This is a genomic window from Buttiauxella izardii (assembly GCF_003601925.1).
Lineage (GTDB): Bacteria > Pseudomonadota > Gammaproteobacteria > Enterobacterales > Enterobacteriaceae > Buttiauxella > Buttiauxella izardii.
In genome coordinates, this window is the sequence record NZ_QZWH01000006.1 from 340013 (window position 1) to 397049 (window position 57037).

General features: G+C 50.7%; 57 protein-coding genes, 2 tRNA genes, 1 other RNA gene and 1 pseudogene (2 of these 61 cut by a window edge). 32 read left to right on the forward strand and 29 right to left on the reverse strand.

Features of this window, described 5'->3' with window-relative positions:
- The 4 genes in view from D6029_RS04750 to narI are tightly spaced (at most 2 nt apart) and all read left to right on the forward strand, a layout consistent with a single transcriptional unit that may run on beyond the window.
- Positions 1-783 carry the end of a nitrate reductase subunit alpha gene (locus tag D6029_RS04750; protein ID WP_120063655.1) on the forward strand. It extends 2964 nt beyond the left edge of the window, so the window shows 783 of its 3747 coding nt (coding positions 2965-3747); its start codon lies beyond the left edge, outside the window; the stop codon is at positions 781-783.
- Positions 780-2315 (forward strand): nitrate reductase subunit beta, encoded by a 1536-nt coding sequence (gene narH, locus D6029_RS04755; protein WP_120063656.1) that lies wholly within the window; start codon positions 780-782, stop codon positions 2313-2315. The genes D6029_RS04750 and narH overlap by 4 nt, the downstream gene beginning before the upstream one ends.
- Positions 2312-3013: a nitrate reductase molybdenum cofactor assembly chaperone gene (gene narJ / locus D6029_RS04760; protein WP_120063657.1), complete on the forward strand. Its 702-nt coding sequence runs from the start codon at positions 2312-2314 to the stop codon at positions 3011-3013. The genes narH and narJ overlap by 4 nt, the downstream gene beginning before the upstream one ends.
- Positions 3014-3015: 2 nt before the next feature.
- On the forward strand, positions 3016-3693 hold the full coding sequence (gene narI, locus D6029_RS04765) for a respiratory nitrate reductase subunit gamma (protein WP_120063658.1): 678 nt from the start codon (positions 3016-3018) through the stop codon (positions 3691-3693).
- Here narI and D6029_RS04770 read toward each other — a convergent pair whose 3' ends face one another.
- On the reverse strand, positions 3694-4593 hold the full coding sequence (locus tag D6029_RS04770; RefSeq protein WP_120063659.1) for a DMT family transporter: 900 nt from the start codon (positions 4591-4593) through the stop codon (positions 3694-3696).
- A 108-nt stretch (positions 4594-4701) separates the two neighbouring features.
- Here D6029_RS04770 and D6029_RS04775 point away from each other — a divergent pair, with 108 nt between their 5' ends.
- Positions 4702-5145 (forward strand): Lrp/AsnC family transcriptional regulator, encoded by a 444-nt coding sequence (locus D6029_RS04775; protein ID WP_120063660.1) that lies wholly within the window; start codon positions 4702-4704, stop codon positions 5143-5145.
- A 173-nt stretch (positions 5146-5318) separates the two neighbouring features.
- Here D6029_RS04775 and D6029_RS04780 read toward each other — a convergent pair.
- The 5 genes from D6029_RS04780 to D6029_RS04800 form a co-directional block, all read right to left on the reverse strand.
- Positions 5319-5450: non-coding RNA, RtT sRNA (locus D6029_RS04780), on the reverse strand.
- 44 nt (positions 5451-5494) lie between these two features.
- Positions 5495-5579: transfer RNA gene (locus D6029_RS04785), tRNA-Tyr, on the reverse strand.
- Between the two features lie 49 nt (positions 5580-5628).
- Positions 5629-5713: transfer RNA gene (locus D6029_RS04790), tRNA-Tyr, on the reverse strand.
- Between the two features lie 161 nt (positions 5714-5874).
- Positions 5875-6720: a formyltetrahydrofolate deformylase gene (gene purU / locus D6029_RS04795; RefSeq protein ID WP_120063661.1), complete on the reverse strand. Its 846-nt coding sequence runs from the start codon at positions 6718-6720 to the stop codon at positions 5875-5877.
- Positions 6721-6771: 51 nt separating this feature from the next.
- Positions 6772-7230 (reverse strand): YchJ family protein, encoded by a 459-nt coding sequence (locus D6029_RS04800; RefSeq protein ID WP_120063662.1) that lies wholly within the window; start codon positions 7228-7230, stop codon positions 6772-6774.
- Between the two features lie 116 nt (positions 7231-7346).
- On the opposite strand from D6029_RS04800, the gene rssA reads away from it, so the two are divergent.
- From rssA to D6029_RS04825, 5 genes are all read left to right on the forward strand, one after another.
- Entirely contained in the window at positions 7347-8255 is a 909-nt protein-coding gene (gene rssA / locus D6029_RS04805) for a patatin-like phospholipase RssA (RefSeq protein ID WP_120063663.1), read from the forward strand.
- 93 nt (positions 8256-8348) lie between these two features.
- Complete coding sequence (rssB, locus tag D6029_RS04810; RefSeq protein ID WP_120063664.1) at positions 8349-9362, forward strand: two-component system response regulator RssB; 1014 nt, start codon at positions 8349-8351, stop codon at positions 9360-9362.
- Between the two features lie 199 nt (positions 9363-9561).
- Positions 9562-10470, forward strand: coding sequence for a UTP--glucose-1-phosphate uridylyltransferase GalU (galU, locus tag D6029_RS04815; RefSeq protein WP_120063665.1), 909 nt, complete (start codon positions 9562-9564; stop codon positions 10468-10470).
- 24 nt (positions 10471-10494) lie between these two features.
- A complete protein-coding gene (locus D6029_RS04820; RefSeq protein WP_120063666.1) occupies positions 10495-11835 on the forward strand; it encodes a UDP-glucose dehydrogenase family protein in 1341 nt (446 codons plus the stop codon).
- A gap of 14 nt (positions 11836-11849) precedes the next feature.
- Complete coding sequence (locus D6029_RS04825) at positions 11850-12860, forward strand: NAD-dependent epimerase (RefSeq protein ID WP_120063667.1); 1011 nt, start codon at positions 11850-11852, stop codon at positions 12858-12860.
- Between the two features lie 125 nt (positions 12861-12985).
- Here D6029_RS04825 and hns read toward each other — a convergent pair whose 3' ends face one another.
- Positions 12986-13396: a histone-like nucleoid-structuring protein H-NS gene (gene hns, locus D6029_RS04830; RefSeq protein ID WP_120063668.1), complete on the reverse strand. Its 411-nt coding sequence runs from the start codon at positions 13394-13396 to the stop codon at positions 12986-12988.
- A 552-nt stretch (positions 13397-13948) separates the two neighbouring features.
- Here hns and tdk point away from each other — a divergent pair.
- Positions 13949-14554, forward strand: a complete 606-nt coding sequence (gene tdk / locus D6029_RS04835; protein WP_120063669.1) for a thymidine kinase — start codon at positions 13949-13951, stop codon at positions 14552-14554.
- 122 nt (positions 14555-14676) lie between these two features.
- On the opposite strand, the gene adhE is transcribed toward tdk, so the two are convergent.
- Entirely contained in the window at positions 14677-17361 is a 2685-nt protein-coding gene (adhE, locus tag D6029_RS04840) for a bifunctional acetaldehyde-CoA/alcohol dehydrogenase (RefSeq protein ID WP_120063670.1), read from the reverse strand.
- Between the two features lie 479 nt (positions 17362-17840).
- On the opposite strand from adhE, the gene D6029_RS04845 reads away from it, so the two are divergent.
- From D6029_RS04845 to D6029_RS04875, 7 genes and pseudogenes are all read left to right on the forward strand, one after another.
- Positions 17841-18488 carry a YchE family NAAT transporter gene (locus tag D6029_RS04845; RefSeq protein WP_120063671.1) on the forward strand — a complete coding sequence of 216 codons (648 nt, stop codon included), beginning with the start codon at positions 17841-17843 and terminating at the stop codon, positions 18486-18488.
- Positions 18489-19250: 762 nt separating this feature from the next.
- Positions 19251-20886 (forward strand): annotated as a pseudogene (oppA, locus tag D6029_RS04850) (oligopeptide ABC transporter substrate-binding protein OppA).
- Between the two features lie 94 nt (positions 20887-20980).
- Positions 20981-21901, forward strand: a complete 921-nt coding sequence (gene oppB, locus D6029_RS04855) for an oligopeptide ABC transporter permease OppB (RefSeq protein ID WP_120063673.1) — start codon at positions 20981-20983, stop codon at positions 21899-21901.
- 17 nt (positions 21902-21918) lie between these two features.
- On the forward strand, positions 21919-22827 hold the full coding sequence (gene oppC, locus D6029_RS04860) for an oligopeptide ABC transporter permease OppC (RefSeq protein ID WP_120063761.1): 909 nt from the start codon (positions 21919-21921) through the stop codon (positions 22825-22827).
- Between the two features lie 11 nt (positions 22828-22838).
- Positions 22839-23852, forward strand: a complete 1014-nt coding sequence (oppD, locus tag D6029_RS04865) for an ABC transporter ATP-binding protein (RefSeq protein ID WP_120063674.1) — start codon at positions 22839-22841, stop codon at positions 23850-23852.
- Complete coding sequence (gene oppF, locus D6029_RS04870; RefSeq protein ID WP_120063675.1) at positions 23849-24853, forward strand: murein tripeptide/oligopeptide ABC transporter ATP binding protein OppF; 1005 nt, start codon at positions 23849-23851, stop codon at positions 24851-24853. The genes oppD and oppF overlap by 4 nt, the downstream gene beginning before the upstream one ends.
- Positions 24854-24871: 18 nt before the next feature.
- On the forward strand, positions 24872-25756 hold the full coding sequence (locus D6029_RS04875; RefSeq protein ID WP_418230243.1) for an ion transporter: 885 nt from the start codon (positions 24872-24874) through the stop codon (positions 25754-25756).
- Between the two features lie 96 nt (positions 25757-25852).
- On the opposite strand, the gene D6029_RS04880 is transcribed toward D6029_RS04875, so the two are convergent.
- Together D6029_RS04880 and cls are read right to left on the reverse strand one after the other, a co-directional pair.
- Entirely contained in the window at positions 25853-26182 is a 330-nt protein-coding gene (locus D6029_RS04880) for an HI1450 family dsDNA-mimic protein (protein ID WP_034494996.1), read from the reverse strand.
- Positions 26183-26219: 37 nt separating this feature from the next.
- Positions 26220-27680, reverse strand: a complete 1461-nt coding sequence (gene cls, locus D6029_RS04885) for a cardiolipin synthase (protein WP_115629003.1) — start codon at positions 27678-27680, stop codon at positions 26220-26222.
- A gap of 145 nt (positions 27681-27825) precedes the next feature.
- Here cls and D6029_RS04890 point away from each other — a divergent pair, with 145 nt between their 5' ends.
- Positions 27826-28008 carry a YciY family protein gene (locus D6029_RS04890; RefSeq protein WP_120063676.1) on the forward strand — a complete coding sequence of 61 codons (183 nt, stop codon included), beginning with the start codon at positions 27826-27828 and terminating at the stop codon, positions 28006-28008.
- Positions 28009-28064: 56 nt separating this feature from the next.
- Here D6029_RS04890 and D6029_RS22495 read toward each other — a convergent pair whose 3' ends face one another.
- Both D6029_RS22495 and D6029_RS04895 read right to left on the reverse strand, forming a co-directional pair.
- A complete protein-coding gene (locus D6029_RS22495) occupies positions 28065-28223 on the reverse strand; it encodes a hypothetical protein (RefSeq protein ID WP_167455969.1) in 159 nt (52 codons plus the stop codon).
- Positions 28224-28262: 39 nt separating this feature from the next.
- Positions 28263-28559, reverse strand: a complete 297-nt coding sequence (locus tag D6029_RS04895) for a YciI family protein (RefSeq protein ID WP_034455828.1) — start codon at positions 28557-28559, stop codon at positions 28263-28265.
- Between the two features lie 225 nt (positions 28560-28784).
- On the opposite strand from D6029_RS04895, the gene D6029_RS04900 reads away from it, so the two are divergent.
- Positions 28785-29513 (forward strand): energy transducer TonB, encoded by a 729-nt coding sequence (locus D6029_RS04900; RefSeq protein WP_208642662.1) that lies wholly within the window; start codon positions 28785-28787, stop codon positions 29511-29513.
- A gap of 65 nt (positions 29514-29578) precedes the next feature.
- Here the strand turns inward: D6029_RS04900 and pqqU are convergent, their stop codons facing one another.
- Positions 29579-31699 (reverse strand): TonB-dependent receptor PqqU, encoded by a 2121-nt coding sequence (gene pqqU, locus D6029_RS04905; RefSeq protein WP_120063678.1) that lies wholly within the window; start codon positions 31697-31699, stop codon positions 29579-29581.
- 252 nt (positions 31700-31951) lie between these two features.
- On the opposite strand from pqqU, the gene D6029_RS04910 reads away from it, so the two are divergent.
- Genes D6029_RS04910 through D6029_RS04920 form a run of 3 tightly spaced genes read left to right on the forward strand, consistent with a single transcriptional unit; the run spans position 31952 to position 33769 of the window.
- The gene (locus D6029_RS04910) at positions 31952-32512 is read left to right on the forward strand and encodes a fasciclin domain-containing protein (RefSeq protein WP_115628997.1); all 561 of its coding nucleotides are present in this window, start codon (positions 31952-31954) and stop codon (positions 32510-32512) included.
- 52 nt (positions 32513-32564) lie between these two features.
- Positions 32565-33119 (forward strand): RNA polymerase sigma factor, encoded by a 555-nt coding sequence (locus tag D6029_RS04915; protein WP_120063679.1) that lies wholly within the window; start codon positions 32565-32567, stop codon positions 33117-33119.
- Positions 33116-33769 carry an anti-sigma factor gene (locus D6029_RS04920; RefSeq protein ID WP_120063680.1) on the forward strand — a complete coding sequence of 218 codons (654 nt, stop codon included), beginning with the start codon at positions 33116-33118 and terminating at the stop codon, positions 33767-33769. The genes D6029_RS04915 and D6029_RS04920 overlap by 4 nt, the downstream gene beginning before the upstream one ends.
- A gap of 46 nt (positions 33770-33815) precedes the next feature.
- Here D6029_RS04920 and ansP read toward each other — a convergent pair whose 3' ends face one another.
- The 3 genes from ansP to D6029_RS04935 form a co-directional block, all read right to left on the reverse strand.
- Positions 33816-35297, reverse strand: a complete 1482-nt coding sequence (ansP, locus tag D6029_RS04925) for an L-asparagine permease (RefSeq protein ID WP_120063681.1) — start codon at positions 35295-35297, stop codon at positions 33816-33818.
- Between the two features lie 194 nt (positions 35298-35491).
- On the reverse strand, positions 35492-35740 hold the full coding sequence (locus D6029_RS04930) for a hypothetical protein (protein WP_120063682.1): 249 nt from the start codon (positions 35738-35740) through the stop codon (positions 35492-35494).
- Positions 35741-35792: 52 nt separating this feature from the next.
- Positions 35793-36050: a hypothetical protein gene (locus D6029_RS04935; RefSeq protein WP_120063683.1), complete on the reverse strand. Its 258-nt coding sequence runs from the start codon at positions 36048-36050 to the stop codon at positions 35793-35795.
- A 537-nt stretch (positions 36051-36587) separates the two neighbouring features.
- Between D6029_RS04935 and D6029_RS04940 the strand changes: the two genes are divergently transcribed.
- On the forward strand, positions 36588-36989 hold the full coding sequence (locus tag D6029_RS04940) for a hypothetical protein (protein ID WP_120063684.1): 402 nt from the start codon (positions 36588-36590) through the stop codon (positions 36987-36989).
- A 79-nt stretch (positions 36990-37068) separates the two neighbouring features.
- On the opposite strand, the gene D6029_RS04945 is transcribed toward D6029_RS04940, so the two are convergent.
- Together D6029_RS04945 and D6029_RS04950 are read right to left on the reverse strand one after the other, a co-directional pair.
- Entirely contained in the window at positions 37069-40161 is a 3093-nt protein-coding gene (locus tag D6029_RS04945) for a beta-galactosidase (protein ID WP_120063685.1), read from the reverse strand.
- A gap of 112 nt (positions 40162-40273) precedes the next feature.
- Positions 40274-41356 carry a LacI family DNA-binding transcriptional regulator gene (locus D6029_RS04950; RefSeq protein ID WP_120063686.1) on the reverse strand — a complete coding sequence of 361 codons (1083 nt, stop codon included), beginning with the start codon at positions 41354-41356 and terminating at the stop codon, positions 40274-40276.
- 110 nt (positions 41357-41466) lie between these two features.
- Between D6029_RS04950 and D6029_RS04955 the strand changes: the two genes are divergently transcribed.
- On the forward strand, positions 41467-42267 hold the full coding sequence (locus D6029_RS04955) for an arylamine N-acetyltransferase family protein (RefSeq protein WP_120063763.1): 801 nt from the start codon (positions 41467-41469) through the stop codon (positions 42265-42267).
- 41 nt (positions 42268-42308) lie between these two features.
- On the forward strand, positions 42309-42539 hold the full coding sequence (gene pptA, locus D6029_RS04960; RefSeq protein ID WP_120063687.1) for a tautomerase PptA: 231 nt from the start codon (positions 42309-42311) through the stop codon (positions 42537-42539).
- A 39-nt stretch (positions 42540-42578) separates the two neighbouring features.
- Here the strand turns inward: pptA and D6029_RS04965 are convergent, their stop codons facing one another.
- Positions 42579-43613 carry an AI-2E family transporter gene (locus tag D6029_RS04965; RefSeq protein WP_120063688.1) on the reverse strand — a complete coding sequence of 345 codons (1035 nt, stop codon included), beginning with the start codon at positions 43611-43613 and terminating at the stop codon, positions 42579-42581.
- A 230-nt stretch (positions 43614-43843) separates the two neighbouring features.
- On the opposite strand from D6029_RS04965, the gene D6029_RS22835 reads away from it, so the two are divergent.
- The 3 genes from D6029_RS22835 to mdtI all read left to right on the forward strand — a co-directional run bounded on the left by D6029_RS22835 (position 43844) and on the right by mdtI (position 44768).
- Complete coding sequence (locus tag D6029_RS22835; RefSeq protein WP_418230244.1) at positions 43844-43948, forward strand: protein YdgV; 105 nt, start codon at positions 43844-43846, stop codon at positions 43946-43948.
- 126 nt (positions 43949-44074) lie between these two features.
- Positions 44075-44452: a multidrug/spermidine efflux SMR transporter subunit MdtJ gene (gene mdtJ / locus D6029_RS04970; protein WP_120063689.1), complete on the forward strand. Its 378-nt coding sequence runs from the start codon at positions 44075-44077 to the stop codon at positions 44450-44452.
- Entirely contained in the window at positions 44439-44768 is a 330-nt protein-coding gene (mdtI, locus tag D6029_RS04975) for a multidrug/spermidine efflux SMR transporter subunit MdtI (protein WP_120063690.1), read from the forward strand. The genes mdtJ and mdtI overlap by 14 nt, the downstream gene beginning before the upstream one ends.
- A gap of 37 nt (positions 44769-44805) precedes the next feature.
- On the opposite strand, the gene D6029_RS04980 is transcribed toward mdtI, so the two are convergent.
- The 5 genes from D6029_RS04980 to D6029_RS04995 form a co-directional block, all read right to left on the reverse strand.
- A complete protein-coding gene (locus D6029_RS04980; protein WP_120063691.1) occupies positions 44806-45612 on the reverse strand; it encodes a trypsin-like serine peptidase in 807 nt (268 codons plus the stop codon).
- A gap of 98 nt (positions 45613-45710) precedes the next feature.
- Positions 45711-45794 carry a small membrane protein YdgU gene (gene ydgU / locus D6029_RS22910; protein WP_472297464.1) on the reverse strand — a complete coding sequence of 28 codons (84 nt, stop codon included), beginning with the start codon at positions 45792-45794 and terminating at the stop codon, positions 45711-45713.
- Positions 45795-45993: 199 nt separating this feature from the next.
- Positions 45994-46461, reverse strand: coding sequence for an acid resistance repetitive basic protein Asr (asr, locus tag D6029_RS04985; RefSeq protein WP_120063692.1), 468 nt, complete (start codon positions 46459-46461; stop codon positions 45994-45996).
- 276 nt (positions 46462-46737) lie between these two features.
- Entirely contained in the window at positions 46738-48222 is a 1485-nt protein-coding gene (locus tag D6029_RS04990; RefSeq protein ID WP_120063693.1) for a carboxypeptidase M32, read from the reverse strand.
- Positions 48223-48296: 74 nt separating this feature from the next.
- Positions 48297-49547, reverse strand: a complete 1251-nt coding sequence (locus tag D6029_RS04995) for an MFS transporter (protein ID WP_120063694.1) — start codon at positions 49545-49547, stop codon at positions 48297-48299.
- 99 nt (positions 49548-49646) lie between these two features.
- On the opposite strand from D6029_RS04995, the gene D6029_RS05000 reads away from it, so the two are divergent.
- From D6029_RS05000 to bioD, 3 genes are all read left to right on the forward strand, one after another.
- Complete coding sequence (locus tag D6029_RS05000) at positions 49647-50555, forward strand: LysR family transcriptional regulator (protein WP_120063695.1); 909 nt, start codon at positions 49647-49649, stop codon at positions 50553-50555.
- A gap of 117 nt (positions 50556-50672) precedes the next feature.
- The gene (gene mlc, locus D6029_RS05005) at positions 50673-51890 is read left to right on the forward strand and encodes a sugar metabolism global transcriptional regulator Mlc (RefSeq protein ID WP_120063696.1); all 1218 of its coding nucleotides are present in this window, start codon (positions 50673-50675) and stop codon (positions 51888-51890) included.
- 123 nt (positions 51891-52013) lie between these two features.
- The gene (gene bioD / locus D6029_RS05010; RefSeq protein WP_120063697.1) at positions 52014-52709 is read left to right on the forward strand and encodes a dethiobiotin synthase; all 696 of its coding nucleotides are present in this window, start codon (positions 52014-52016) and stop codon (positions 52707-52709) included.
- Here bioD and clcB read toward each other — a convergent pair.
- The 5 genes from clcB to osmY all read right to left on the reverse strand — a co-directional run.
- Positions 52662-53957: a voltage-gated ClC-type chloride channel ClcB gene (gene clcB / locus D6029_RS05015; protein ID WP_120063764.1), complete on the reverse strand. Its 1296-nt coding sequence runs from the start codon at positions 53955-53957 to the stop codon at positions 52662-52664. The two genes, bioD and clcB, sit on opposite strands and share 48 nt — an antisense overlap.
- A 131-nt stretch (positions 53958-54088) precedes the next feature.
- Positions 54089-55234 carry an osmoprotectant ABC transporter ATP-binding protein OsmV gene (gene osmV, locus D6029_RS05020; protein WP_120063698.1) on the reverse strand — a complete coding sequence of 382 codons (1146 nt, stop codon included), beginning with the start codon at positions 55232-55234 and terminating at the stop codon, positions 54089-54091.
- Positions 55234-55881, reverse strand: coding sequence for an osmoprotectant ABC transporter permease OsmW (gene osmW, locus D6029_RS05025; RefSeq protein ID WP_034495020.1), 648 nt, complete (start codon positions 55879-55881; stop codon positions 55234-55236). Before osmW ends, osmV begins: the two co-directional genes overlap by 1 nt.
- A 9-nt stretch (positions 55882-55890) precedes the next feature.
- Positions 55891-56793, reverse strand: a complete 903-nt coding sequence (gene osmX / locus D6029_RS05030) for an osmoprotectant ABC transporter substrate-binding protein OsmX (protein ID WP_120063699.1) — start codon at positions 56791-56793, stop codon at positions 55891-55893.
- A gap of 22 nt (positions 56794-56815) precedes the next feature.
- Positions 56816-57037, reverse strand: the final stretch of a protein-coding gene (gene osmY / locus D6029_RS05035) for an osmoprotectant ABC transporter permease OsmY (protein WP_120063700.1). The gene runs 495 nt beyond the window's last position; 222 of the gene's 717 nt are visible here — the last part of the coding sequence; its start codon lies off the right edge, out of view; its stop codon occupies positions 56816-56818.

A 57037-nucleotide genomic window follows, 5' to 3' on the forward strand; every position in this document is an offset into this window, starting at 1 on the left:
CTGAATAAAGAAGACGAAAAAATTCGCTTCCGCGATATTCAGGCGCAACCGCGCAAAATCATCTCCAGCCCGACCTGGTCTGGCCTTGAAGATGAACACGTTTCTTACAGCGCCGGTTATACCAACGTTCACGAGCTGATCCCATGGCGTACGCTGTCTGGTCGCCAACAGCTTTATCAGGATCACCAGTGGATGCGTGATTTTGGCGAAAGCCTGCTGGTGTACCGTCCGCCGATTGATACCCGTTCCGTGAAAGGCGTGATGGGTAAAAAATCCAACGGTAATCCAGAGAAAGCGTTGAACTTCCTGACGCCGCACCAGAAATGGGGCATTCACTCAACTTACAGCGACAACTTGCTGATGCTGACGCTGTCCCGTGGCGGCCCGATTGTCTGGATGAGTGAAATCGACGCCAAAGATTTGGGCATCGAAGATAACGACTGGATTGAAGTGTTCAACAAAAACGGTGCGCTGACGGCGCGTGCGGTAGTGAGCCAGCGTGTGCCGGAAGGCATGACGATGATGTATCACGCTCAGGAACGTATCGTGAACCTGCCGGGTTCCGAAATTACCGGGCAACGCGGCGGGATTCATAACTCGGTCACCCGAATTAGCCCGAAACCAACGCACATGATTGGCGGCTATGCGCAGCTGGCTTATGGCTTTAACTACTACGGCACCGTCGGGTCAAACCGTGATGAGTTCGTAGTCGTGCGCAAGATGAAAGACATTAACTGGTTAGACGGTGAAGGCAACGACCAGAAACAGGAGAGCGTAAAATGAAAATTCGTTCACAAGTCGGCATGGTGCTGAATCTTGATAAATGCATCGGCTGTCACACCTGTTCTGTGACCTGTAAAAACGTCTGGACCAGCCGCGAAGGGATGGAGTACGCGTGGTTTAACAACGTCGAAACCAAACCGGGGATTGGCTACCCGAACGACTGGGAAAACCAGGAAAAATGGAAGGGCGGTTGGATCCGTAAAATCAACGGTAAACTGCAACCGCGCATGGGGAACCGTGCGATGTTGCTGGGTAAAATCTTCGCTAACCCGCATCTGCCGGGCATCGACGATTACTACGAACCGTTTGATTACGACTATCAGCATCTGCATAACGCGCCGGAAGGGAAACATCAGCCCATTGCGCGTCCGCGTTCGCTGATTACCGGCCAGCGCATGAACAAAATCGAAGCCGGCCCGAACTGGGAAGAGATCCTCGGCGGCGAATTTGAAAAACGCGCTAAAGATCAGAACTTCGTTAACATGCAGAAGGCGATGTACGGCCAGTTCGAAAACACCTTTATGGCGTATCTGCCGCGCCTGTGTGAACACTGCCTGAACCCGGCGTGTGCGGCAACGTGCCCGAGCGGTGCAATTTATAAGCGTGAAGAAGACGGCATTGTGCTGATTGACCAGGACAAATGCCGTGGCTGGCGTATGTGCATCACCGGGTGTCCATACAAAAAAATCTACTTCAACTGGAAAAGCGGCAAATCAGAGAAGTGCATTTTCTGTTACCCGCGTATCGAAGCAGGCCAGCCGACGGTTTGCTCCGAAACCTGCGTAGGCCGTATTCGTTACCTCGGCGTGCTGTTGTATGACGCGGACGCGATTGAATCCGCAGCCAGCACCGAAAACGAAAAAGATCTGTATGAGCGCCAGTTGGGTATTTTCCTCAATCCGAATGACCCGGCGGTTATCGAGCAGGCGCGGAAAGATGGTATTCCAAATAGCGTAATCGAAGCCGCACAGCAGTCGCCGGTTTACAAAATGGCGATGGACTGGAAGCTGGCGCTGCCGCTGCACCCGGAATATCGCACGCTGCCGATGGTCTGGTATGTGCCGCCGTTGTCGCCAATTCAGTCTGCGGCTGATGCGGGCGAACTGCCGCACACCGGGATTTTGCCAGACGTTGAAAGCCTGCGTATTCCGGTGGAATACCTGGCGAACTTGCTGACCGCGGGTGATACCGCGCCGGTTCTGCGCGCCCTGAAACGCATGATGGCGATGCGCCATTACAAACGTGCGGAAACGGTAGAAGGCATTCACGATATCAGCGCATTAGAAGAAGTCGGTTTGACTGAAGCGCAGGCGCAGGAAATGTATCGCTATCTGGCGATTGCCAACTACGAAGATCGTTTCGTGGTGCCCTCCAGCCACCGCGAGCTGGCGGCTGATGCGTTCCCGGAAAGCAAAGGTTGCGGTTTCAGCTTTGGCGACGGTTGCCACGGTTCGGATTCCAAATTCAACCTGTTCAACAGCAAACGCATTGACGCGATTGATGTGTCCAGCAAAACGGAGCCAAAACCATGATTGAACTTTTGGTGATTTCCCGCTTGCTCGAGTACCCGGATGCTGCGCTTTGGCAGCATCAGCAGGAACTTCGCGACGCATTAGCTGAAGGCAGTGCATTGAATTTGCAGCAGGCGGCGCAGCTTAACGGTTTTATTACTTCTTTGTGCAGCCGCGATTTGTTGGATGCGCAGGCGAGTTATAGCGAACTGTTTGACCGTGGTCGCGCCACGTCGCTGTTGCTGTTTGAACATGTTCACGGCGAATCCCGTGACCGTGGGCAGGCGATGGTGAACCTGATGAACCAGTATCAGCAGGCCGGAATGGAAATCGACAGCCGCGAGCTGCCTGACCATCTGCCGCTGTATCTGGAATATCTCTCGCAACGTGAAGAAAGTGAAGCGCGTGGCGGTTTGCAGGATGTGGCGCCGATTCTGGCTCTGCTGGCGGCTCGTCTGAAACAGCGTGAAAGTGATTATGCCGCGCTGTTTGATGTGCTGCTCGGCCTGTCGCAAAGCAATGTGGCGGTTGAAAGCGTGAGCAAGCAGATTGCTGGCGAAGCACGCGATGACACGCCGCAGGCGCTGGACGCGGTATGGGAGGAAGAGCTGGTGAAATTTGTGGCTGACGCCGGTTGCGGTGAATCTGAAATTTCCAGCCATCAGAAGCGTTTTGCCGGGGCTGTCGCTCCGCAGTATCTGAATATCGGAGGACAGTAATCATGCAATTTCTCAATGTGTTCTTCTACGACATGTATCCGTACATTTGCGGGACGGTGTTCCTGCTGGGAAGTTGGCTGCGTTACGACTACGGCCAGTACTCCTGGAAAGCCGGTTCCAGCCAGATGCTCGACCGCAAAGGGATGAATCTGGCGTCAAACCTGTTCCATATCGGGATTCTGGGGATTTTCGCCGGTCACTTCCTCGGCATGTTAACGCCGCACTGGATGTACGAGTCGTTCCTGCCCATCGATGTGAAGCAGAAGATGGCGATGATTGCCGGTGGCGCGTGCGGTGTGATGACGCTGGTGGGCGGTTTGCTGCTGCTCAAACGCCGCCTGTTTAACCCGCGTATTCGTGCGACATCAAGCGTGGCGGATATTCTGATTCTCAGCCTGTTGGTTATCCAGTGTGCGTTGGGCCTGCTGACGATTCCTTTCTCTGCTCAGCATATGGACGGCAGCGAGATGATGAAACTGGTGGGTTGGGCGCAGGCGGTGGTGACGTTCCACGGCGGTGCGTCTGAGCATCTGGACGGCGTGGCGTTTATCTTCCGCGTGCATTTGGTGTTGGGTATGACGCTGTTCCTGCTGTTCCCGTTCACCCGTCTGGTGCACGTTTGGAGCGCGCCGGTTGAGTATCTGACGCGTAAGTATCAGATTGTGCGCGCTCGTCGTTAATTATCGCGTTTTATGTTCCAGGCCCTGCGAGAGCGGGGCCTTTTCTTTTGTACCCCAACCGAGATTATTTCCTGCCGCAGCCAGCAAAATCAGCACACCTCCAATAAATTGCACAACGCTCAACGTATGACCAAACATCAGGCTATCTACTGTGACCGCCACTAAGGGATAAATAAAAGAGAGTGAGCCGATGATTGGCGTTGGTAGTTTCTGAATCGCGCCATAAAGCAGTTGGTACATCACTCCGGTGTGAACGATTCCGAGCGTCAATAATATTCCCCATGGGAAATTATCCGAGAGAGCGACGAAATGGGTCAGCGGCAATAATATAACCACACCAACCAGCACCTGGATAAAGGCAATATGTTGGGGTGGATGAGGGCGTAATTTGCGGGCGATGATTGCCGTCAGCGCGTAGAAGAAAGCGGCACCAAGCGACATGGCAATACCTGTTATCAAGTTAGCGTTATGCGCCGTAATAAGCTCGCTAGAAAGCAGAATCACCACGCCGCTAAACGCCAGAAGCAGCCAACCCCACTTTATCAGTGTCACCCGCTCACCCATGAAAACGCCTATCAGAACCAGCATGAACGGCTGGGTATTGTAGACCACGGTCGACATGCCAATGGAAATCTGGTCGTACGCGGCGAACAGCAGTAGCCAGTTGATGACCAAAGCCACGCCGCCGATGACGGACAGCAAAAACATGCTACGTGTAAAGTGGCTGAAAGGCTGTTTGCTCACCATGATAAAAAATCCAAGCGCTGCAGCACCTATCGCACAACGCCAGAATACGACGTCAATAACGGGTAAACCTGACAACAATACAAATGCGCCAATGGAACCTGAAATAAGCATTGCCAGGCACATTTGCCAGACACCAGTTTTAAATTCATTCATAGAAACCTCCCGAATCAGATGTCTCTATTGTGAAAAAATCGACGTGTGCTTTACAGAGTTGTTGTAAGGTGAAAAGAGATAATTTCTTTTTTTATGAAGGTAAATTAGATGGAATTCCTTATTGATGATATCGATCGGGCAATTGTGACCTGCCTGGCGCAGGACGCCAGAGTGTCGCTTAAAGTCCTGAGTGCGCGAGTGGGGCTAACATCACCGAGCACGGCAGAGCGACTGAAGCGTTTAGAAGAACGTGGGATTATTGAGGGTTATAGCGCGCGAGTGAATCTGGTGGCGCTAGGGTATACATTGCAGGCTCTGGTTAGGGTGAAGCCGCTGCCAGGAATGCTGCAAAAGGTGGAAAAATATCTGCAAGCCATGCCGCAATGCATTGAGTGTGACAAAGTGACTGGAGAAGACTGTTTCGTGGTGAGACTGGTAGTAAAAGATATTGCGCAGTTGGACATGTTGCTCGATGGGCTTGCTGAACAGGCTCAGTCTAATACGGCGATTGTGAAAAGTTCGCCCGTTACGCGGCGATTGCCTGCGATGTAATGACGCTGGTGGGCGGTTTGCGTGATTGTGTCGGATGACGCTGCGCTTATCCGACCTACGGATCGGTTTTGCGTTTTGAATTTGGTTTTGTAGGTTGGATAAGCGAAGCGTCATCCAACAAAAAGTGTTGAATTTTTTATGGTTTGGAATTTGTTTGGAGGTGTTGCTGAGAATGGTGGCGGGGGAAGGATGACTCGACGCGTTGCGTCTCGCCCTTCGGGTCGTTGCCTGCGGCAACGCTTTCTCGCTAACGCTCGAATCGAACCTTAGTCGAAGCTTCTCATCCTTCCCCAACGGGAATATGAAATTTTATGCGATTTGGAATTTGTTTGGGAGGTACTACAAAGAATGGTGGCGGGGGAAGGATTCGAACCTTCGAAGTCGATGACGGCAGATTTACAGTCTGCTCCCTTTGGCCGCTCGGGAACCCCGCCAGGGGTGTTTGATTCTTGATTGAATCAGGCCGTGCATAAATCTTGAAGATGGTGGCGGGGGAAGGATTCGAACCTTCGAAGTCGATGACGGCAGATTTACAGTCTGCTCCCTTTGGCCGCTCGGGAACCCCGCCAGGGGTATTTCATACTTGGCTTTCTTGCTCGCTACCTTTGTCTGGAAGCGGGGCGCATCATATCAAATGAAGCGCCGCTGTAAAGCATTCACTATAAGAAAATGAATCGTTTGCCGTTTTTTTACCCGTAACGCCGTAAAGCTAAACAATTCATTTCTGGATCAGAGAATTATGGTGCGATTTCCATAAACAAACACGCGTTGCGCCAGAACCTGATACAGCGCTCGGCTCAAAACATTTTTCTCAACGTCACGCCCGGCACGCATCATATCTTCTGCGGTGTAGGTGTGATCAACGTGAATCACATCCTGCATGATGATGGGGCCTTCATCCAGATTGTCGTTCACGTAGTGTGCGGTGGCACCGATAATCTTCACGCCGCGCTCATACGCCTGATGATAAGGACGCGCACCGATAAACGCCGGCAGGAACGAGTGGTGAATGTTGATAATCTGGTTCGGGAAGCGGGAAACGAACTCAGGCGTTAACACACGCATGTATTTCGCCAGTACTACGTAATCGGGGTTATGCGCTGCAATCGAGTCAGCCATTTGTTTGTCGTGATCTTCGCGCGTCAAACCTTCATGGCTCACCAATTCAAACGGGATATCAAAACGCTCAACCAAAGTGCGCAGCGTTTCGTGGTTGCCAATAACGGCAGCGATTTCAACATCGAGGCCGCCGTAATTGGCTTTCATTAATAAGTCACCCAGACAATGCGCTTCTTTGGTGACCAGAATCACGACGCGACGACGGCCCGCTGGGATGAGTTCACGTACTGAACCTTCAGGCAATGCGCCGTCTAAATCCGCCAGTAGCGTGTTGTCGTTGAAAATCCCTTCAAGCTCAGTACGCATAAAGAAGCGCCCGGTGCGGTGGTCAACAAACTCATTGTTCTGAACAATGTTCAGTTCGTGCTTGTAACAAATATTGGTGATCTTGGCGATCAGGCCCTTAGCGTCAGGGCAAATGGTGCGGAGTACTTTTCGCTGTAGTGCTTGTGTCACTGGGAAATCCTGTTTTGCGTGTGTTTGCTAATTGATTTGTGCCACGGTGAGTTAACGACCACAACACTTTTTATATTTTTTGCCGGAACCGCAAGGGCAGGGGTCGTTACGACCCAATTGCGGGCGGGTTCCGTCAACATAATACCATTGACCGTTTTCCTTTAAGAAACGAGAACGCTCGATGATGGCACATTCCTCGCCTTGTTCTTCAAAACGAGCAACGAAACTGACGAAGCCTTCGTTTTCGTCACGTCCATCAGCCGTTTCATAAACGGTTAAACCTAACCATTGTGTGGTGGCAAAACTTCCAGAAACATCGGCTTTCAGCGAAGAACTGCGAGTTTGGGGATACCAGCTTGCGACAAGGTAATCTGCGTCCTGCATCACATAGGCGCTATAACGTGAACGCATAAGCTGTGATGGGGTTGGCGCATGGCGCTCCGCGCGTAGGTAAGGCTGGCAACATACGCTATACTCCAGACCGCTACCACAAGGGCAAAGTTGCGACACAGCATCTCCTTGGTTACAAAAAAATAGTCGGCGTAAATACGCAGGGTAGTTATGTTAACTGAGCTGTGGCAAGTTCGCCACGCGGTGATATACCGGGGAAGAGTGACCGAGGCGAAATGAGACAGGTAAAAATCGGCCTGGCGTTAGGGTCGGGAGCAGCAAAAGGATGGGCGCATATTGGTGTCATTAATGCGTTAAAGCGGGCAGGTATTCAGGTCGATATCGTAGCGGGTTGCTCTGTAGGTGCGCTGGTTGGCGCGGCTTATGCCAGTAATCGTTTACCTATGATGGAACGCTGGGTGCGTTCATTCGGCTATTGGGATGTCTTGCGGCTGATGGATCTTTCCTGGCGGCGCGGCGGTTTATTACGCGGCGAGCGCGTGTTCAATAACGTTCGTAAAATCATCACCGAAGAAAATATTGAAGACTGCGCGCTGCGGTTTGGCTCGGTTGCGACCAATTTAAGCACCGGGCGCGAGTTGTGGTTCACTGATGGCGATCTTCATCAAGCCGTGCGCGCCTCTTGCAGTATGCCAGGGCTGCTGTCGCCAGTTGGATACAACGGTTATTGGCTGGTAGACGGCGCGGTGGTAAATCCGGTGCCGGTTTCGCTCACCCGCGCGTTAGGTGCTGATATTGTGATTGCCGTCGATCTCCAGCATGACGCCCATTTGATGCAGCAAGATTTACTCTCCGTGAATATGACTACGCCGATTTCTGAAAATCAGGTGCAATCTGACACCTGGCGTGGACGTTTACGTGAGCAACTCGGTAAAATCACCACGCGACGCGCCAATACCACGCCAACGGCCATGGAGATCATGACCACGTCTATTCAGGTGCTGGAAAACCGCTTAAAACGCAACCGTATGGCCGGCGATCCTCCCGATATTCTGCTGCAACCATTTTGCCCTCAGATTTCTACCTTGGATTTCCACCGCGCCGCAGAAGCGATAAGCGCCGGGAGTCTGGCCGTCGAGAAAAAAATGGATGAGTTGTTACCTTTGGTTCGTACCCATGAATGAGTACGGTGAAAACTCGCATCTTCAGGCAATTCTGACAGGCGGTGATTGTCATACCATGCCACTATTGATCTATCGCCAGTCAGGGGAGCGCACATGACACAGCCACTCGTTGGAAAACAGATTCTCATTGTTGAGGACGAGCCCGTTTTCCGCTCTTTGCTGGAGAATTATCTTTCTTCTTTAGGGGCAATTATTGCCGTCGCCACCGATGGCGTCGAAGCCCTGGAGAAAATGCCCACTTTTGCGCCCGATTTGTTGATTTGTGATTTGGCGATGCCGCGCATGAACGGGCTGAAGTTAGTCGAGCATTTGCGTAATGAAGGGGTGCAAACGCCGATTCTGGTGATTTCTGCGACGGAAAATATGTCCGATATCGCTAAAGCACTGCGTTTTGGCGTGCAGGATGTGCTGCTTAAACCTATCAAAGATCTTAATCGACTGCGTGAAACCGTGTTCGCCTGCCTCTATCCGAATATGTTCAATTCACGGGTCGAAGAAGAAGAACGTTTGTTTCAGGATTGGGACGCGTTGGTGAGCGACCCGCAGGCGGCTTCAAAATTACTGCAAGAACTGCAACCTCCCGTGCAACAGGTGATGTCGCATTGCCGCGTGAATTATCGCCAATTGATTACCCTTAATCAGCCAGGGCTGGTTCTGGATATCGCACCGCTTTCAGAAAACGATCTGGCATTTTATTGCCTGGATGTGACGAGGGCAGGTGATAACGGTGTGTTGGCGGCGTTGTTATTACGTGCGTTATTTAACGGGCTATTGCAGGAACAACTTGCGAAACAAAATCAACGTTTGCCGGAGCTGGGTAATTTACTGAAACAAGTGAATCAGTTATTACGCCAGGCAAATCTTACCGGGCAATTTCCGCTGATGGTGGGCTATTACCATAGCGAGATGAAAAACCTCATTTTGGTTTCCGCTGGACTCAATGCCACATTAAATACCGGCGAGCATCAAATTCAGGTCAGTAATGGTGTGCCTTTAGGGACTCTGGGCAATACTTACCTCAATCAAATCAGCCAGCGCTGCGAATCCTGGCAATGCCAGGTGTGGGGCACAGGTGGGCGTTTAAGACTCATGTTGTCTGCGGAATGAGCATCTGGATGCTTGAAAACATTTAGGTTTTCTCCCCTATCTTTGCTGGTGGTAATATCGTATTTAACCGACTCGTATTTATCTTAAATTACCAGCGCAACGGGTAAACAGCGGCAGATACCATTTTTAAGCTGATATACTCGAGGCGTATTTTAATTGACTTGCAAGTGAAAACTTGAACAGTCCAGGAGATTTTTCAATGGCTGCCATTAATTCTAAAGTAAGAAAAGCAGTAATCCCTGTCGCGGGATTGGGTACACGCATGTTACCGGCTACCAAGGCAATTCCAAAAGAGATGCTGCCGCTGGTTGATAAGCCTTTAATTCAATATGTTGTCAACGAATGTATCGCGGCTGGCATTACTGAAATTGTGCTGGTGACTCACTCGTCGAAAAACTCCATCGAAAACCATTTCGATACCAGTTTTGAACTGGAAGCCATGCTGGAAAAACGCGTTAAGCGTCAGTTGCTGGAAGAAGTGCAGGCTATTTGCCCGCCGCACGTCACCATTATGCAGGTTCGTCAGGGTCTGGCTAAAGGTCTGGGCCACGCCGTTCTGTGTGCGCATCCTGTTGTCGGCGATGAGCCGGTCGCGGTTATTCTGCCAGACGTAATCCTCGATGAATTCGAGTCTGATTTGTCGCAAGACAACCTGGCAGAAATGATCAAACGTTTTGATGCTACGGGCCACAGCCAGATTATGGTTGAGCCGGTAGAAGACGTCACCGCTTACGGTGTTGTTGACTGTAAAGGCGTTGAATTGAATGAAGGCGACAGCGTGTCGATGGTGGGTATTGTTGAGAAGCCTAAAGCGAACGTTGCGCCATCAAACCTGGCGGTTGTCGGTCGTTACGTGTTGACCGCTGATATCTGGCCGCTGCTGTCCAAAACGCCTCCAGGTGCGGGCGATGAAATTCAGCTTACTGATTCTATCGCCATGCTGATGGAAAAACAGACGGTTGAAGCCTATCACATGAAAGGCGTGAGCCATGACTGTGGTAACAAACTGGGCTATATGCAGGCGTTCGTGGAATACGGTATTCGTCACAACACTCTGGGTGCTGATTTCAAAGCATGGCTTGAAGAGACTGTTGGCGCGAAAAAGTAATTCATTTCAACGCAGGATAGAAAGATGAAAGTTACTGTATTTGGTATCGGCTATGTAGGACTCGTTCAGGCTGCCGTGCTCGCGGAAGTCGGACACGATGTGATGTGCATAGACGTCGATGCAAAGAAAGTCGAAAATCTGAAAAACGGTGTGATTCCTATTTTTGAGCCGGGCTTAACGCCGCTGGTGAAAAAAAACTATGAAGAAGGGCGCTTACAATTCAGCACCGATGCTGAAATGGGCGTTCATCATGGTGAGATGCAATTTATTGCAGTAGGCACGCCGCCTGATGAAGATGGTTCCGCTGACCTGAAATATGTGACTGCTGTTGCGCGCACTATCGCGCAGCATATGACTTCCCACAAAGTGGTGCTTGATAAATCTACCGTTCCGGTCGGAACCGCAGACAGAGTACGCTCAGTCATGGAAGAAACGCTGAAAGAACGTGGCGTTGAAATTCCGTTTGATGTGGTTTCTAACCCTGAATTCCTGAAAGAAGGTGCTGCGGTTTCTGACTGCATGCGTCCTGAGCGTATCGTTATCGGTACTGATAACGACGATGTTGTGGATTTGCTGCGTGAGCTCTATGAGCCGTTTAACCGCAACCACGATCGTATGATTCTGATGGATATCCGTAGCGCCGAGCTGACCAAATATGCCGCTAACTGCATGTTGGCGACCAAAATCAGCTTTATGAACGAGATCTCAAACCTGGCGGAACGCCTGGGTGCAGATATCGAGAAAGTGCGTATGGGTATTGGTTCAGACTCTCGTATTGGCTACAGCTTTATTTATCCTGGCTGCGGCTACGGTGGTTCTTGCTTCCCGAAAGATGTGCAGGCGCTAATCCGCACGGCTCAGCAGATTGGCTATACGCCACGTATTCTGCAAGCGGTAGAAGAGGTAAACCACGACCAGAAGTTAAAACTCCCTGAGTTTATTTCTCGTCACTTTGGTGAAGACTTGAAAGGCAAAACCTTCGCGCTGTGGGGGCTTTCTTTCAAACCCAATACCGACGATATGCGTGAAGCCTCAAGCCGCGTCCTGATGGAAGCGCTGTGGGAACGCGGTGCTCAGGTGCAGGCGTACGACCCGGAAGCAATGGATGAAACCCAGCGCATTTACGGACATCGTTCAGACTTGAAACTCATGGGAACCAAAGAAGCGGCGTTACAAGATGCTGATGCTTTGGTTATTTGTACCGAGTGGCAAAGTTTCCGTGCACCCGATTTCGATTCCATTAAGAAATCGTTGAAGCAACCAGTTATCTTTGATGGCCGTAACCTGTATGATCCTGAAAGGCTCAGCAAGCGCGGCTTTGTTTATTATGCAATTGGCCGCGGAGCGTCCATTAATATTGCGTAATAAACGAGGTTAGTATGAAATTTTTGGTTACCGGCGCAGCAGGCTTTATTGGATTCCATGTCAGCGAACGTTTGCTTAACGCCGGTCACCAGGTTATCGGTATTGATAACCTGAATGACTATTATGACGTCAATCTCAAGCAAGCTCGTCTCGATCTCCTCACTCCTCATTCTTTGTTCCGCTTCGAAAAAATTGACCTCGCCGATCGCGTCGCTATGGCGGAATTATTTGCCACAGAGAAATTCGATCGTGTGATTCATCTTGCGGCGCAGGCTGGTGTACGTTATTCCATCGATAACCCTCATGCTTATGCGGACTCAAACCTGACCGGGCATTTAAATGTTCTGGAAGGATGCCGTCATAATAAAGTAGGGCATTTGTTATATGCGTCATCCAGCTCAGTATATGGCCTGAATCGCAAACTCCCGTTCTCAACTGATGACAGCGTTGATCATCCAATTTCTTTATATGCGGCAACCAAAAAAGCGAACGAGTTGATGTCCCATACCTACTCGCACTTATATGGATTGCCGACGACAGGATTGCGATTCTTCACCGTTTATGGCCCTTGGGGTCGCCCGGATATGGCGCTATTTAAATTCACCCGTGCGATTGTCGAAGGGAAGAGTATCGATGTTTATAATCATGGTCAGATGCGCCGTGATTTTACTTATATTGATGATATTGCCGAAGCTATTGTCCGTTTACAGGATGTTATTCCACAGGCAGATTCTGAATGGACAGTAGAACAAGGCACCCCAGCGACGAGCTCTGCGCCTTACCGGGTTTATAACATCGGTAATAGTAACCCTGTTACTTTGATGGATTATATTACAGCGCTGGAAACCTCTTTAGGCAAAGTGGCCCAGAAGAATATGTTACCCATGCAACCAGGTGACGTACTGGAAACCAGCGCTGATACACAGGCGTTATATGACGTCATTGGCTTCAAGCCACAGACCTCGGTCCAGAAAGGCGTACAGAGCTTCGTAGACTGGTACAAAGCATTCTATAAAGTTAGCTGAAACACAGAATGCTCGAATCGTGAAATGAAAAAGGAAGCTGAGCTTCCTTTTTTTCTATGTGGCAAAACCCTAAAAACAAAAATCCCGCCGAAGCGGGATTTAATAAGCAGCACTAAAAGCAAAAATTAGGCAATCAGGAAGTCTTCCAGTTTCTTGCCTTGTTCTTCCATTGCTTTTTTGATTACTGCTGGAGTACGGCCCTGACCAGTCCAGGTTTTGTTTTCGCCGTTCTCATCGATGTAGTGATATTTAGCAGGGCGCGCAGCGCGTTTTGCTTTGCCTGCAGATTTAACAGCAGCCATGCTATTCAGCAATTCATTCGGGTCAATGCCGTCAGCGATCAGCATTTCACGGTATTGTTGCAGTTTACGAGTGCGTTCTTCAATTTCTGCTGCAGCAGCATTATCTTCTTCACGACGTTCGTTAACAACAACTTCTAATTTTTCCAGCATTTCTTCCAGCGTTTCCAGAGTACATTCTCTAGCTTGTGCACGAAGAGTACGGATGTTGTTCAGAATTTTAAGTGCTTCGCTCATTTTAGTAATCTCAATCTTATATTGATGGTTGGCTTGTTGGGCTAATAATAGAGGCTTAAATTAACTTCTGCAATAGGGGATAATGTAAGGAATCTAAAATTCCATAATATTTTGTCGATTTATAAAAGCGTATTAACTTAAATTTCGACTTACATGTGGACTAAGAAAACGTGGATAACTCAATTTTTCTTCAACAACCCTGATAGTCTCAGGGGTTGTTAGAGCAGTAAATTGAGACTTGAGAGCATTAATGGTGAAATATCAACCTTTGGTATTATTGCCTGACACAAGGGATATTCTTAATAGATCATTATTATTAGTGATTCAGTGGTTACATCTGAATAGCATTGAAAACTCTTAAAACTCCGCAAGTTAAGTGCTTCGTGATGACCATCAAACAACGGATTCGCTTAACCATTTCGCTAAGAGATTTATATATCATATGAATCATGCAGGAATTTTTCTTACCTCGTTCAGGTAACGCAACTCTCTGACGGCTTATGATATAATCCGTGTTAATAATATTTACATTTTACTCAGGCTAGCTGACCAATGGCACAACTCTACTTTTACTATTCCGCAATGAATGCGGGGAAATCCACTGCATTACTGCAATCCTCATACAACTATCAAGAGCGCGGAATGCGCACCTTGGTGTATACCGCAGAAATTGACAATCGATTTGGCTCCGGAAAAGTGAGTTCACGCATAGGTTTGTCATCTCCTGCCAAGCTTTACAATGAATCAACTCAATTATTCGATGATATCCGCGATGAGCATAATCGTGATGCCGTGCATTGTGTTCTGGTTGATGAGTGCCAATTTTTGACACGAGATCAAGTTCTGGCGTTATCGGATGTTGTCGATGAACTGGATATTCCTGTTCTATGTTATGGATTGCGTACCGACTTCCAGGGCGAATTATTCGGCGGGAGCCAATATTTATTAGCGTGGTCAGATAAGCTGGTTGAATTAAAGACGATCTGTTTCTGTGGTCGTAAAGCGAGCATGGTATTGCGTCTTGATCAGGAAGGCCGCCCATATAATCAAGGGGCGCAGGTGGTTATTGGTGGTAATGAGCGTTATGTGTCGGTGTGCAGGAAGCATTACAAAGAAGCGCTGCAAAAAGGCACGCTAGAAGGCATTCAGAGCGTATAAAAATCCAAAGGAGGGGGAGAGCCAGGCTTTTCCCTTCAACACTGTAAAATGTGGCGTGTAGCGATTTCAAAATTCAGACATAAAAAAACCCGCCGAAGCGGGTTTTTTATTAGGCTTTACAATTAAGCGGTTTTCTTCGCTTTCTTGTCAGCTTTAGCGGCAGGAGCTGCTGCTTTAGCTGGCGCTGCTTCGTTGCCTTCTTCGGAGAATTCACGACCGTAGAAGGTATCCATCAGAATTTGTTTCAGTTCAGAGATCAGTGGGTAACGTGGGTTAGCACCGGTACACTGGTCATCGAACGCATCTTCAGACAGTTTATCAACGTGAGCCAGGAAGTCAGCTTCCTGAACGCCTGCTTCGCGGATGGACTTAGGAATACCCAGTTCAGCCTTGATGCTATCCAACCATGCCAGCAGTTTCTCGATCTTAGCAGCAGTACGGTCGCCCGGTGCGCTCAGACCCAGATGGTCTGCGATTTCAGCATAACGACGACGCGCTTGTGGGCGGTCATACTGGCTGAATGCAGTCTGTTTAGTTGGGTTGTCGTTCGCGTTATAACGGATAACGTTAGAAATCAACAGGGCGTTCGCCAGACCGTGAGGAATGTGGAACTGTGAACCCAGTTTGTGAGCCATTGAGTGACACACACCCAGGAAGGCGTTCGCAAACGCGATACCCGCGATGGTCGCAGCGTTGTGTACACGCTCACGAGCAACTGGGTTTTTAGAGCCTTCGTTGTAAGATGCTGGCAGGTTTTCTTTCAGCAGTTTCAGCGCTTGCAGAGCCTGACCGTCAGAGAATTCGCTCGCCAGTACAGAAACGTAAGCTTCCAGTGCGTGGGTCACGGCATCCAGACCACCGAATGCACACAGGGACTTAGGCATATCCATCACCAGGTTGGCATCAACAATCGCCATATCTGGAGTCAGAGCATAGTCAGCCAGTGGGTATTTCTGACCAGTCGCATCATCAGTTACAACAGCAAACGGAGTCACTTCTGAACCAGTACCTGAAGTGGTAGTAACCGCGATCATTTTCGCTTTTACGCCCATTTTCGGGAACTTGTAGATACGCTTACGGATGTCCATGAAGCGCAGTGCCAGTTCTTCGAAGTGAGTTTCTGGGTGCTCGTACATAACCCACATGATTTTAGCAGCATCCATTGGAGAGCCGCCACCCAGCGCGATAATCACGTCTGGTTTGAAGGAGTTAGCCAGTTCTGCACCTTTACGAACTACGGTCAGAGTTGGATCAGCTTCTACTTCGAAGAAGACTTCAGTTTCAACGCCAGCTGCTTTCAGAACAGAAGTGATCTGGTCTGCATAGCCGTTGTTGAACAGGAAACGGTCGGTAACGATCATCGCACGTTTGTGACCATCAGTAATCACTTCGTCCAGCGCGATTGGCAGTGAGCCACGGCGGAAGTAGATAGATTTCGGAAGTTTATGCCACAACATGTTCTCAGCTCGCTTAGCAACGGTTTTCTTGTTGATCAGGTGCTTAGGACCCACGTTTTCAGAGATGGAGTTACCACCCCATGAACCACAACCCAGAGTCAGGGAAGGCGCGAGTTTGAAGTTGTACAGGTCACCGATACCACCCTGTGAAGCAGGGGTGTTGATCAGGATACGTGCAGTTTTCATTTTGTCGCCGAAGTGCTTAACGCGCTCTGGCTGGTTGTCCTGGTCTGTGTACAGGCAAGAGGTGTGGCCGATGCCGCCCATCTCAACCAGTTTTTCAGCCTTAACAACGGCATCTTCGAAGCTCTTAGCACGGTACATAGCCAGAGTTGGAGACAGTTTTTCGTGAGCAAATGGCTCAGATTCGTCAACAACGCTAACTTCACCAATCAGAATCTTGGTGTCAGCCGGTACGGTGAAGCCTGCCAGTTCAGCAATTTTAGTTGCTGGCTGACCCACGATAGCTGCGTTCAGCGCGCCGTTTTTCAGAATGATGTTCTGAACAGCTTTCAGCTCTTGACCCTGCAGCATGTAGCCGCCGTGGGATGCAAAACGCTCGCGCACTGCATCATATGCAGAGTCAACAACGATAACTGATTGCTCGGAAGCACAAATTACGCCGTTATCGAAGGTTTTAGACATCAGGATAGAAGCAACAACACGTTTGATGTCGGCAGTTTCGTCAACAACAACTGGAGTGTTACCTGCGCCAACGCCGATTGCTGGTTTACCGGAGCTGTATGCTGCTTTAACCATGCCTGGACCACCGGTTGCCAGAATCATGTTGATATCTGGGTGGTGCATCAAAGCGTTAGACAGTTCGACAGATGGCTGGTCAATCCAACCGATCAGATCTTTAGGTGCACCCGCAGCGATCGCAGCTTGCAGAACGATGTCTGCTGCTTTATTGGTCGCGTCTTTTGCACGTGGGTGTGGAGAGAAGATGATCGCGTTACGAGTCTTCAGGCTGATCAGAGACTTAAAGATAGCCGTTGAAGTTGGGTTAGTCGTTGGCACGATACCGCAGATGATACCGATTGGCTCAGCGATAGTGATAGTCCCGAAAGTCTGGTCTTCAGACAGAACACCACAGGTCTTTTCATCTTTATAGGCGTTGTAGATATACTCTGAAGCAAAGTGGTTTTTGATCACTTTATCTTCAACGATACCCATGCCAGATTCGGCAACGGCCAGTTTCGCGAGAGGGATTCGAGCATCGGCAGCTGCCAGAGCGGCGGCGCGGAAGATTTTATCTACTTGCTCTTGAGTAAAGTTGGCATATTCACGCTGGGCTTTCTTGACGCGCTCTACAAGTGCGTTAAGTTCCGCGACATTAGTTACAGCCATAATGCTCTCCTGATAATGTTAAACTCTTTTAGTAAATGAGCTGCTCGAGACGACAGTATAGTCAGCGGGCAACAGCTTGCGTAAAACACGAGCCACGACTATCCAAAAACTTCCCAAAACGCCTTGCTGATTTACTAAAAGAGCCTTATCGAAAAAACCTATTCATGGTCTGAATCATACGCTCTTCAGATGTATCCAAGAGTACTCACTTCTGAGTAGGTTTTTTGTGATGTAAATCACATTATCCTAAGGCTGACTCCATTCAGCATGACAGATTCAGGTTACTGATAAATCTTTAAAATTTTAGTCACAGCATAGACAAAACAAACTACCATATTTTCAACAAGTGGGTAACAATATTGATTAATATCGCATTTGTTCATAAAAGTAGTTATCTATGCTGCGAATGGGCGTAGCGCCAACACCGGTTTTCCATTACATTACGCCGGCCTTTGCTACGTTCATTTGCGGAGTTTTTAGTGGCTCAATCCTTGTTTGATTTGCCGACCTATTTTAAGTTCTTTATTGGCTTGTTCGCGCTGGTAAACCCGGTGGGGATCATTCCTGTCTTTATTAGCATGACCAGCTACCAAACCGCTGTAGCGAGGAATAAAACCAACCTTACCGCCAATCTTTCAGTTGCTATCATTTTATGGACATCGTTGTTCCTCGGTGACGGCATTCTGCAATTATTCGGGATATCAATAGATTCCTTCCGTATTGCTGGCGGCATTCTGGTCGTGACTATCGCGATGTCGATGATTAGCGGCAAGCTCGGGGAAGATAAACAGAACAAACAAGAAAAGTCAGAAAGCGCTATTCGTGAAAGCGTCGGCGTGGTTCCTCTGGCATTACCATTAATGGCAGGGCCGGGGGCCATCAGTTCCACCATTGTTTGGGGAACTCGCTACCATAGCTGGAACTATTTAATCGGTTTTACGATAGCAATTGCGTTGTTTGCGTTCTGTTGCTGGCTGGTGTTCCGTCTGGCACCCTGGTTGGTCAGACTGCTTGGGCAAACGGGTATTAACGTCATCACCCGTATTATGGGACTGTTATTGATGGCTCTGGGGATTGAATTTATCGTCACCGGGATGAAAAGCATCTTCCCAGGCCTGCTAAGCTAGATCTGCTGAATCTGACATATGAAAAAGCAGAATAACCATTCTGCTTTTTTCTTGTTAACTTCCCACCACGTTCATGTGTTAATCACATTTCCGCACGGTATTTAAATCAAATCACTCATAAGAAAATGCTTTGGAAACGAGGCATTAGCTGCCTGCATTTTCTTTCGCTGTACATAAAACTCACAATCACACCGTTATTTCACTCACACTACACAATGATACTTGCTGACGCTTTATTGAGATGATATTAGTAAATCATGCTCTCTTGTAGACGAATGTGCTAAAAAGTGACCGATTGTTAAGTTTTTGTGAATTGCCATGTGGTGTGATGAAACTGGAAAGTCGTAGCCTAATCTCTTGTCACTATTTCTTTTATTTTTAATCAGTTAACGAGAAGATTTGTACCGGCGCAATACCGATACAAATCTGATACTGGAAAGATAAAGGAGAAATGGTTAACAAATTTGCAAATTGTATTGGCGAGCATCAGGCGCTTTTGATACTTTCCGGGCAACACAATTATCTGAAAATTGTTTCAATTACAGATGACTCATCAATATCAACCTGAGAACAGGGTAGGTTGATTAAGAATCGACGGAGCAGGGCGCCAATAAGAGCGTCCCCCAAATAAAGTCGGTGATAGCAAGTAACACAGAAGAACAACCTGGCAGTTGCATACGCTCTTGCGCTGTTAAGGAACCCCCAAGAGGGGAAGAGGCTGGCTTTCGGGTCGGTAATTATAATGAGTGGAGTATCAACACAATGTCCATCATCACAAAAAAAAAGTCTGGTAGCAGCAAGTATTTTATCCGCGCTAATCGTAGGCAATGTGGCCATGGCGGCCGAAGTTCCTGCAGGTGTTCAACTGTCAGAAAAGCAAACGTTGATTCGCAATAACGGTGCTGAACCACAGTCTCTGGACCCAAACAAAATTGAAGGTGTTCCTGAGTCAAACGTCAGCCGTGATCTGTTTGAAGGTTTACTGATCACTTCTCCGAAAGACGGCCACCCAATTCCGGGTGTTGCAGAGTCCTGGGATAATAAAGATTTTAAAGTCTGGACCTTCCATCTGCGTAAAGATGCGAAATGGTCTAATGGCGAACCTGTCACAGCACAAGATTTTGTATATAGCTGGCAGCGTCTGGTTGATCCTAACACCGCTTCTCCATACGCAAGCTACCCGCAATACGGCCATATCGTAAACGTTGATGCCATCATCGACGGCAAAATGAAACCAAGTGAATTGGGCGTTAAAGCCATTGACGACCACACTCTGGAAGTCACGCTGAGCGAGCCTGTTCCTTACTTCTACAAACTTCTGGTTAACCCGGCGATGTCCCCGGTGAATAAAACCGCCATTGAGAAGTTTGGTGAGAAGTGGACCCAACCAGCTAACATCGTGAGCAACGGTGCTTATAAACTGAAAGATTGGGTTGTTAACGAACGCATCGTCATGGAGCGTAATACTAATTATTGGGATAACGCGAAAACCGTTATTTCACAAATTACCTATCTGCCAATTTCTTCGGAAGTGACGGATGTTAACCGCTACCGCAGCGGCGAAATTGACATGACCTATAACAACTTGCCAATCGAGTTGTTCCAGAAGCTGAAAAAAGAAATCCCAGCTGAAGTTCACGTTGATCCCTATCTGTGTACTTACTACTACGAAATCAACAACCAGAAAGCGCCATTCAATGATGTACGCGTTCGTACCGCTCTGAAACTGGGCCTGGATCGTGACATCATCGTCAATAAAGTGAAGGCACAGGGCGACTTGCCTGCTTATGGTTACACGCCTCCTTATGCTGATGGTGCGAAACTGACTAAACCTGAGTGGTTCTCATGGACTCAGGAAAAACGTAACGAAGAAGCTAAGAAATTGCTGGCTGAAGCGGGTTACACCAAAGACAAGCCGCTGACCTTCGACTTGCTGTACAACACTTCCGATCTGCATAAGAAACTGGCTATCGCTGCCGCTTCTATCTGGCAGAAAAACCTCGGTGTGAATGTGAAGCTGGTAAACCAGGAATGGAAAACCTTCCTCGATACGCGTCACCAGGGTAACTACAACGTTGCGCGTGCTGGCTGGTGTGCGGATTACAACGAACCGACTTCCTTCCTGAACACCATGTTGTCTGGCAGCTCCATGAACACTGCGCATTATAAGAGCCCGGCCTTTGACGCTATCATGGCGGAATCGCTGAAAGCGACTGATGATGCACAACGTGCTGCTGCATACGATAAAGCGGAACAGCAATTGGGCAAAGATTCTGCCATCGTTCCGGTGTATTACTACGTGAACGCCCGTCTGGTGAAACCATGGGTTGGCGGTTATACCGGCAAAGACCCGATGGATAATATCTACACCAAAGATATGTATATCATTAAACATTAATGGCAATTCGTGGGGCAAATTTGTGGGTTAGCAAATTTGCCCCATCGTGTCTTATTCATCACTACTTAAAGGCACACGCCAGAAGGTACGGGCAATGTTGAAATTTATTCTACGTCGTTGTCTGGAAGCAATTCCGACACTTTTTATTCTAATAACAATTTCATTCTTCATGATGCGCCTTGCGCCTGGTAGCCCATTCACCAGCGAACGCGCACTGCCGCCGGAAGTTATGGCGAACATTGAAGCCAAATATCATTTAAACGATCCGATCACCACGCAGTATTTCAGCTACCTGAAACAACTGGCGCACGGTGATTTTGGCCCGTCATTTAAATATAAAGATTATTCAGTAAACGATCTGGTTGCCTCAAGCTTCCCTGTCTCCGCCAAATTAGGCGCAGCCGCATTTATCTTTGCCGTCGTTTTAGGCGTATTTGCAGGGGTGATAGCCGCACTGAATCAAAATACCAAATGGGATTACGCCGTAATGGGAATCGCCATGACCGGGGTCGTTATCCCCAGTTTCGTGGTTGCCCCGTTACTGGTTCTGATATTCGCGATAACGCTCAAGTGGCTACCCGGAGGCGGGTGGAACGGAGGCGCCATTCAATACATGATCCTGCCGATGGTCGCGTTGTCTTTGGCTTATATCGCCAGTATCGCGCGTATCACTCGTGGCTCGATGATTGAAGTTCTGCACTCTAACTTTATCCGTACCGCACGTGCGAAAGGGTTGCCGATGCGCCGCATTATTTTGCGCCACGCGTTGAAACCTGCACTGTTACCTGTTCTGTCTTACTTAGGCCCAGCTTTCGTCGGTATCATTACAGGTTCAATGGTTATCGAAACCATTTACGGCTTACCGGGTATCGGCCAGTTGTTCGTCAACGGAGCGTTGAACCGTGACTATTCATTGGTTCTGAGCCTGACCATTCTGGTCGGTGCGCTGACTATTCTCTTTAACGCGATTGTTGATGTGCTGTATGCCGTTATCGATCCGAAAATCCGTTACTGACGCTGGAGTACGCCATGATGTTGAGTAGTAAGAAAAACAGCGAGGCGCTGGAAAACTTCAGTGAAAAACTTGAAGTAGAAGGCCGTAGCCTTTGGCAAGATGCCCGTCGCCGTTTTATGCATAACCGTGCCGCGGTGGCGAGTCTGATTGTGCTGGCATTTATCGCGCTGTTCGTGACCTTCGCACCGATGCTGTCACAGTTTAGTTATTTTGATACCGACTGGGGAATGATGTCCGCCGCACCGGATATGACCTCTGGTCACTATTTTGGGACGGACTCCTCGGGACGTGACCTGTTAGTTCGTGTCGCTATCGGTGGTCGTATTTCATTGATGGTAGGCGTTGCAGCGGCCCTGGTCGCCGTTGTCGTCGGGACGTTATACGGTTCTATGGCGGGTTATCTGGGCGGCAAAACCGACTCCGTGATGATGCGTCTGCTGGAAATCCTCAACTCCTTCCCGTTCATGTTCTTCGTGATTTTGCTGGTGACCTTCTTTGGGCAAAACATCCTGCTGATCTTCGTGGCAATCGGGATGGTTTCCTGGCTGGATATGGCGCGTATCGTTCGTGGCCAGACCCTCAGCCTGAAACGTAAAGAGTTCATCGAAGCGGCTCAAGTCGGTGGGGTTTCTACGGCGAATATCGTCGTTCGTCACATCGTGCCAAACGTGCTGGGCGTTGTTGTGGTTTACGCTTCGCTACTGGTGCCAAGCATGATTCTGTTCGAATCCTTCCTGAGCTTCCTTGGTCTTGGTACACAAGAGCCGTTAAGTAGCTGGGGCGCATTGCTGAGTGATGGCGCAAACTCGATGGAAGTTTCACCGTGGCTGTTGATGTTCCCGGCAGGCTTCCTCGTCATTACCTTGTTCTGTTTCAACTTTATCGGCGATGGTTTGCGTGATGCCCTCGACCCGAAAGATCGTTAAGGAGTACCGCTATGAGCACAATTGAAAATCCTGCGGTGGTGACTCCACTGAACGCGACTTCTGCGTTATTAGACGTAAAAGATTTGCGCGTCACCTTCGGTACGCCAGACGGTGATGTTACTGCGGTAAACGATCTGAACTTCAGCCTGAAAGCCGGTGAAACGCTGGGTATCGTAGGCGAATCTGGTTCCGGTAAATCGCAAACTGCTTTCGCCCTGATGGGCTTGCTGGCGGCGAATGGCCGTATCGGCGGCTCAGCAAAATTCAACGGCAAAGAGATCCTGAACCTGCCTGAAAGCCAGCTTAACCGCCTGCGTGCAGAACAGATTTCGATGATCTTCCAGGACCCAATGACGTCACTGAACCCGTACATGCGTGTCGGCGAGCAGTTGATGGAAGTGCTGATGCTGCACAAAAAATTGGGCAAAGCCGAAGCGTTTGAAGAATCCGTTCGTATGCTCGACGCGGTGAAAATGCCGGAAGCGCGTAAGCGCATGCGCATGTTCCCGCATGAGTTTTCTGGCGGGATGCGCCAGCGCGTGATGATTGCGATGGCGTTGTTATGCCGTCCGAAACTGCTGATTGCCGATGAACCAACCACTGCACTGGACGTCACCGTTCAGGCGCAAATCATGACGCTGTTAAACGAGCTGAAACGCGAATTTAACACGGCGATTATCATGATCACTCACGATCTCGGCGTGGTTGCCGGGATCTGCGACAAAGTGCTGGTGATGTACGCCGGGCGCACCATGGAATACGGCCAGGCGCGGGATGTGTTCTACAACCCGGTGCACCCATATTCTATTGGCCTGCTCAATGCGGTTCCGCGTCTGGATGCCGAAGGCGAATCCTTGCTGACCATTCCTGGTAACCCGCCAAACCTGCTGCGTTTGCCGAAGGGTTGTCCGTTCCAGCCACGTTGCCCGCACGCAATGGAAATCTGTAAAACGGCTCCGCCACTGGAGCATTTTGGTGAAGGCCGCCTGCGCGCCTGCTTTAAGCCGGTGGAGGAATTAGTATGAACGCAGTGACTGAAGAGAAAAAAGTTCTCTTAGAAATCGCCGATCTGAAAGTGCACTTTGATATCAAAGATGGCAAACAGTGGTTCTGGCAACCGTCCAAAACCCTGAAAGCTGTTGATGGTGTGACGCTGCGTTTGTACGAAGGCGAAACGCTGGGCGTGGTAGGGGAATCTGGCTGCGGAAAATCGACTTTTGCCCGCGCCATTATCGGCCTGGTTAAAGCCACCGAAGGCCGTGTGGCCTGGTTGGGTAAAGATTTGCTGGGGATGAACCCGCAAGAGTGGCGCGATGTGCGCAGCGATATCCAGATGATTTTCCAGGACCCGCTGGCTTCACTGAACCCGCGCATGAACATCGGCGATATTATTGCTGAGCCACTGCGTACGTATCACCCGAAAATGCCGCGTCAGGAAGTGCGTGACCGCGTAAAAGCGATGATGATGAAAGTCGGCTTGCTGCCAAACCTCATCAACCGTTATCCGCACGAATTCTCAGGCGGCCAGTGCCAGCGTATCGGGATTGCTCGTGCGTTGATCCTCGAGCCAAAACTGATTATCTGTGACGAACCGGTTTCGGCGCTGGACGTGTCCATTCAGGCGCAAGTTGTTAACCTGCTGCAAAAACTGCAACGTGAAATGGGGCTTTCCCTGATCTTCATCGCGCACGATTTAGCCGTGGTAAAACACATTTCCGACCGTGTTCTGGTGATGTATCTGGGCCATGCGGTGGAATTGGGGACTTACGACGAGGTTTATCACAATCCGCTGCATCCTTACACCAAAGCATTGATGTCGGCGGTGCCAATTCCTGACCCGGATCTGGAAAGAAATAAAACGATACAACTTCTTGAAGGGGAGTTGCCATCGCCGATTAACCCGCCGTCAGGCTGCGTATTCCGTACACGTTGCCCAATTGCCGGGCCAGAATGCGCGGTCACTCGGCCGGTTCTGGAGGGCAGCTTTAAGCATGCCGTTTCCTGTCTTAAGGTAGACCCGTTATAATCTCGCAGGGCTGGCATGATGCCAGCCCTTTTTGTTTGTGAGGTTACCGTGCTGATTAGTACCACGCTGATAACTACCGCGCGTAAGCAGATGTACCATCTTCTCTTTGATCAAAGAACAAAATCAGGCCGACGCTTCGAAGCATTTTGTGGCTTGCTCGCCTTACTCAGTGTGCTTGCAGTATTTGTCGAATCAGGGCTTGGCACGCAATATCATCTGACCTATGACGAATGGAAACTCTTCGTTTATCTGGAAATAGGATTCACGCTGCTCTTTACGCTGGAATATATTTTCCGGGTTTTGTGTTGGCCGAATCCGCGCAAATATGTTTTTAGCTTCTGGGGAATTATCGATCTCGCCACTATTTTGCCGTTATATGTCTTGTGGCTGTGGCCAGAAATTGGCGTCAATTATGTCTTTGCCTGGCGGGCGATGCGTGCGATACGCGTACTCAGAATCCTCAAACTCTTACGTTATATGCCCACGCTCAATACGCTGTGGCAGGCCATTACTAACGCACGGCATCAACTGATCCTGTTTTATGCGTTTATTGTGATTGTTATGGTGGTCGCAGGCGGCTTGATGTACGGCATAGAAGGGCCACCCAATGGTTTCACTACGCTCGGCACATCGGTGTATTGGGCGGTGGTCACGGTCACAACAGTGGGTTATGGCGATATCACGCCGCATACCGGAGCAGGGCGCATGGTGGCGTCGATACTGATTTTGATTGGTTACTCGGTGATTGCGATCCCGACCGGGATTATCACCGCGCATATGACCAATGAACTCCAGAAACAGCGCAATGCGCGTTCGTGTCCGAGGAGGTGCCATAAAGGCAATCACGACAGCGAGGCACGTTTCTGTAAATCGTGTGGGAGTGCGTTGCCGAAGTTATCGTAGGTCAGATAAGCGCAGCGTCATCCGACAAAACTGGTGCAAATGGCGGATGACACTAGCGCTTATCCGCCCTACAAAACTATCGACCGTGCAAAGAACTTACTCGCGCCACAGAATGTGGCAAAGCTTATGGTCTTTTTCACGGCACAGCAGGACACGGGCAAAGATATCGTTCAATTCGCCACCGTCGGTATCGGCCAGGCCAATCACCACTTCGGCGAAGAAGTCCGGGTTCAGGTCAAAATCAACGTGTTCCTGCCAGTCTTCGGCGGGGTCAAAAAGCTCAGCACCGCCACGTTCTTCAAATTGCAGGTTAAACAAAATCACGTCTGCCGGATCGAGATTATCTACCGCCAGTTCGAGAAAAATATCGTAAGCCTGCTCGAGTGTTTCATCTTCTGTCAGGCGGTTGTTCAGATCCATTTCCATCTCTATTTCCACTTATCGAGTGCTAATGCGCCACGTTTTACAGCAACGGGCTAAAGAAGTAAAACAGTCGCTCTACCACGCGCTGCCACATTGGTCGTTTCACCCACAAACGCAGGTCTACCAGCCGCGAGCGGGAGATATAGTCGTCTTGTACGGCGGCCAGATCGCTGGCAAAACCGGAGTCATCAATCACCAAAGTGATCTCAAAGTTGAGCCACAAACTGCGCATATCGAGGTTCACTGTTCCGACCAGGCTTAATTGCCCATCGACCAGCACGCTCTTGGTGTGCAGCAACCCACCTTCAAACTGATAAATCTTCACGCCAGCGGCCAGCAGTTCGGTGAAGAAGGCACGGCTCGCCCAGCCCACCAGTAACGAATCATTCTTACGCGGAATGATAATACTCACGTCCACGCCACGCTGCGCGGCGGTGCAAATCGCATGGAGCAAATCATCGCTTGGCACAAAGTACGGCGTCGTCATAATCAAATATTCACGCGCCGCATAGACCGAAGTCAGCAACGCCTGGTGAATCAGGTCTTCCGGGAAACCAGGGCCAGACGCAATGGTGTGAATAGTGTGCCCGGTAGCTTCCTCAAACGGCATGATATTGGCATCAGGAGCGGGAGGGAGAATACGTTTACCGGTTTCGATTTCCCAGTCGCAGGAATACACAATCCCCATCGCGGTGGCGACCGGGCCTTCCATACGCGCCATCAAATCTACCCATTGCCCGACGCCTGCATCTTGCTTAAAGAAGCGCGGATCCACCAGGTTCATACTGCCGGTGTAGGCAATATAGTTATCGATCATCACCATTTTGCGGTGCTGGCGTAAGTCCATGCGGCGCAGGAACACACGCATTAAATTAACTTTGAGCGCTTCAACCACTTCAACGCCCGCATTACGCATCATGTTCGCCCACGGGCTGCGGAAGAATGCGACGCTACCCGCAGAGTCGAGCATTAAGCGGCAATGAATACCACGACGCGCCGCCGCCATCAGCGATTCCGCCACCTGATCGGCCAAACCACCCGGTTGCCAGATGTAAAACACCATCTCAATGTTATGGCGTGCCAGTTGGATATCGCGAATCAACGCATGCATCGTTTCATCGGAGGTGGTGAGCAACTGAAGCTGATTGCCTTTAACGCCGCCAATCCCCTGGCGGCGTTCACATAACTGGAATAGCGATGCCGCGACTTCACTGTTTTCTTCAGCAAAAATATGTTTGCAGCTTTTAAGATCGTTAAGCCATTTGGCGGTCGATGGCCACATGGCTCGAGCGCGTTCAGCACGACGTTTACCCAGATGCAATTCGCCAAACGAGAGATAGGCGATAATCCCGACCAGCGGGAGAATATAGATAATCAGAAGCCATGCCATGGCAGAAGGAACTGCGCGACGTTTCATTAAAATGCGCAGCGTCACGCCGGCAATTAAAAGCCAGTAACCTAAAATTATCAGCCAACTAACGACTGTATAGAAGGTTGTCATAGTTCAAAAATCCTTTAGAAACCGTATGCTTTTGAGTTTACGCACAACCGCCAGATGATGACACTAAAACTAATCGTAAAACGGCTGGTCTGGCGGGAAGAAGACACTATAATGTCGCGTGTTATATGCAACCTGAGTCGTAAAAATGAGGCGTAGTAGAACTGAGGTCGGACGGTGGCGCATGCTTCGTCAGACACAACGGCGTAGAGCGCGTTGGCTGGAAGGTCAGTCACGCCGCAACATGCGCATTCACGCCATCAGAAAGTGCCAGACAAACCGCCAACGTAACTCCTTGCTGTTTGCCATTCACGATCAATGGGCGTCGTAAAGAAAAGGGCACCGCTTGCGGTGCCCAGTCTCTTTAACTCGTGTTCGACGAATTTGCTACGAAAAATGCATTGCCAGTAAAATAATCAACACCGTTATCGCACCCGCTGCGACTATCACTAACGGGTGTTTAGCCAGCCAGGCATTCCAGCGAGCTTCCTGATTCCCCACCGACTGCTTATGGCGTTCATACGACTCGTCAAAAAGATCCATCATAATTTCCTGATAACTTTATTCACCGTACTAATAGTTTACTCAGAATACCTTTTTAAACGGTTTGATGGCGACTTGTTTATACACACCCGCAGCAATATAAGGGTCGGCTTCGGCCCAGGCTTGCGCGTCTTCCAGTGATGCAAACTCGGCAATAACGGTTGAACCGGTAAAACCCGCAGCACCTGGATCGTTACTGTCGACCGCAGGCATTGGGCCTGCCGTTAACAGGCGGCCTTCATCGCGTAAAAGTTGTAGTCGGGCCAGATGGGCAGGGCGCACTGCCGTACGCTTTTCGAGAGAATCGGCATTATCTTCCGCATAGATGACATACAGCACAAGCAGCACTCCTTATAGAGGTAGGGTATCCAAAACACGGTAAGGGAAGCGCGGCAATACTGCAACTTGAAATCTCTTTAGTATTAACAAGATGTTAAATCGCGTAAACAAATGGGGTGAAATCCCGCTCCTGGCAGGAAAAAAAACGACTTTATACGATGCGTTGTTGAATATGATTGCTATTTGCATTTAAAATTAACGCCTGTTTAAGACACCTAAGCCATTATGACGTCAATGACCCTTGATTTACCTCGCCGCTTTCCGTGGCCGACCGCACTCTCTGTCGTGCTACATGGTGCTGTAGTTGCGGGGTTGCTCTATACCTCGGTACATCATCAGGTTATTGAGTTGCCCGCACCGGCACAGCCGATCAGTGTCACGATGGTGACGCCAGCTGAGCTTGAGCCTCCACAGCCTGAAGTTGTGCAACCGCCGCCAGAGCCGGTTGCAGAGCCGGAGCCTGAACCGATTCCCGAGCCGCCGAAAGAAGCGCCGGTCGTCATTCATAAGCCAGAGCCGAAACCAAAACCGAAGCCAAAACCGAAGCCGGTGAAAAAGGTTGAAGAGCCGAAACGCGATATTAAGCCTGTTGAACCGCGTCCGGCAGCGCCGACCAATACTGCGCCTGCACGCCCGGCTCCAGTGGCTAAAGCAGCACCTGTCGCATCTACCGCTCCGGTGGCAACTGGCCCTCGTGCGCTGAGCCGAAATTCGCCGACCTATCCAGCGCGCGCTCGTTCTCTGCGCCTCGATGGCAACGTCCGTGTGCAATTTGATGTGGAACCGGATGGCAGCGTGAGCAATATCAACGTGCTGGAAGGGAAGAACTCAAACCTGTTCGCCCGTGAAGTGAAAATGGCCGTGAAAAAATGGCGCTACGAAAGTGGCAAACCAGCGCGTGGCCTGACGGTGAACGTGGTCTTCAAACTTAACGGCAGCGCAACCATGGAGTAATTCTTCTCCTCCTGGCCCAATAAAAACGGAACCTTTCGGTTCCGTTTTTTATGCCTGTAAAGCCGTTACATAAAGGTATAACTCAGATTCACACCCACGCCGTAATTACGCCCAGGTGCCGGTTCGTAATAGCGACTGTTGCCTTCATTCACGATGACGGAACCGACGTATTCGCGGTCGAACAAGTTATCGACGCGACCCCAGACATCTAACATCCAGCTTTCCTGAATACGCAGTTTATAGCCGCTGTTAAGCGATGCGACGGTATATGAAGGCGCTTTCGCGGTATTTTCATCATTCGCCTGAATATCACTCATGTAGCGCACATCCGCCCCAGCGTAGAAACCTTCCGGTGGCGCATACGCAAGCGAAGCGTATCCCATGTTGCGTGCAATACCAGGAATGCGATTCCCCTCGCAACTTTCAGTGCCACAAGCATTGCTGCGATAGGTGGCATCCAGATACGTCCATGCCATTTTCACGCGCCAGTCTTCAGCAAACTGGCTATCCGCCGAAAGCTCCACGCCCTGGCGGCGCGTTTTCCCGGCATTTTTGTAAGTGGTGCGCCCGCCGCTGCTCTGGTCGGCAACGATTTCATCATCGGTATCGGTCTGGAATAATGCGGCACTAAACAGGCCGTTGCCGACGCGGGTTTTGCTGCCGATTTCAATCGTATCGCTGGTGGACGGTTTTAATCCGAAATTCAAACCCGACTGCCCGTTATCACGATAGGAAAGCTCGTTGATGGTCGGCGTCTCAAACCCGCGTCCTGCGGAGGTGTAGATATTCCAGGCGTCAGTCACCGCGTATTTCAGCGCCGCAGCCGGTAGCCATTTGTGGTAGCTTGCGTCTCCGCTGTCATCGCCATTTTTCCCGACAATGTATTGATCGTTCGAATCAAAATAGACCGAGCTAAACCGCACGCCCGCATCAAGACTCAGCTTATCGGTGAATTGCCATGCCGTTTGCAGATAAGGATCGACGTTCCACATCAGATTGCGCTCGTCGCGACGCAAGTCGCCTTTTTCGCCCAACACCGTGGTGCCATTTTCGACCACAAAGTTCTCATAACCTTTGCGTTTTTCCGACATCGTTTCGTAATCCAGCCCGGTAGTGAACGTCACCGGAACGGAAAGCAAATCCCCGCGATGCGTCCAGCGCGAATCGATTCCCTGGTAATGACGAGCCAGCTCAATCACGCCACCTGGGTGAGTCGGGTTTAACTGTGGAGCCACGGGAATTGACTGATATTGCGTGGTTTCACGCACACCGGCGTACATCATCACGCTCAGATCGTCGTTAGCGGTTAACTGGCGATCATAACGCAGCCCGGCCTGAGTCTGTTTGGTCGTTTTGCGCGTGTTGTACAGTTCTGCGCGCGGAGCCTGAGTCGGATTGTCATGCCATTCCTGCTCAGTTAAACCGCCGGGATCGTTGGCATCAATATCCACGCTATTAAGCAGCAGCGTTAATTTACTCGCTTCGTTCAAGCGCACGCCCAGTTTGGCATTGCCGAGATTTTTTTGCGCGCTGCTGTGGTCGCGATAACCGTGAGTCGTGAAGCGTGACGCTGAGATGGCGTAATCCACATCGCCCGCTTGTGTGCCATCACCGGTTGCGCCGGTCGCTTTAACGCTGTTTCGCCAGCTTCCAAAACTGCCGTAATAAGTGCTGGCCTCGAGCGTTGGCGGCTGCGTGCCGGTAGTGGTCGTTACGTTGATCACGCCGCCCGATGCGTTGCCGTAGAGCGCAGAGAATGGCCCGCGCAGCACTTCAATACTTTCAACGCTGTTAATGTCGATATTTGACGTTTGCCCTTGCCCGTCGGGCATAGTGGCGGGAATACCATCGACATACATTCTGATCCCGCGCACGCCGTAAGTGGAACGCGAACCAAATCCACGAACCGAAAGCTGCAAATCTTGCGCGTAATTCTGGCGATTCTGAACTTGCAAACCTGGCACGCTACCGAGGCTTTCAGAAAGATTCACGCGCGGTGCCGCCTGGCGCATATCGTCGCCATTTACCACAGTCACCGCCGCAGGCGTATCCAGTTCTGAAATCGGGCCTGGCGTGGCGCTGACAACCATCGTGTCTTCCGCCGCGAGCGCAGGAAGGGCGAAAGCCGAGAGGGCGGGAACCAGTATCAGTGGCAGGGTAATCTTTCCATGGTGCACAATTTTCATCAGACATTTTCACTGGTGGGAGCATTTTACGTTCCGGACGAACCATCTGGAACATTCAAGGGGGTATGTTAATACTTGTGATGAATGTTTGAAAAGTGTTAACGGCACATATCGTTAATGCAAATTTTTAGTCGAACAAAGAAAAACAAAGATTCAGAAAAATATTTCAAACTTTCTGCATCCAGTTTGATTCCTCTTTCGTATATCAGAGTGTGAGCCAATAACGCGCTCCTGACGAATGAGGAAATAACCATGAACAAATTGATTACTGCCGCTGTGACGACATCGCTTCTGTTCAGTGCCACCTCCATGGCTGCCATGATGTCAGACTCCGTTATGGTCGGCGGTGCCGCCATGTATCCCTCTAAAAACATTGTAGAAAATGCGCTGAATTCCAAAGATCACACGACCCTGGTTGCGGCAGTAAAAGCGGCGGGGCTGGTGGATACCCTACAAGGCCCTGGGCCATTTACCGTCTTTGCGCCAACCAATGCCGCCTTTGCGAAATTGCCTGCGGGCACCGTTGAAAATCTGGTGAAACCAGAAAACAAAGCCACGCTGACCAGCATCCTGACCTACCACGTAGTGGCGGGTAAATACGACATGAAACAGCTCGAGAAAAAAATTAAAGACGGCGGCGGCCATGCCGAGTTGAAAACCGTCAACGGGCAGCCGCTGTGGATAATGAGTAACGGCCCGCACAACATTCAGCTTAAAGATGGCAAAGGAAATATTGCCAATATTAGTACGTATGATGTGAACCAGAAAAACGGCGTGATAGACGTCATCGACACGGTTCTGATGCCCAAATAATTACTGTCTATACTCGGTGTGAGTGCCTTACTCACACCCAATCAGGAAAGATATGGATAATCAGCAGGTGCAACAACAGGTAGCGCTGGTGCGAGCGGTTGCCGATGGCGACCGCCGCGCTTTTGAACAACTGTATCGCCAGACATCTCCGCTGCTTTTCCCCGTCGCGCTACGGATGTTGCGCCGTTCGTCCTGGGCTGAAGAAGTGCTCCACGATAGCTTCCTGGCGGTGTGGAATCGCGCATCGACTTACGATCCGGCCCACAGTTCGCCGATGACATGGCTGACCCATATTGTCCGCAACCGCTGCATTGACTGGCTGCGAAGCGGCACTGCGCGAACCAGCGAACTTGAAGAAGAATTAACCGAATATACGCCGATGGGCAGTTTTCAAACTGAAGAGAACCATCACGGCGCTGACGAAGTCGATAAGCTCACGCGCTGCCTGGCGCATCTTCCTGATGATCAACGCCAAAGTGTGGTACTGGCTTATTACCAGGGGATGTCGCATAGCGAAATCGCGACATGGATGCATCAACCGCTCGGCACCATTAAAAGCTGGGTTCGCCGTGCGCTCGGCCATCTGAAGGACTGCGTGGGATTATGAAAAGCAGACAAGACATCGACAGCTCCCTTGCTGCCCAGTATGCCCTCGGAACCCTGCGCGGCGGTGCGCGTCTGCGTTTTGAAAGCCGTCTGGCTAACGAACCGGAATTAGCGGCCATTTTGGGACGTTGGCAAACCATGCTCGCCGCTCTGGATAACAACGTGGTGGCGCAGGTTCCTCCAGAACGCGTGTGGAAGAAAATACAGCTGAGTTTGCCACCGGTAAAACGTACCTCAAGCTGGAACTGGAATTACTTAGGCTGGGCGCTGGCGGCCGGGTTGGCGGCAATTGTCGTCGTGCCCTGGTTCACCACTCAGAATCCAGAACTTGCACCGCTGGTGGTGTTAAACAGTAGCGATGCGACAAAAGGGCAATGGATCGTCAGCACCGACTCTTCACGCCAGACGCTAAACCTGGTTCCAGTGCAAACTCGTGAAGTTGCCGCGAATAACAGTATGCAACTGTGGGCTATCCCACAAGGTGAAAAACCGATTTCACTCGGGTTAGTGGAGACGCAACGGGCGACGCAATTAACAGCGGGAAATGTGAAGCTCGCAGCAGGCACGACGATTGCCATCAGTCTCGAGCCGCAAGGTGGATCGCCAACCGGGCAGCCAACCGGGCCGGTGATATTTAGCGGGACGTTATAAAGCAAAAGGGCAGAAATCAAATTTCTGCCCTTGTTTTTAAAGCGAACTACACGTTCGGCACATCATCCGGATGCGCGTCAGGATTATGCGCCAGTTCTTGCACGCGTTTGCGTGCGCCAAACCAGCCCAACACCAACAGCACCGCAATCAATGGAATGGATGCAATAGTGTAAGTTCCGTTCGGGTAATCGAACGCCATTAATACCAGCACGCTGAGCAGGAATAACAGCGTCAACCATGAGGTAAATGGCGCACCCGGCAGTTTGAAACTCACATCCGCCGCTTTGCCTTCTTTAATCGCTTTACGCAGGCGCATCTGGCACACCACGATAAACGCCCAGGAAGAAATAATCCCCAACGAAGCGATGTTAAGAACGATTTCAAATACCTGCGACGGAACCAGATAATTCAGAAACACGCCAATCACATAAACCCCAAGCGTCACCAGAATCCCGGCATACGGCACTTGCTGCTTGCTCATTTTCGACATGAATTTAGGCGCTGAACCGCCCATCGACATCGAACGCAGAATGCGCCCGGTGGAATACAGGCCGGAGTTCAGGCTTGAAAGCGCGGCACTCAGCACCACCATATTCATGATGTCGCCGATATAGGGCACGCCGAGTTTAGAGAAAAACGTCACAAACGGGCTTTGCCCGGCTTGATAGGCATTCCACGGCAGTAATAGCACCAGCAAAACCACGGAACCGACGTAAAACAGGCCGATACGCCAGATAACGCTGTTAATCGCTTTCGGCACCATGGTTTGTGGATCTTTGCATTCGCCAGCCGCCGTGCCCACCAGTTCAATAGAAGCAAAAGCAAACACCACGCCTTGCACCAGAACTAACGCGGGTAATAAACCGTGCGGGAAGAAACCGCCGTTATCGGTGATTAAATGGAAGCCGGTCGCGTTACCATCCAGCATTTTGCCGCTGCCGAGGAAAATCGTCCCGACCACCAGAAAAGCAACGATGGCGAGGACTTTGATCAGCGCAAACCAGAACTCCATTTCCGCGAACCATTTCACACCAATCATGTTCATGGTGCCGACAATCCCGAGCGCACAAAGGGCAAATACCCACTGTGGAACATCACCAAACGCGCCCCAGTAATGCATATAAAGTGCCACGGCGGTGATATCGACAATGCCCGTCATCGCCCAGTTCACAAAGTACATCCAGCCCGCCACGTAGGAGGCTTTCTCGCCGAGAAATTCGCGGGCATAAGAAACGAAGCTGCCGCTGGAAGGGCGATGGAGCACCAGTTCGCCCAGCGCACGTAATATAAAGAAGGAGAAAATACCGCAGACCAAATAGACGAGAGCTAACGCCGGGCCAGCCATTTGCAAACGTGCGCCCGCGCCTAAAAACAGGCCAGTGCCAATGGCGCCGCCGATGGCAATCATTTGTACCTGGCGGTTGCCCATCGCTTTGTGATAACCGGAATCATGGGAATTAAGCCAGCGGCGTTTCGCGGCGTGTTTCTCTGCTTCGGTGGTTGGTTTACTGCTCGATGTTGTGTTCATGTTTCCCTGTATCCTTGTTAAAAAGATCCCCGTTGCAAAGCCTGGCTTTTTATAAATTCAGCATCATGGCGAAACGGGCGCTAGATCCTATCCAGAAATGGTTAAGGACGCTAATGTCTTTTGTTAAGAACGAGAGGAAAAGCGATGGTTTGTGTGGAGACAAACCATCGCTGAGCAGTAATAACTAACTTGTCTTAATTACATTGACGGTCATAAGCGTCGATTTGTGAATTCACGGCATCAACGGGAAGCGGGCGGCTACAGTCGATGGACTCGTCCAGGCGCTGCCTTTGTTGATACTCAGGCACCCCTTGCGCATCTTCGCTTTGGTTGGTCACCCGGTGGTGATGATGCGAATGCTCTGCGGGTTCCTTAATCACGCACCCGGTCAGGAATAAGGTTGGAATTAAAATCATGGTGGAAAACTTCAGTAACTTACTCATTTGTAAAACCCTGTATTGAAAATTATTGTATTAATAACAAAAAATAACGCTGCTATTTTGCGCGGGTGATCCAGGCCAACAGGCCAAGAATGGCTCCCACTAACAGCAAGCTTGCGGATTCTCCAATTACTGCAACGGCTTCGCCAAATCGAAAGGCAGATTCTTGTCCCGAAATGACATCAACATGGCTGACGGAAAGTAGCGTGTTAAATAAACAGAAAGCAGCATAAATACAGAATAAATAGAACAGCCATAGCATAATCTTCCCAATGGAAGATCGGTTTTTCTTTTTTGATTCAGGTGCGTTCATCGTGTTTCTCGTGATGTTGTAATAATAACATTTGTTGTGAGCGAGATAATAAATAGCATGGCGATGTCAGGAGTAAATATCCGCTTTATTGTTGATTGACGTAAATCAACTAAGCGTTGAAATTGCTTTAACCAGGAAATGTCTCATAGAGCGAAGTGGGTTTTATGATCACTGGTGTAACCAGTTGCCAGGCTTATCTTCTGGTTTATAGCGACAATGGCGTTTGTATGTGGTTTTATTATCTGGTTATAGCTGTATTATTCAGTGCTAAATATTGTTACTGTTGATTTTATCAGGAGTTGCCGCTCAATTGTTGAAGGCGGTTTAGAATCCTGGGTTAACGACTCGTAAGAAATTGTAAATTTGTGAAATATGTTAATAATGGTGATGTTGCTTAAGTAACATCGGTAAATCAATCATAGTGAATTAATTAAAACCAAATAAATAATGGCTTTATTGTTTGGGGGCGATTGACTTTAAATTCTGAACGTATATTTATAGTCGGAATTGACTTGATAGTTCTTTTGGAATTGTATTATGAATCTGATGAAAAAAACGGTTTTGGGGGCAATGATGGCTGGCGCTTTATTCTCTTCGGCGTCGGCATTTGCGGCAAGAATTGCTACGGATGGCCCACTTAACTTTCAGGGATATCATGAAGTCCATATTGATGAAGATTTTAAAGCGGCATACATTGACGGTAAATCTGCGCGTATCACTTTTATTAATAAAAACTTTATTGAACTGCATGGCAACAGCATTGTGGTTTCACTATCCAAAAAACCGGCAGGCGGTTGGGATGCGACCTGGACAGGTACGCATCGCGAGCACGGCGTTTTGACGCCAGGCATGAAGCCAACGTCCAAAAGCGACGCCGGGCAGCTTCCGGCATGTGCTGCGGACCATAGTCAGGCTGATGGTCCGTGTCGTGAACGGTAATTGAGTCGTGCGTTAAGCATGGAACCCGGAGCAGAAAAGGGCGAGAGTGTCGCGCGATCCTGCTCCGAAACGTTCTGACTTAACGGCGCGTCCAGCTTACTTCGTAATGATAGTGTTGTTTATCCAGCAAATATTCCGGCGACACGCTCGGGCTCCAGGAATCATCACCGCCGACGCCCATATGGAAACCATCCAGGTTCAACCAGCTTCCGTCTTCTTCCACTAATAAATGACGATGCGAGGTTTCTCGCAATTGCTGCTGGCTAAAGCGGCTGACATTGAAATGGAAATTGCCGCGCCAGAGATGGTCGCCATATTCCAGCATATGGGTATCACAACGCAGGCCGTTTTCGGTTGGGAAAACATACGGCGTATACATCGCCTCAAGCGGGCGTTGCCATTTCCCAAACAGCGCGGATTGTTTGCGGTCGGGATAGTTTTCATGCGGCCCCAGACCCAGCCAGCTCACATGTGAATCAACCTGTGCCAACTGGCAGGTTAATCCGATACGCGCAGGCGGCGGCGTGCCAAAAGCGACATCCACATCGACGCTGATATGCAGGCCCTGGTCATCCATTCGCCAGAGTTTGCGGCTGATAAACAGCGTTTGGCCGCCGTGTTTCCAGCTGTGAACCGTACGTAGCTGGACTTCGTTAGCCAGGGCTTCGGCTTCGCAATATTCCAGCTGCGATTCGAGCTGGTACATGCCTGCCGCTTTCCAGCGCTCGACCCAGGCATTCGGGTCGATGCGTGTTGCTTCACTCACGCCGATGTCATTATCTAAAGGTGCGCGAGTGAACTGATCTTGCAGCGGCTGTAACAACGCGGGTTGTTGCGCTTTCCACCACTGAACCAGTAACCCGGTTTCACGATTGAATTTCCAGTGGTGATGACCGAGGCGGATCTCGAAATGGCACGGGCTGATTTCAAGCTGCGGCGCTTCGCCCGACGCTTGCGGCACGGTAGCATTCAGAACGCCGGCAAGTTGCCATTGATCCCAGGCGCAAATATGCCCGGCATCCGACCATGCGGTGGCATTGATTTGCTGCACTTTTACCGTCAGCCACACTTCACCGTTTTGCGTAATTTCCGGCAGTGAATCGAAGGTGATGGTCTGTTTTCCCTGCGGAGAAATATCTAACAGCGCTTCTCCAGTCGCGAGAGTTTGTCCGGCCTGCGCGATTTGCCAAATCAGGCGTTCGTTATCGCTGTGGCGGAACAAATACTCGCTGGAAATCTCCAGGCGCAATGGCTTTTCACGATGCAGTTCAAACTGGAAAAACTGCTGTGCTTGTTGCGCTTCGTATAACGCCGGATGCGGCGTGCGGTCAGCGAACACCAGGCCATTCATGCAGAACTGGCGATCGTTAGGTTTATCGCCAAAATCCCCGCCGTAGGCCGAAAACGCCTCGCCGTTTTCATCGTATTTAATCAGCGATTGATCGACCCAATCCCAGACGAAACCGCCTTGCAGGCGCGGATATTGGCGGAATGCCTGCCAGTATTTATGGAAGCCACCGAAGCTGTTACCCATGGCGTGAGCGTATTCACACAGAATCAAGGGGCGCGTTTCATCCGGCATGCCGATCCACTTTTTTATTGACCATTTTGGCACTGCCGGGAAGGGCTGATCCTGGTCGACGCGGGCGTACATCGGGCAAATGATGTCAGTCGCCGCGCTGTTTGCGCCACCGCCTTCGTATTGCACCGGGCGGGTTGGATCGACGGATTTTATCCAACGATAAAGCGCGTCGTGATTCGCGCCGTGGCCGGATTCATTCCCGAGCGACCAGATAATAATGGATGGATGGTTGATATCGCGCTGCACCATGCGCGTCACGCGCTCGGTCATGGCGGGCAGCCAGACCGGATCGTCGCTCAGGCGGTTCATCGGCACCATGCCGTGTGTTTCAATGTTGGCTTCATCGACCACATACAAACCGTATTGGTCGCACAGCCGATACCACAGCGGATGGTTCGGGTAATGTGAGCAGCGCACCGCATTAAAGTTATGCTGTTTCATCAGCAAAATGTCCTGGCGCATGGTTTCTGCGTCCATCACCTGGCCATTAATCGGGTGGTGTTCATGGCGATTAGTGCCGCGAATCAGCAACGGTTTGCCGTTCAGCTTCAACAATCCTTGATGGATTTCGACCCTACGGAAACCGACGTCATAAGCTTCGGCTTCAATGGTGTTGCCTGAACCATCCAGCAAAACGACAACGACACGATAAAGATTTGGAAGTTCGGCACTCCACAATAGCGGGTTGGCGACCGGTAATTTGAGCGTGGTGCGGTCGTGATAAGCACCACGTTCATCGATAATCTCGCTGCCGAGTTTCTGCTGCTTTTCGCCAACACACTCATCGCCGCGCCACAATTGCACTGCAATCTGCATCGACTCTGCATTTTCGCCTTGTACCGTGACCTGCGTTTCAAGCCGTGCGTGGCTGAAATCTTCATTAAGATGCGTGGAGACTCGCACATTGCTCAGATGAGTCGTCGGTTTGTGCAACAGCGTCACATCGCGGAAAATCCCGCTCATGCGCCACATATCCTGGTCTTCCAGATAGCTTCCGTCGCACCAGCGCAGCACCATCACCGCAAGGCGGTTTTCACCTGCTTGCAGCACGCTGCTTAAATCAAACTCAGACGGCAGGCGGCTGTCCTGGCCGTAGCCAATCCAGTGGCCGTTGCACCACAGATGAAATGCCGAGTTCACGCCATCAAAAATAATCCGCGTCTGGCCGCTGTCCAGCCAGGATTTTTCGACGTTGAATGTGAGCGAGTAACAACCGGTTGGGTTGTCTTGAGGAACCTGCGGTGGCGTAACGGGAATCGGATAGGTGACATTGGTATAAATGGGCGCATCAAAGCCATGCATTTGCCAGTTTGATGGCACTGGCAAAGATTGAGCATCCGGTAAATCAGCCGCCAGCCAGTTTTCAGGAACTCGCTCAGGTTGAGTGAAATAGCTAAATTGCCATTCACCATTCAGGCTGACGATACAATCAGAGGCTTTATCGTCACGCGCATCAATAGCATTACGCCAACTGGCAAAAGGCGGGTGAGCGGGCAAACGGTTTAGTTGCGTAACCGCCGGGTTTTCCCAGTCGCGTCGCCCAAGAATTGCAGCCAGTGATGCGGCGACAGTAGCTGATTTTATCGTCATATTGTTTGTTCCTTTGAATTTTTGCGATACGCTCACAATTTTATTTACTATGATTTTTCCCTGTACAGAAGTAAAGCAGCAAAACATCTTCAGGTGAGGCGATTCACAGAAATCAGTTGAGGCGTGCAACCTGGCGGGCGAGGGCGGTCAGCGCATCAGCCAAAGCCTGCGGCGATTCGTGTTCGCCGTTGGGTGCCGCTGTTGTTTTGCGCTCAACAAGCGAAACCGGAAGGATCGTCGCATTTGCGGGAAGGTCGCCGTTGTGAATCAGCGCGGTCAGTTGATCAACGCAGGCGCTGCCCAGCGCTTTAAAATCCTGCTTAATCGTCGTAAGCGGCGGAATAAAACAGGCGCTGTCTTCGGTGTCGTCATAGCCAATCACCGAAACTTGCCCCGGAACGGATAAACCCGATTCGTTCAGCGCGCGCAATGCACCTAACGCCATTTGATCGTTGGCGACCAGCAGGGCGGTAAACGGCCTGTTGAGGCTGATGAGCGCCAGGGTTTGCAGATAACCCGATAACGAACTCCAGTCGCCCTGCAATTGTGCCACGGCATTGAGCCGGTGTTTTGCCAGTGCCCGTTGCCAGCCTTCGAGACGCAAACGCGCGGAAACCGAACTTTGCGGCCCGTTGATTAGGGCAATCTGCTGGTGGCCTTTTGCAATCAGATGGTCAACCGCTAACTGCGTACCGGCGGTGGCATCAAACGTAATGCTGTGGGTTTCGAGTTCCGGTGAGACATCGACAAACAGCACCGCAACATTGCCACACATATCGCGAATCGCTCGCGCTTGTTCATCTTCCAGCGGAATGTTCACAATTAGGCCATCCACGCGCTGAGAGAGCAGGCTGTTCACCGCACTTTTACAGGCGTCTAAATCGGGCTGTTCAATCATCGACATCACCACGTTGAAGTGGAGTTTGCTGGCCTGGGATTTTACTGCCGCTGCGATTTGCGACGGGGCATGAAGTGACAAATTGCTGGTTATCAGCCCGAGAGTGTGGCTCAGTTTCCCCGCCAGCTGTTGCGCCACGCGATTAGGCACGTAATTCAGCGCCTGCATGGCGGCTTCAACTTTACGCCGGGTTTTATCAGAAACGTGTGCCGCCTGATTGATGACACGCGATACGGTCTGGTAAGAGACATTGGCATGTTTCGCCACATCGTACAGTGTCATCGATTTGTTTTTCATGGCGGTTTCCTTCTGGCGCAGATGTTCCGATGTCGGGAAGGCATTATCGATCATTTGCCGCCCAAAAAACGCATTATAGTGAAGACATCCGCTTTCAAGGTATTGAGATGATGACTTTTGACCGACAGGCCTATTTTACACGCATTGGTTTCGATGGCGTCGCAACGCCAGATTTAGAAACTCTGCAACGTATTCATTTACTGCATACTTCCACGATTCCGTTTGAAAATTTAGATGTCCTGCTCGGGCGTACAATTAACCTCGGCCTCGATGACATATTCAATAAACTGGTGGTGGCGGGCCGTGGCGGTTATTGCTTCGAGCAAAATGGTTTATTGCGTGCAGCCCTTGAAGACATTGGCTTTGAAGTCGAGGATTTAGGGGCGCGAGTGCTGATGTCTCTGCCCCCAGAAATGCCGTCGCGCACCCATCGCCTGCTGCTGGTGACGATAAACCAGCAGCGTTTTATTGCCGATGTTGGGTTTGGCGGCAAGTCTTTAACGGCGCCAGTGCGCCTGGAAGCGGACGTCGCCCAAACCACTCCGCACGGCGTATATCACTTAACTCGTGTCGAAAACGATTATTTACTCAGTATTCAGCATAAAGACGAATGGCAGCCGCTGTACCGTTTCGATTTGAGTTTCCAGTATCCCGCGGATCACGAGGCTGGCAATCACTATGTATCGACCTGGCCTGCGTCCCATTTTCGTCATCATTTAATGCTCTGTTTGAAAAATGTCGATGGAACGATGCTGACGCAAATCGACTGGCAATTTAACGAAGGCGAACCGCGAATCATTGAACAGGCTGATGAATTATATCAATTGCTGATGGACAAATTCGGGCTGCGCGTTGACGATAAACGCCACGGTTTCAGCCGCGAAGAGTTTGCTGCCGCGTGTCGGTTTTAACGTTTCCCGTAAATGAAAATAGATTAACCAGGAGAATTATTGTGCCGCATATCGCTGTAAAACACTTTCCACGTGAACTGACTGACGAGCAAAAACAAGCACTGGCTAACGATATTTGTGACGTGCTTAAGAAGCATTTCAGTTCAACGGATGAATCGCTTTCCGTGGCGTTAACGCCAATCGAGAAAGATCGCTGGAAGGAAGAGGTCTACGATAAAGAGATTGCTCCACAGCTAGACACTCTCGCCAAAAAACCGGGTTACAGCCTGTAAATTGCAGCCGGAGCCACTCCCATGAATGGCTCCGCATTATCAGTTTTTAGTCACATCACTGAGCAGCACGGCAATTTTTTTGCCGCCTTCATTTTGCTCCAGCGCGATCTTCACCGCGATAGTCAGCGGAACCGACAGCAACATCCCCACCGGGCCTAACAGCCAACCCCAGAAAATTAACGACAAAAATACCACCAGTGTCGATAAACCCAGGCCACGGCCCATCATGCGCGGCTCGATAATATTGCCAAAGACCAGGTTAATCGCCAGATAACCGGCAATCACCAACAGCGCTTCATACAAACCGCTGAACACCAGAACCTGCGCCACGGGCGGGATTGCCGCCAGAACGGAACCGATATTGGGAATATAATTTAGCGAAAATGCGAGCAGCGCCCAGACAAAGGCAAAACGCACATCGAGCGTTGCGAGCATGAGCCAGACCACTAAACCCGTCACCAGGCTGATGGCGGTTTTCAGTACCAGATAGTGACTCACGCTATCCAGCGCCCGTTGAATCGCCCCCATGCCTTCAACCGGGCGCGACATTAATTGCTGAAGTTTTATCGGCAACTGCGGCACTTCCGTCAGCATAAATACCACTGTCAGCAGCAGCAAAAAGATCGACGTCATAGCGGTAGAAAGCTGAGTGATCAGGCTGGTGACTAACGTCATCGCGGCATTCGGGTCGATATATTTCACCAGTTCATCCACTGATACGGAGATCCCGGCGCGTTGTAACCAGGGTTCCAGCGTTTGCAGCGGCGATATTAACGATGAGCGATATTGCGGCAGGGTGCGCGTGAGTTCATTGAGCGTGGTGCCAAGGTAGGCGAGTAACAGCACCACAAAGCAAACAATCAGCGAAATGACGAAGACAATCGCCAGCACGCGAGGCACACGAACGCGTTCCAGACGGCGAATCATTGGATTGAGGATAATGGCAATAAACAGCGCCAGAATAAAAGGCACAATAATCTCTGCCGCTATTTTAATGCCCACCAGAATGATAACAATCATCCCGCACATTATGACGGCTTTTAGGCCGCCCATTGAAATAATGGGTTTTGCCATTATTGAATATCCCGTCCGAATAGATTGTTCCTTAGTGGGCATATAATACGGGTGAGGAAAGAAGGGGTATACACTTATTTTCCAGCGTTCGAGCGTAAAGAATTGAAAAGGCTTGGCGAAATAATCTGTGATGTGGTAAAAATTCCGGGTGTTTGACTACTGAGGACAATTTACTATCCGCAACTGATGAGAAGCAACACCGCGGATACGTTGTGAAAATTATGGACATTATGCTTACGAACAAGCTGTTCAGAACGTTAGTTACCCTTCAAGCCCCATCTTTCTCTTCTGCTTTCACCCTCTGCGGGGAACAGCACTGGCGCAACGCGCTGTAGATCCCTTTACCTGGCAGTATCTCGAATAATCTCGGGATAAAAATCACATCTATTTTTATTTGGTTTGCGGCTTTATTAAGCTCATTCGCAAGCTATGGTTAGGCTATTTTCTCTGTCAGGAGAGAAATCATGATCTATTGGATTTTATTAGCACTCGCGATTGCTGCTGAAATTACCGGCACTTTATCTATGAAATGGTCGAGCGTCAGTGATGATAATCTCGGTTATATTTTCATGCTGTTAATGATTGCGCTGTCTTATATTTTACTTTCGTTTTCGGTTAAAAAAATCGCACTTGGCGTCGCTTATGCGATGTGGGAAGGCATCGGCATTTTATTCATCACCCTGTTTAGCGTCTTATTGTTTGATGAGTCCATTTCACTACTAAAAATAATCGGATTGACCACATTGGTGGTTGGCATTGCCCTGATTAAATCAGGAACCAGCACCAAAAAATCACGCCCGTTGAAGTCTGCGAAGGAGAGGGAACATGCCGTCGTTTGAATGGGTTCACGCGTTGTGGTTACTGCTGGCCATTGTTTTGGAAATTGTTGCTAACATCCTGCTTAAACACTCTGACGGTTTCCGCCGTTTTGGGTACGGCGTGTTGTCGCTGTGTGCGGTGTTGGCGGCCTTTAGCGCACTGGCGCAGGCGGTAAAAGGCATCGAACTGTCGGTGGCTTATGCGCTGTGGGGCGGTTTCGGCATTATGGCCACGGTGGCGGCGGGCTGGATTTTGTTCGGCCAACGGCTAAATCGCAAAGGCTGGATTGGGCTGGTTCTGTTGCTGGCGGGAATGGTGCTGATCAAACTGGCTTAAACGTAAAACCGCCCGGCGTTATGACCGGGCGGTGAAATTACTGATTAGCTAAACTCTGTAGCTGGTCACGAAAACCCGTCACGGAAATCGCCCGGTTATCGGCGCGGTAACGGTCTTTAGCCGCCGGAGCCGAACTCTGTACCGCAATTAACTGCCAGCCGTTGTCGGTTTTTAGCATCAATGGCGAACCACTGTCTCCAGGCAACGTATCACACTGGTGTGAAAGCACCGTTTTTTGCGCCCAGCCGGTAATCAGACAATCGTTATGCGTGTAGAGATCGTCAAGATGATCCTCGGGATAACCTGACTGCGTGACTTTACGATTTTGGCTTTTAAGCGCTGCGGTGAGCGCGTCGCGATCGCCGTCAAAAACAGGCAACGGCGTAATGCCAGACGGCGGGTTGTGCAGAATAATCAGGCCAAAATCGTGAGGTGCAGCGCCTGACGGAACAATCCAGCCATCGCCATCCGGTTTCAGGCGGCGTCCCAGAGTCGATTCCACTCGGCCTTCAATGTCATGAATTTCGTAGCGCCATTTCCCTTTATTGGAAACAAAACGCAAAGCAATGGCTTTATCGGGCTTGCCGCGAGGCGGTTGCAGCAAACAGTGTCCGGCAGTCAGCGCCAGATGAGGGGAAATTAAAGTCGCGGTGCATAAATTACCGCTGGCGGTTTCAAGCTGACCAATGGCATCCCACGGTTGAGACGCGGGGTCGGTGACGCGGGTACGGTCATCCTTACCAAAAAATAGCGTTTTGACGTCCGCGGCGCTTTCGTCATCGGCATGAGTTATGGCGGGTAAAAAACACAGCATTCCAAGCAGCATCACAACTTTTTTGCGCATATCACTCTCTGATGGGGCGATTAATTTTAATATTTATATAAACGAGATGAATGGTCTAACTATAGACGGGACGCACAAAAAGTGGGAGTAAAAAGTCATTAAAGCCAGAAGCTTAGCGTAACAATGCCGCAAAGAATAAGCAGCGTGAGGATGATTTCAAAACTATAGCGTCGCAACATCATCCAGACTCCGGAAGTAAACACCCGGCGAACCGGGTGTTTTTAACCGTCATAATTCAAGTTGTCGGTGCGTTGGCATCGCTTATTCACCCCAGTCACATAGTTATCTATGCTCCTGGGGATTCACTCGCTTGCCGCCTACCGACAACTCGAATTACTTAGGTAATCGTGTGGCTATGCCTACGGGATGCTCCCGATAACCTTATGCAGCTGGCTGAACTGCTGGTTTAGCAGCGGTAGTTTTAGCTACTGGTTTTTTGTGGTGTTTTTTAGCTGCCTGAGCTTTCTGAGCTGGTTTTGCCGCTTCAGTTTTCGCTACCGCTTTTTTGTGGTGCTTTTTAGCAGCCTGAGCTTTCTGAGCAGGTTTTGCCGCTTCAGTTTTCGCAACTGCTTTTTTGTGATGCTTTTTAGCAGCCTGAGCTTTCTGCTCGGTCTGTGCAGGTTTTGCTGCTTCAGTTTTCTTCACTTCTTTTTTGTGTTTCTTAGCAGCTTGAGCTTTTTGCTCGGTAGCGGCTTTCTTGTGTTTTTTGTGATGAGTGGTTTTTGCAGCTGGTGCGTGAGCAGCAGAAGAAGTGGCTACAGGTGCCGGAGTGGCAGTAGTTTCAGCAGCGAAAGCAGCAGAAGACAGACCCATTGCAGCGGCAACAACCAGAGCTAATACTTTGTTCATCTCGACATCCTCGAATTTGTTTATGCCCTTCGTACTTCAAGGTGCTGGTGCGTTGGCTTCATTTCCTCACCCGAATCACTTACTAGAGTAAGCTCATCGGGACTCGGTCACTTGCCGCCTTCCCGCAACTCGAATTACTTTGGGTCAATGTTTGAACCCCACTGCGGGGCCGTTGAGATGAACTATAAACTTGTGGATCAATGCCTTCAGTGAGTGATTGGTTTCGGCGTGTAACGGATTGTACAGAGCCGGGGAGAATTCCCCGGCTCCTGAGGATTAAAGGTAACGAGCTTCTAAATGCTTACGGAAATACAACGGGTTAAGGTCTTCACCGGTCGCATTGGTAATCAGTTCGGAAGTGGTGAAGCGGCTGCCGTGTTGCCAGATATTCTGGCGTAACCAGTCGAACAGCGCGGTGAAGTTCCCTTCGGCGATATCGCTTTCAAGCTGCGGCAATGCGATTTTGGCGGCATTGAACAGTTGTGCGGCATACATCGCACCCAGCGTGTACGACGGGAAGTAACCGAATGCGCCGTCCGTCCAGTGAATGTCCTGCATACAGCCGTTGCGGAAGTTATCTTTGGTCGATAGCCCAAGCCAGTGCTGCATTTTTTCATCCCACAGCGCCGGGATATCTTCCACTTCGATATCGCCGTCAATTAGCGCACGTTCGATTTCGTAGCGTAAAACGACATGAGCTGGATAGCTGACTTCATCGGCATCGACGCGAATAAATCCACGTTCTACTCGCTGATTCACAGCGATAAAGTTCGCAGTTTCAAATGCCGGTTGTGCACCGAAGCGCGCTGTAACCATCGGCAGCAGCAGTTTCAGGAACTCTTTGCTGCGCCCCAATTGCATCTCAAAGAACAGGCTTTGTGATTCATGAATTGCAGTGGAACGCGCCAGCGCAACCGGCTGGCCGAGCCATTCCCGTGGCAGATTTTGTTCGTAGCGCGCGTGGCCGGTTTCGTGGATAACGCCGAACAGGGCGCTAATCAGATCCGATTCATCGTAGCGCGTGGTTATGCGCACATCTTGCGGCACGCCGCCGCAGAATGGGTGTGCGCTCACGTCGAGCCGCCCGCCGTTAAAATCAAAGCCCAGCAGCTTCATGGTTTCCAGACCCAGTTCACGTTGGTCGTGAGTGGCGAATGGGCCTGTCGGCGTAACAACCGTTTCTTTGGCTTGTTTATCCACCACTTTTTGCAGCAGTTCCGGCAGCCAGGTGCGCAAATCACCGAAAAGGACATCGAGCTTTTCGCTGGTCATGCCGGGTTCATAAATATCCAGCAGCGCGTCGTAGTTCGATTTGCCTTTGGCGTCGGCACGTAGTTTTGCCTCTTCACGGCTAACACGCACAACTTCTTTAAGATTGGCTGAGAAACCCTGCCAGTCGTTAGCCGGGCGCTGGGTACGCCAGCCATGTTCGCAGCGTGTTCCAACCAGCGATTTTTCTTCTACCAGCGAGGCGGGCAGCAAAATAGCTTCCTGATAATGACGTGTCATTTCACGCAAATTTGCCCGTTCAACATCATTCAGGTTTTCCTGAACCGCCGCCTGTAGCAATGTGGCGATTTTCTTATCGGTCAGGATTTGGTGGCGCAAAACGCTCAGTTCAGCGAGGGCTTCACCGCGCGCTGCACTGCCGTTGGGAGGCATATTGGTGAACATATCCCAGCCAGCGATGGCGGAAAGATGTTCAAATCGTGAAAGACGCTGGAAGGTGCGGGTGAGATGGTTATAGTTTTGCTTTTCCATATGGCCTCGTGAAGAGATGATTTTCGCCTGTGAAAATAGCAAAAAGCGTCCACTAAAACGAGGCCGTCACCCGGTTAATGTGCGCGGTGATGCAAACGCGTGCCGACCAATAATGACAACACCAAAAGCGAGCCGATGAAACTCGCCACACCTATCCAGCCAAACTGGTGCCAGAATACGCCGCCGAGTGTCCCCGCCAGGCTGGAGCCCAGGTAATAACTGAATAAATAGAGCGATGAAGCCTGGCCTTTTGCGCGTTTTGCTCGCGGGCCAATCCAGCCGCTGGCAACCGAATGTGCGGCGAAGAATCCAGCCGAAAATAGCAGCATTCCGGCGAAGATCACTGGCAGCGGTGAAAACACCGTTAACAGCAGGCCGCTCAGCATAATGGCAGTGGAGAAAATCATCACCGGGCCACGGCCAAATTTCGCCGTCATCGCGCCTGCTTTTGGGGAACTCCAGGTGCCGGTTAAATAGGCCACCGACAGCAATCCCACCACCGCCTGGCTTAGATACCACGGCCCTTGCATCAGTCGATAACCGATATAATTAAACAGCGTCACAAACGCACCCATCAGCAGGAAACCTTGCGCAAACAGCAGCGGCAAACCCTGGTCACGCCAGTGCAGGCGGAAGTTTATAAACAGCGTTTTAGGCCGCAGCGAAGAAGGGCGAAAATGCTTCGAGGCGGGCAGGATTTTCCAGAACATTAACGCCGAGGCAAGGGCAAAGCAGCCAATCGCCGCCACCGCAATGCGCCAGTTAAAGAAGTCAGTCAGGACACCGCTTAACAGGCGTCCGCTCATGCCGCCGATAGAGTTGCCGCTGATGTACAAACCCATCGAAAACGCCACGACGCTGGGGTGAATTTCTTCGCTCAGGTACGTCATGCCGACCGCTGCCACGCCGCTCAGTGAAAGCCCGATCAATGCACGCATTATTAAAATGCCGTGCCAGCTGGTCATCATGGTGGAAAGCAAGGTGCAAACGGAGGCCAATAACAGCGCGGTGACCATCACCGGTTTGCGGCCAATCGCATCGGAAAGCGGCCCGGTGAACAGCAACCCAATGGCTAACGTTGCAGTTGAAACTGAGAGCGAAATACTGCTACTGGCGGGGGAGACACCAAATTCATGCGACAACACCGGCAAAATCGGTTGCACACAATAAAGCAGGGCGAAGGTGGCGAGTCCGGCAGAAAATAGCGCCAACGTGACGCGCATAAACTGAGATGAACCACGCGTGATAAAACCGGTCGGCTGGGGCGAAATACTGTCGTCAACATCCTGTGCCGGGGCGGTGTTGACGAGGGTTGTACGACTCAAAATGGTTCCTTACTACGCTTTTGTGATCTTGTTCTCAGAGTAGAAAACCCTGAATGTTCTGTCTAATATATTAATAATCTCAATTGATATGTTTAAAGTATGAATATTGAATTGCGTCACCTGCGCTACTTTATTGCGGTTGCTGAAGAGTTGCATTTTGGCCGTGCTGCGGCACGTTTACGTATTTCGCAGCCACCGTTAAGCCAACAAATTCAGATCCTTGAACAACAAATTGGCGCGCGTTTACTGGCCCGCACCAACCGTAGCGTCAGTCTGACGGCAGCGGGCAGTCAGTTTTTGCTCGATTCGCGGCAGATTTTAAATCAGGTTGATGCCGCCGCAGCGCGTGCTGCGAGATTGCATCAGGGGGAAACAGGGGAACTGCGCATTGGTTTCACTTCATCCGCGCCGTTTATTAAAACCGTCTCTGACAGCCTGTCGACATTTCGCCGCAGTTACCCGGACGTGCATATCCAGATGCGTGAAATTAATACACGCGAGCAAATCGCCCCGTTAAATGATGGCGAACTGGAACTGGGCCTGATGCGCAACACGCGGCTGCCGGACACGCTTGCCTGGAGCCTGGTACTGCGCGAGCCATTGCTGGCGATGGTGCATCGCGACCATCCGTTGGCAAAATCGTCGAAAATCTCTTTGCAACAACTGGCGCACGAACCGTTTGTGTTTTTTGACCCGCATGTCGGAACGGGCTTGTACGACGATATTCTCGGCCTGCTACAGCGCCACGGCATCTCTCCTTATATTACCCAGGAGGTTGGAGAGGCGATGACGATTATTGGCCTGGTGTCAGCCGGGCTGGGCGTGTCGATATTGCCCGCATCGTTTAAGCGCGTGCGTTTATCGGATGTGGTTTGGCTTCCTTTGGAAGAAGCCGAAGCGCAATCGGAAATGTGGCTGGTGTGGCCGAAGCATCGCGAACTTTCTGCCGCCGCACAGCGCATCTCCGCGTTGCTGACGGAGTCAATAACGGCCTTAAAAGCGCCTTAAAACGGCGGAATATGTGCGGTAAATCACAACCCTACGTAAATATTTGACTCCTTCACTTGAAGTGTTTCACCATAGCCCAAAGTTTATTTCGCAGCGCGAAAATAAAGGGAGTTGCAAGTGGTTGCTGATAGCCAACCGGGCCATATCGATCAAATCAAGCAAACTAACGCTGGCGTGGTTTATCGCTTAATTGATACCCATGGGCCGGTGTCGCGAATCGATCTTTCTCGCCTGGCGCAACTGGCTCCAGCCAGTATCACGAAAATTGTTCGTGAGATGATTGAAGCCCATCTGGTGCAGGAAACGGAAATCCAGGACCCCGGTAGCCGGGGGCGTCCAGCGGTTGGTTTAATGCTGGAAACCGAAGCATGGCATTATTTATCCGTGCGCATTAGCCGTGGTGAAATCTCGCTGGGCCTGCACGATTTAAGCAGCAAATTGATTGTTGAAGATACGGTGGCGCTGCCGGTTGAAGATTCGCAGCCGCTGGTCGAGCGAATTATCGCGCAGGTTGACCAATTCTTTATCCGTCATCAGCAAAAACTCGAACGCCTCACCGCCATTGCCATCACCATGCCTGGGATTATTGATACCAAGCGTGGCATTGTGCATCGCATGCCGTTTTATGATGTTTGCGATATGCCGCTGGGTGAGATTCTGGAAAATTACACTGGCGTGCCGGTTTATATCCAGCACGACATCAGCGCGTGGACGATGGCGGAAGGGCTATTCGGTGCCTCGAAAGGTGCGCGTGATGTCATTCAGGTGGTGATTGATAATAACGTTGGCGCAGGGGTGATTACTGACGGGCGTTTGCTTCATGCGGGCAGCAGCAGTTTGGTCGAAATCGGACATACGCAGGTCGATCCCTACGGCAAACGTTGTTACTGCGGCAACCACGGTTGCCTCGAAACCATCGCCAGTATCGACAGCGTGCTAGAGCTGGCGCAGCTTCGCATGAGTCAGTCGATGGGTTCTATGCTGCATGAACAACCGCTGACGGTGGAATCCCTTTGCGATGCCGCGTTAAGCGGTGACTTATTGGCGAAAGATATCATTCTCGGCGTCGGGACTAACGTCGGCCGCATCCTTGCCATCATGGTGAATTTGTTCCATCCACAAAAAATCCTGATTGGTTCGCCACTCAACCGAGCCGCAGCCATCCTGCATCCGGCGATTACAGACTGCATCCGCCAGCAGTCGTTACCCGCCTATAGCGAACATACTTACGTTGAAAGTACCCAGTATAACCACCGTGGAACCATGGCGGGGGCAGCGCTGGTAAAAGACGCAATGTATAACGGCTCGTTATTAATTCGCCTGCTACAAGGCTAATGCCAAAAGCTTATCCACTAAAAATTGCGCTATCTCAAACTGGTCGAATCACTATTCTTTTAGACTTTCACTCCTGAATTATTCAATTTTTAATCACTTTGAGCATCACCTCGGGAGTTAGTCATGCTTACGCGTTTCTTTATAACGGGTACCGATACCGCAGTCGGGAAGACTGTGGTTTCTCGCGCTTTGTTGCAGGCTCTTGCAGCCAGCGGTAAAAGTGTCGTCGGCTATAAGCCGGTAGCCAAAGGCAGTAAAGAGACGCCAGAGGGATTACGCAACAAAGATGCGTTAGTTCTGCAAAGTGTTTCGACTGTCGACTTACCTTACGAAGCCATCAATCCCATCGCGCTGAGCGAAGAAGAGAGCAGCGTGAGCCACAATTGCCAGATTAACTATTCCTTGCTGTCAGACGGCTTACACCGTTTGACCGGGCAAGCCGATCACGTTGTGGTCGAAGGCACCGGCGGCTGGCGCAGCCTGATGAACGATTTACGCCCGTTATCCGAATGGGTGGTTCAGGAACAATTACCGGTATTGATGGTGGTGGGGATTCAGGAAGGCTGTATTAATCACGCGTTGCTGACCGCGCAGGCTATCGCAAATGACGGCTTGCCGTTGATTGGCTGGGTGGCAAACCGCATTAACCCAGGCCTTGCGCACTACGCCGAAATCATCGACGTATTAAGCAAAAAATTGCCTGCACCGCTGGTGGGCGAACTGCCATATTTGCCGCGTGCTGAACAGCGTGAATTGGGCAACTACATCGATTTATCCCGCTTTAGCGGCGCTCTTATGGTAGACCGTCTGCGGGCGTAACCAGCGCGACAGTGCAGAAGCAATCACGCACGCCAGCAATATTCCGGGGAGCAACGTAAACTCCCCGGTCATTTCACAAACCATCAGTGTAGACATAATCGGTGCATGAGTTGTGGCCGCCAGAAGCGTTGCCATACCGGTTAAAGCCAGCAAAATGGCGATGTCATCGCCACTCCACGTCCAAATCCCAAACCACTGACCGACCAGCATACCGAGCGCGGCACCGACAAAGAGTGTCGGTGTAAACACGCCACCGGGTGCGCCGGAACCGCTGCTTGCCAGCACCGCCGCCAGTTTGTAAACCAGAATCGCTGCCACAAATAGCAGCGCCGGAGGTTGCGAGAGAAACGACTGCACCACGCTGTAACCATTTCCCCAGACCAGCGGCGTAATTAGCGAAAGCAGCCCAACCAGCAAACCACCCAACGCCAGTTGCAACGGTGGCGTTAAGTGCAAACGCTGGAACAGTTTACTGCTGTGAGACATCAGCCAGAGGAACAGCGGCCCGGCGACTCCGGCTATCAAACCGAAGGTCGCCATCAGCAAATATTGGATGGGTTGCGGCGCGTTTAATGCGCGCACGGTATACAGCAGGGCTTGTTGGTCATTGAGTAAATGGGTCATCAACAAGGCGCTGACGGCGGCAATCACCACCGGGCCGAGCGAGGCGAGCATCAATGTGCCGAACAGAATTTCTGCGATAAACAGGCTGCCTGCCAGCGGCGCATGATAAGCGCTCGCCATCCCGGCGGCAGCACCGCAGGCCACCCATAATTTCCATTCATCTTTATGGGTGAAACGCTGGGCGAATACCGAAGCAAAAACGGTTGCCAGCAACACCATCGCACCTTCACGGCCAATCGCGCTGCCGCTGGCCACCACAATCAACGATGCGGCTGATTTGACCAGGCTTGCGGATACATCGAGACGTCCGTCGCCGGTTTCGATGGCTTCCATATAATCGGTGGGAGCGGAAGGGCGCTGGCGTGTGGCGCGTTGCCAACTCCATAGTAAAAATCCGGCCAGCAATCCGCCGAGGGCTGGCGTTAGCAAACGCCGCCACGAAGGCAATGCCGCCGCTGCGGCGACCAGGCTTCCGCTGTGGTCGCCTAAAAACAGGCCTTCAAGGAAATACATCGACTGACGGAAAAGCCAGACCACCACCGCTGAGGCGATGCCAATCCAGACGGCGAAAATCAGCCGTCGTAACATGCCTTTCATGTCGGGGAAGTGGTTTAAGCGGTGCATAGCCAGCATTGTAGGGTGGATACGCGCAAGCGTCATCCACCATTTGCACCATTTAATGTCGGGGGCGGCTTCGCCTTGCCCGACCTACAAACGACCACAATTATAAAGTTATCGTCATCCGGCAAAGTGAATTACGGTTGCCCGATATTCAACGCCCGACGCGTTCTGCCGGAACTCAGATAATCGGCGATGTAATCCTGCGAAATTTCGCCGCTGTAACGCCCATCTTCATCGGTAATCGGCATCCATACCATGTTGTGCTCATAGAGTTTCGACAACACAATACGCAAGTTATCTTCCGCTCGCCCGGTCACCCGGAACGGATGCAGTAAATCAGAACATGAACCCTGAGCACCACGCGCTTCCCGACGCTTCACAAAACCTAACGGCTTGCCTTCGCCATCCACTACGGTAATCGAACGCATTTCGTTGTCATCCATGGTGGCGAACGCTTCCGGCAACGGCGTGGAAGCACGGGCGGTAATCGTCGGTTGTTGATCGGTAACGTCGCCCGCCTGCACCAGCAGCAGGCGTTTTAACGTGCGGTCCTGGCCGACAAACGAACCGACAAATTCATTGGCGGGTTTCGCCAGCAGTTCATCAGGGCTGGCGCACTGCACGATTTTGCCCTGACGGAACACCGCGATTCGGTCACCCAGTTTCAGCGCTTCGTCGATATCGTGGCTTACCAGCATCACGGTTTTCTTCAACTGGCGCTGCATTTCCAGAAACTCATTCTGAATCGCTTCACGGTTAATCGGGTCGACGGCACCAAAAGGCTCATCCATCAGCAGCACCGGAGGATCTGCCGCCAGCGCGCGAATCACGCCAATGCGCTGTTGCTGCCCGCCGGACATTTCGCGCGGGTAGCGATTGAGAAACTTGTTCGGATCCAGCGCCACCATGCTCATCAACTCGCTGGCACGCTCTTTACAGCGGGCTTTATCCCAGCCCAACATGCGCGGCACCACGGTAATGTTCTCTTCAATCGTCATGTTCGGGAACAGGCCGATTTGCTGAATAACATAGCCAATATTGCGGCGCAGCGTCACGGTATCCAGCTCGTTGGTATTCTTACCGTTAATCAGAATATTGCCGCCGGTGGGTGCAATCAAGCGGTTAATCATTTTCAGCGTGGTAGTTTTGCCGCAGCCGGAAGGGCCGAGCAGCACACACATTTCGCCTTCTGGAACATTCAGGCTGACGTTATCAACGGCGTTAAACGTCTGGCCGTTTTTCTGGACGAACTGTTTGGTGAGATTTTCTAGTTTAATCATTATCGAATCCCCTTAGGAGTCAGCACCAATTGCAGGCGGTGCAATAACCAATCAAGCACAATAGCCAAAACACAAATCATGACCGCACCGGCAATCAACATGCGAATGTCGCTGCTGCCGATGCCGTTAAGCAGTAACAGGCCTAAACCGCCCGCGCCAATCACGGCGGCGATGGCCATCACGCCAATATTCATCACCACGGCGGTGCGGATGCCGCCAAAAATCACCGGCAAGGCCATCGGGATTTCGACCCAACGCAGGCGCTGCCAGAATGTCATGCCGATGCCACGCCCGGCTTCGCGTAAACCTGGCGGCAGGCTATCAAGCGCGGTATGGGTGTTGCGCACAATCGGCAGCAAAGAATAGAGGAATACGGCGGTGATGGCAGGCAACACGCCAATCCCTTGCCCAACCATCGAAAACAGCGGGATCATCAGGCCAAACAACGCGATAGACGGGATGGTCAGCACGATAGTCGCAATGCCTAAAACGGGTGTGGCGAGCCATTTGTGACGGACGATTAAAATGCCCAGCGGCACGCCAATCACAATCGCCAGCCCGACGGCTAAAAGCACTAACCACAGGTGTTGCAGCGTTAAACTGCCGAGATACCCGGCGTTATCCATCATATAATTCAACGTTTCCATGTTGCCTCCTCAGAGCAAACCTTTCTGTTGCAGGAATTCTTGCGCAACTTTTTGTGGGGTTTCATGGTCGATATCCACTTTGGCGTTCAGCGTGGAAATCACGTCGTTATTGAGTAAGCCGGAGAGGGTATCGAGCGCATCCTCAAGACCGGGATTCGCCGCCAGCGTGTCTTTGCGAACAACGGGCGTGACAGCGTAACTTGGGAAGAAGTTCTTATCGTCTTCCAGCACTTTCAAATCAAAGCCTTTCACCCGGCCATCGGTGGTGTAAATCAGACCTGCATCAACGAAGCCGTCGCGCACTGCGTTATACACAAGGCCGGGGTCCATCTGGCGAATCTGCGGCCGGTCAAGGGGCATGGTGTAGGCTTGCTGCAACGGTTTCATGCCGTCGCTGCGCCCGGCAAATTCCAGGTCCAGACCGAGCATCCAGTTATTATCCGGGTCGGTTTTGCGCACCTGTTCTATTTTTGCCACCAGTTCCGACATGGTATTGATGTTCTCGGCCTCAGCGCGTTTACGCTGCATCGCGAAAGCGTAGGTGTTGTTCATATCCGCCGGTTTCAGCCACACAAGCCCCAGTTTCGCATCGAGCTTTTTCACCGTGTCGTAGGATTCTTGCGGACTCATACGCTTGTTGATGTGGTTAAAAATAATCAGCGAGGTGCCGGTGTATTCCCAGGTCATATCCACCTGTTTGTTGATCATCGCATTACGCGAAATCACCGTGGCAATATTGGTCTGCGGCGTGATCTGGAAGCCTTTTTTACGCAGATACTGCGTGGTCATCGCCGACAAAATATGCTGTTCGGTAAAGCTTTTGGTCGCCAGTATGATTGGCTCCGCTTTGGCGGTGCCAGCCAGTAACAATGTTGCGGCCAATCCCGCAATCAGGGGTTTAATGGATTTCATTATTTGCTCCTTTTTATTGTTGTTATTTCGCTGTGTGAGGGCTTAAAACACGGCCTAAACCTGCAAGCGCAATATCAAGAATGAGGGCAAATAGCGCCGTGGCGGCTGCGCCCAAAATCAGCGTCGGGAAGTCGTTGAGGTAAATCCCCGGGAAAATCAGTTCGCCGTAACTGCTTGCGCCAATCAAAAATGCCAGCGGTGCAGTACCGACGTTTATCGCCGTGGCGATACGAATCCCCGAAAG

What these genes read in the sequence shown, in the direction of transcription:
- oppB (WP_120063673.1), top strand. Translation starts at nt 20,981, where the DNA reads ATGTTGAAATTTATTCTACGTCGTTGTCTGGAAGCAATTCCGACACTT.
- D6029_RS04820 (WP_120063666.1), top strand. Translation starts at nt 10,495, where the DNA reads ATGAAAGTTACTGTATTTGGTATCGGCTATGTAGGACTCGTTCAGGCT.
- asr (WP_120063692.1), bottom strand. Translation starts at nt 46,461, where the DNA reads ATGAACAAAGTATTAGCTCTGGTTGTTGCCGCTGCAATGGGTCTGTCT.
- clcB (WP_120063764.1), bottom strand. Translation starts at nt 53,957, where the DNA reads ATGCACCGCTTAAACCACTTCCCCGACATGAAAGGCATGTTACGACGG.
- narJ (WP_120063657.1), top strand. Translation starts at nt 2,312, where the DNA reads ATGATTGAACTTTTGGTGATTTCCCGCTTGCTCGAGTACCCGGATGCT.
- D6029_RS04980 (WP_120063691.1), bottom strand. Translation starts at nt 45,612, where the DNA reads ATGCGCAAAAAAGTTGTGATGCTGCTTGGAATGCTGTGTTTTTTACCC.
- narH (WP_120063656.1), top strand. Translation starts at nt 780, where the DNA reads ATGAAAATTCGTTCACAAGTCGGCATGGTGCTGAATCTTGATAAATGC.
- tdk (WP_120063669.1), top strand. Translation starts at nt 13,949, where the DNA reads ATGGCACAACTCTACTTTTACTATTCCGCAATGAATGCGGGGAAATCC.
- galU (WP_120063665.1), top strand. Translation starts at nt 9,562, where the DNA reads ATGGCTGCCATTAATTCTAAAGTAAGAAAAGCAGTAATCCCTGTCGCG.
- osmW (WP_034495020.1), bottom strand. Translation starts at nt 55,881, where the DNA reads ATGGAAACGTTGAATTATATGATGGATAACGCCGGGTATCTCGGCAGT.
- pqqU (WP_120063678.1), bottom strand. Translation starts at nt 31,699, where the DNA reads ATGAAAATTGTGCACCATGGAAAGATTACCCTGCCACTGATACTGGTT.
- D6029_RS04890 (WP_120063676.1), top strand. Translation starts at nt 27,826, where the DNA reads ATGAGGCGTAGTAGAACTGAGGTCGGACGGTGGCGCATGCTTCGTCAG.
- ydgU (WP_472297464.1), bottom strand. Translation starts at nt 45,794, where the DNA reads ATGATGTTGCGACGCTATAGTTTTGAAATCATCCTCACGCTGCTTATT.
- D6029_RS04880 (WP_034494996.1), bottom strand. Translation starts at nt 26,182, where the DNA reads ATGGAAATGGATCTGAACAACCGCCTGACAGAAGATGAAACACTCGAG.
- rssA (WP_120063663.1), top strand. Translation starts at nt 7,347, where the DNA reads ATGAGACAGGTAAAAATCGGCCTGGCGTTAGGGTCGGGAGCAGCAAAA.
- D6029_RS04930 (WP_120063682.1), bottom strand. Translation starts at nt 35,740, where the DNA reads ATGAGTAAGTTACTGAAGTTTTCCACCATGATTTTAATTCCAACCTTA.
- narI (WP_120063658.1), top strand. Translation starts at nt 3,016, where the DNA reads ATGCAATTTCTCAATGTGTTCTTCTACGACATGTATCCGTACATTTGC.
- D6029_RS04825 (WP_120063667.1), top strand. Translation starts at nt 11,850, where the DNA reads ATGAAATTTTTGGTTACCGGCGCAGCAGGCTTTATTGGATTCCATGTC.
- hns (WP_120063668.1), bottom strand. Translation starts at nt 13,396, where the DNA reads ATGAGCGAAGCACTTAAAATTCTGAACAACATCCGTACTCTTCGTGCA.
- D6029_RS04935 (WP_120063683.1), bottom strand. Translation starts at nt 36,050, where the DNA reads ATGAACGCACCTGAATCAAAAAAGAAAAACCGATCTTCCATTGGGAAG.
- osmX (WP_120063699.1), bottom strand. Translation starts at nt 56,793, where the DNA reads ATGAAATCCATTAAACCCCTGATTGCGGGATTGGCCGCAACATTGTTA.
- D6029_RS04945 (WP_120063685.1), bottom strand. Translation starts at nt 40,161, where the DNA reads ATGACGATAAAATCAGCTACTGTCGCCGCATCACTGGCTGCAATTCTT.
- D6029_RS22835 (WP_418230244.1), top strand. Translation starts at nt 43,844, where the DNA reads ATGCTTACGAACAAGCTGTTCAGAACGTTAGTTACCCTTCAAGCCCCA.
- D6029_RS04955 (WP_120063763.1), top strand. Translation starts at nt 41,467, where the DNA reads ATGACTTTTGACCGACAGGCCTATTTTACACGCATTGGTTTCGATGGC.
- bioD (WP_120063697.1), top strand. Translation starts at nt 52,014, where the DNA reads ATGCTTACGCGTTTCTTTATAACGGGTACCGATACCGCAGTCGGGAAG.
- D6029_RS04965 (WP_120063688.1), bottom strand. Translation starts at nt 43,613, where the DNA reads ATGGCAAAACCCATTATTTCAATGGGCGGCCTAAAAGCCGTCATAATG.
- D6029_RS04910 (WP_115628997.1), top strand. Translation starts at nt 31,952, where the DNA reads ATGAACAAATTGATTACTGCCGCTGTGACGACATCGCTTCTGTTCAGT.
- oppF (WP_120063675.1), top strand. Translation starts at nt 23,849, where the DNA reads ATGAACGCAGTGACTGAAGAGAAAAAAGTTCTCTTAGAAATCGCCGAT.
- rssB (WP_120063664.1), top strand. Translation starts at nt 8,349, where the DNA reads ATGACACAGCCACTCGTTGGAAAACAGATTCTCATTGTTGAGGACGAG.
- D6029_RS04915 (WP_120063679.1), top strand. Translation starts at nt 32,565, where the DNA reads ATGGATAATCAGCAGGTGCAACAACAGGTAGCGCTGGTGCGAGCGGTT.
- D6029_RS04990 (WP_120063693.1), bottom strand. Translation starts at nt 48,222, where the DNA reads ATGGAAAAGCAAAACTATAACCATCTCACCCGCACCTTCCAGCGTCTT.
- oppD (WP_120063674.1), top strand. Translation starts at nt 22,839, where the DNA reads ATGAGCACAATTGAAAATCCTGCGGTGGTGACTCCACTGAACGCGACT.
- mdtI (WP_120063690.1), top strand. Translation starts at nt 44,439, where the DNA reads ATGCCGTCGTTTGAATGGGTTCACGCGTTGTGGTTACTGCTGGCCATT.
- adhE (WP_120063670.1), bottom strand. Translation starts at nt 17,361, where the DNA reads ATGGCTGTAACTAATGTCGCGGAACTTAACGCACTTGTAGAGCGCGTC.
- D6029_RS04875 (WP_418230243.1), top strand. Translation starts at nt 24,872, where the DNA reads ATGCCAGCCCTTTTTGTTTGTGAGGTTACCGTGCTGATTAGTACCACG.
- D6029_RS04900 (WP_208642662.1), top strand. Translation starts at nt 28,785, where the DNA reads ATGACGTCAATGACCCTTGATTTACCTCGCCGCTTTCCGTGGCCGACC.
- oppC (WP_120063761.1), top strand. Translation starts at nt 21,919, where the DNA reads ATGTTGAGTAGTAAGAAAAACAGCGAGGCGCTGGAAAACTTCAGTGAA.
- D6029_RS04770 (WP_120063659.1), bottom strand. Translation starts at nt 4,593, where the DNA reads ATGAATGAATTTAAAACTGGTGTCTGGCAAATGTGCCTGGCAATGCTT.
- ansP (WP_120063681.1), bottom strand. Translation starts at nt 35,297, where the DNA reads ATGAACACAACATCGAGCAGTAAACCAACCACCGAAGCAGAGAAACAC.
- D6029_RS04950 (WP_120063686.1), bottom strand. Translation starts at nt 41,356, where the DNA reads ATGAAAAACAAATCGATGACACTGTACGATGTGGCGAAACATGCCAAT.
- cls (WP_115629003.1), bottom strand. Translation starts at nt 27,680, where the DNA reads ATGACAACCTTCTATACAGTCGTTAGTTGGCTGATAATTTTAGGTTAC.
- D6029_RS04775 (WP_120063660.1), top strand. Translation starts at nt 4,702, where the DNA reads ATGGAATTCCTTATTGATGATATCGATCGGGCAATTGTGACCTGCCTG.
- D6029_RS05000 (WP_120063695.1), top strand. Translation starts at nt 49,647, where the DNA reads ATGAATATTGAATTGCGTCACCTGCGCTACTTTATTGCGGTTGCTGAA.
- D6029_RS04940 (WP_120063684.1), top strand. Translation starts at nt 36,588, where the DNA reads ATGAATCTGATGAAAAAAACGGTTTTGGGGGCAATGATGGCTGGCGCT.
- D6029_RS22495 (WP_167455969.1), bottom strand. Translation starts at nt 28,223, where the DNA reads ATGATGGATCTTTTTGACGAGTCGTATGAACGCCATAAGCAGTCGGTG.
- D6029_RS04920 (WP_120063680.1), top strand. Translation starts at nt 33,116, where the DNA reads ATGAAAAGCAGACAAGACATCGACAGCTCCCTTGCTGCCCAGTATGCC.
- osmV (WP_120063698.1), bottom strand. Translation starts at nt 55,234, where the DNA reads ATGATTAAACTAGAAAATCTCACCAAACAGTTCGTCCAGAAAAACGGC.